Source organism: Actinomadura coerulea (assembly GCF_014208105.1).
In the GTDB taxonomy this organism is placed as follows: Bacteria; Actinomycetota; Actinomycetes; order Streptosporangiales; family Streptosporangiaceae; genus Spirillospora; species Spirillospora coerulea.
This window is the reverse complement of sequence record NZ_JACHMQ010000001.1, coordinates 3218091-3274115: the sequence shown is the minus strand read 5'-3', so window position 1 is coordinate 3274115 and position 56025 is coordinate 3218091. Positions and strand designations below refer to the sequence as shown.

The 56025-nt window shown below is 75.2% G+C and carries 51 protein-coding genes and 1 pseudogene (2 of these 52 running past the window's edge); 20 read left to right on the top strand and 32 right to left on the bottom strand.

The annotated features are described in order from the left end of the window. From BKA00_RS15005 to BKA00_RS14995, 4 genes and pseudogenes are all read right to left on the bottom strand, one after another. Positions 1-163, bottom strand: partial view of a DUF5691 domain-containing protein gene (locus tag BKA00_RS15005; protein WP_185025545.1) — the 5' portion only. 1355 nt of this gene lie to the left of the window's left edge; only the first 163 of its 1518 coding nucleotides appear in the window; it begins with the start codon at positions 161-163; its stop codon lies beyond the left edge, outside the window. Beyond that, positions 160-1149, bottom strand: a complete 990-nt coding sequence (locus tag BKA00_RS15000) for an SWIM zinc finger family protein (RefSeq protein ID WP_420829727.1) — start codon at positions 1147-1149, stop codon at positions 160-162. The genes BKA00_RS15005 and BKA00_RS15000 overlap by 4 nt, the downstream gene beginning before the upstream one ends. Before the next feature lie 267 nt (positions 1150-1416). After that, a pseudogene (locus BKA00_RS40825) lies at positions 1417-1641 on the bottom strand (SWIM zinc finger family protein); the annotation flags it as partial. A gap of 84 nt (positions 1642-1725) precedes the next feature. Beyond that, positions 1726-2487: a M50 family metallopeptidase gene (locus BKA00_RS14995; protein WP_185025541.1), complete on the bottom strand. Its 762-nt coding sequence runs from the start codon at positions 2485-2487 to the stop codon at positions 1726-1728. A gap of 274 nt (positions 2488-2761) precedes the next feature. Between BKA00_RS14995 and BKA00_RS14990 the strand changes: the two genes are divergently transcribed. From BKA00_RS14990 to BKA00_RS14975, 4 genes are read left to right on the top strand one after another with little or no spacing between them, the layout of a single operon-like run. Further along, positions 2762-4912 (top strand): fibronectin type III domain-containing protein, encoded by a 2151-nt coding sequence (locus BKA00_RS14990; protein ID WP_185025539.1) that lies wholly within the window; start codon positions 2762-2764, stop codon positions 4910-4912. Continuing rightward, on the top strand, positions 4912-5907 hold the full coding sequence (locus BKA00_RS14985; protein ID WP_185025537.1) for an AAA family ATPase: 996 nt from the start codon (positions 4912-4914) through the stop codon (positions 5905-5907). Before BKA00_RS14990 ends, BKA00_RS14985 begins: the two co-directional genes overlap by 1 nt. A gap of 1 nt (position 5908) precedes the next feature. Then, the gene (locus BKA00_RS14980; RefSeq protein ID WP_185025536.1) at positions 5909-7039 is read left to right on the top strand and encodes a DUF58 domain-containing protein; all 1131 of its coding nucleotides are present in this window, start codon (positions 5909-5911) and stop codon (positions 7037-7039) included. After that, on the top strand, positions 7012-9216 hold the full coding sequence (locus BKA00_RS14975) for a transglutaminase TgpA family protein (protein WP_185025534.1): 2205 nt from the start codon (positions 7012-7014) through the stop codon (positions 9214-9216). Before BKA00_RS14980 ends, BKA00_RS14975 begins: the two co-directional genes overlap by 28 nt. Here the strand turns inward: BKA00_RS14975 and BKA00_RS14970 are convergent. After that, the gene (locus BKA00_RS14970; RefSeq protein WP_185025532.1) at positions 9197-9835 is read right to left on the bottom strand and encodes a hypothetical protein; all 639 of its coding nucleotides are present in this window, start codon (positions 9833-9835) and stop codon (positions 9197-9199) included. The two genes, BKA00_RS14975 and BKA00_RS14970, sit on opposite strands and share 20 nt — an antisense overlap. An 18-nt stretch (positions 9836-9853) precedes the next feature. Between BKA00_RS14970 and BKA00_RS14965 the strand changes: the two genes are divergently transcribed. The 3 genes from BKA00_RS14965 to BKA00_RS14955 all read left to right on the top strand — a co-directional run bounded on the left by BKA00_RS14965 (position 9854) and on the right by BKA00_RS14955 (position 13157). Then, positions 9854-10051: a hypothetical protein gene (locus BKA00_RS14965; RefSeq protein ID WP_185025530.1), complete on the top strand. Its 198-nt coding sequence runs from the start codon at positions 9854-9856 to the stop codon at positions 10049-10051. After that, entirely contained in the window at positions 10048-10983 is a 936-nt protein-coding gene (locus BKA00_RS14960; RefSeq protein WP_185025528.1) for a threonine ammonia-lyase, read from the top strand. Before BKA00_RS14965 ends, BKA00_RS14960 begins: the two co-directional genes overlap by 4 nt. A gap of 86 nt (positions 10984-11069) precedes the next feature. Beyond that, on the top strand, positions 11070-13157 hold the full coding sequence (locus BKA00_RS14955; RefSeq protein ID WP_185025526.1) for a fibronectin type III domain-containing protein: 2088 nt from the start codon (positions 11070-11072) through the stop codon (positions 13155-13157). Between the two features lie 21 nt (positions 13158-13178). Here BKA00_RS14955 and BKA00_RS14950 read toward each other — a convergent pair whose 3' ends face one another. Beyond that, positions 13179-14924: a serine/threonine-protein kinase gene (locus tag BKA00_RS14950; RefSeq protein WP_185025525.1), complete on the bottom strand. Its 1746-nt coding sequence runs from the start codon at positions 14922-14924 to the stop codon at positions 13179-13181. Between the two features lie 371 nt (positions 14925-15295). On the opposite strand from BKA00_RS14950, the gene BKA00_RS14945 reads away from it, so the two are divergent. Together BKA00_RS14945 and BKA00_RS14940 are read left to right on the top strand one after the other, a co-directional pair. Next, complete coding sequence (locus tag BKA00_RS14945) at positions 15296-16783, top strand: hypothetical protein (protein WP_185025523.1); 1488 nt, start codon at positions 15296-15298, stop codon at positions 16781-16783. Between the two features lie 75 nt (positions 16784-16858). Then, positions 16859-18004 (top strand): CaiB/BaiF CoA transferase family protein, encoded by a 1146-nt coding sequence (locus BKA00_RS14940; RefSeq protein WP_185025522.1) that lies wholly within the window; start codon positions 16859-16861, stop codon positions 18002-18004. Between the two features lie 44 nt (positions 18005-18048). Here the strand turns inward: BKA00_RS14940 and BKA00_RS14935 are convergent, their stop codons facing one another. Together BKA00_RS14935 and BKA00_RS14930 are read right to left on the bottom strand one after the other, a co-directional pair. Further along, positions 18049-18429, bottom strand: coding sequence for a cupin domain-containing protein (locus tag BKA00_RS14935; protein ID WP_185025520.1), 381 nt, complete (start codon positions 18427-18429; stop codon positions 18049-18051). Continuing rightward, the gene (locus BKA00_RS14930) at positions 18426-19829 is read right to left on the bottom strand and encodes an MFS transporter (RefSeq protein ID WP_185025518.1); all 1404 of its coding nucleotides are present in this window, start codon (positions 19827-19829) and stop codon (positions 18426-18428) included. The genes BKA00_RS14935 and BKA00_RS14930 overlap by 4 nt, the downstream gene beginning before the upstream one ends. A gap of 94 nt (positions 19830-19923) precedes the next feature. On the opposite strand from BKA00_RS14930, the gene BKA00_RS14925 reads away from it, so the two are divergent. Next, on the top strand, positions 19924-20622 hold the full coding sequence (locus tag BKA00_RS14925; protein ID WP_185025516.1) for a TetR/AcrR family transcriptional regulator: 699 nt from the start codon (positions 19924-19926) through the stop codon (positions 20620-20622). A gap of 153 nt (positions 20623-20775) precedes the next feature. After that, a complete protein-coding gene (locus tag BKA00_RS14920) occupies positions 20776-21633 on the top strand; it encodes an esterase/lipase family protein (protein WP_185025514.1) in 858 nt (285 codons plus the stop codon). Positions 21634-21688: 55 nt separating this feature from the next. Here BKA00_RS14920 and BKA00_RS14915 read toward each other — a convergent pair whose 3' ends face one another. From BKA00_RS14915 to BKA00_RS14890, 6 genes are all read right to left on the bottom strand, one after another. After that, complete coding sequence (locus BKA00_RS14915; protein ID WP_185025512.1) at positions 21689-22828, bottom strand: acyl-CoA dehydrogenase family protein; 1140 nt, start codon at positions 22826-22828, stop codon at positions 21689-21691. Positions 22829-22961: 133 nt separating this feature from the next. After that, on the bottom strand, positions 22962-24215 hold the full coding sequence (locus BKA00_RS14910; protein WP_185025511.1) for an aspartate aminotransferase family protein: 1254 nt from the start codon (positions 24213-24215) through the stop codon (positions 22962-22964). 93 nt (positions 24216-24308) lie between these two features. Beyond that, the gene (locus tag BKA00_RS14905) at positions 24309-24968 is read right to left on the bottom strand and encodes a GntR family transcriptional regulator (protein ID WP_185025509.1); all 660 of its coding nucleotides are present in this window, start codon (positions 24966-24968) and stop codon (positions 24309-24311) included. Positions 24969-24994: 26 nt separating this feature from the next. Further along, a complete protein-coding gene (locus tag BKA00_RS14900) occupies positions 24995-25768 on the bottom strand; it encodes a maleate cis-trans isomerase family protein (protein WP_185025507.1) in 774 nt (257 codons plus the stop codon). A gap of 35 nt (positions 25769-25803) precedes the next feature. Further along, positions 25804-26565: a maleate cis-trans isomerase family protein gene (locus BKA00_RS14895; protein WP_185034241.1), complete on the bottom strand. Its 762-nt coding sequence runs from the start codon at positions 26563-26565 to the stop codon at positions 25804-25806. Between the two features lie 16 nt (positions 26566-26581). Further along, a complete protein-coding gene (locus BKA00_RS14890; protein ID WP_221493891.1) occupies positions 26582-27064 on the bottom strand; it encodes a DUF3830 family protein in 483 nt (160 codons plus the stop codon). Positions 27065-27372: 308 nt separating this feature from the next. On the opposite strand from BKA00_RS14890, the gene BKA00_RS14885 reads away from it, so the two are divergent. Together BKA00_RS14885 and BKA00_RS14880 are read left to right on the top strand one after the other, a co-directional pair. After that, on the top strand, positions 27373-28386 hold the full coding sequence (locus BKA00_RS14885; protein ID WP_185025503.1) for a D-2-hydroxyacid dehydrogenase: 1014 nt from the start codon (positions 27373-27375) through the stop codon (positions 28384-28386). A 2-nt stretch (positions 28387-28388) separates the two neighbouring features. Then, the gene (locus BKA00_RS14880; RefSeq protein WP_185025501.1) at positions 28389-29786 is read left to right on the top strand and encodes an amidase; all 1398 of its coding nucleotides are present in this window, start codon (positions 28389-28391) and stop codon (positions 29784-29786) included. Here the strand turns inward: BKA00_RS14880 and BKA00_RS14875 are convergent. Next, complete coding sequence (locus tag BKA00_RS14875) at positions 29773-30786, bottom strand: alcohol dehydrogenase catalytic domain-containing protein (protein WP_185025499.1); 1014 nt, start codon at positions 30784-30786, stop codon at positions 29773-29775. The genes BKA00_RS14880 and BKA00_RS14875 overlap by 14 nt on opposite strands. Positions 30787-30910: 124 nt before the next feature. Here BKA00_RS14875 and BKA00_RS14870 point away from each other — a divergent pair, with 124 nt between their 5' ends. After that, a complete protein-coding gene (locus BKA00_RS14870; RefSeq protein WP_185025496.1) occupies positions 30911-31600 on the top strand; it encodes a TetR/AcrR family transcriptional regulator in 690 nt (229 codons plus the stop codon). Here BKA00_RS14870 and BKA00_RS14865 read toward each other — a convergent pair. The 4 genes from BKA00_RS14865 to BKA00_RS14850 all read right to left on the bottom strand — a co-directional run bounded on the left by BKA00_RS14865 (position 31597) and on the right by BKA00_RS14850 (position 36758). Continuing rightward, positions 31597-32226: a DUF1707 SHOCT-like domain-containing protein gene (locus BKA00_RS14865; RefSeq protein WP_230299268.1), complete on the bottom strand. Its 630-nt coding sequence runs from the start codon at positions 32224-32226 to the stop codon at positions 31597-31599. The genes BKA00_RS14870 and BKA00_RS14865 overlap by 4 nt on opposite strands. A gap of 35 nt (positions 32227-32261) precedes the next feature. Next, positions 32262-34544, bottom strand: a complete 2283-nt coding sequence (locus BKA00_RS14860) for an FdhF/YdeP family oxidoreductase (RefSeq protein WP_185025494.1) — start codon at positions 34542-34544, stop codon at positions 32262-32264. A 62-nt stretch (positions 34545-34606) separates the two neighbouring features. Continuing rightward, positions 34607-35692 carry a S1C family serine protease gene (locus BKA00_RS14855; RefSeq protein ID WP_230299267.1) on the bottom strand — a complete coding sequence of 362 codons (1086 nt, stop codon included), beginning with the start codon at positions 35690-35692 and terminating at the stop codon, positions 34607-34609. An 85-nt stretch (positions 35693-35777) separates the two neighbouring features. Beyond that, on the bottom strand, positions 35778-36758 hold the full coding sequence (locus BKA00_RS14850; RefSeq protein ID WP_185025492.1) for a phosphotriesterase family protein: 981 nt from the start codon (positions 36756-36758) through the stop codon (positions 35778-35780). Between the two features lie 131 nt (positions 36759-36889). Between BKA00_RS14850 and BKA00_RS14845 the strand changes: the two genes are divergently transcribed. Next, complete coding sequence (locus BKA00_RS14845; protein ID WP_185025490.1) at positions 36890-37525, top strand: TetR/AcrR family transcriptional regulator; 636 nt, start codon at positions 36890-36892, stop codon at positions 37523-37525. A 23-nt stretch (positions 37526-37548) separates the two neighbouring features. Here BKA00_RS14845 and BKA00_RS39870 read toward each other — a convergent pair whose 3' ends face one another. The 8 genes from BKA00_RS39870 to grpE form a co-directional block, all read right to left on the bottom strand. Then, complete coding sequence (locus BKA00_RS39870) at positions 37549-37677, bottom strand: hypothetical protein (RefSeq protein WP_268248256.1); 129 nt, start codon at positions 37675-37677, stop codon at positions 37549-37551. A gap of 28 nt (positions 37678-37705) precedes the next feature. After that, complete coding sequence (locus BKA00_RS39865) at positions 37706-37837, bottom strand: hypothetical protein (protein WP_268248255.1); 132 nt, start codon at positions 37835-37837, stop codon at positions 37706-37708. A gap of 84 nt (positions 37838-37921) precedes the next feature. After that, positions 37922-39643, bottom strand: a complete 1722-nt coding sequence (locus tag BKA00_RS14840; protein ID WP_185025489.1) for a TRAFAC clade GTPase domain-containing protein — start codon at positions 39641-39643, stop codon at positions 37922-37924. Continuing rightward, the gene (locus tag BKA00_RS39860) at positions 39640-41862 is read right to left on the bottom strand and encodes a GAP1-N2 domain-containing protein (RefSeq protein ID WP_185025487.1); all 2223 of its coding nucleotides are present in this window, start codon (positions 41860-41862) and stop codon (positions 39640-39642) included. The genes BKA00_RS14840 and BKA00_RS39860 overlap by 4 nt, the downstream gene beginning before the upstream one ends. 2 nt (positions 41863-41864) lie before the next feature. Next, complete coding sequence (locus BKA00_RS14830) at positions 41865-43109, bottom strand: TRAFAC clade GTPase domain-containing protein (RefSeq protein WP_185025485.1); 1245 nt, start codon at positions 43107-43109, stop codon at positions 41865-41867. Continuing rightward, positions 43109-45793 carry a SaeA-related protein gene (locus BKA00_RS14825; RefSeq protein WP_185025478.1) on the bottom strand — a complete coding sequence of 895 codons (2685 nt, stop codon included), beginning with the start codon at positions 45791-45793 and terminating at the stop codon, positions 43109-43111. The genes BKA00_RS14830 and BKA00_RS14825 overlap by 1 nt, the downstream gene beginning before the upstream one ends. 28 nt (positions 45794-45821) lie before the next feature. Next, entirely contained in the window at positions 45822-47405 is a 1584-nt protein-coding gene (locus tag BKA00_RS14820; protein ID WP_185025477.1) for an Hsp70 family protein, read from the bottom strand. Between the two features lie 5 nt (positions 47406-47410). Next, entirely contained in the window at positions 47411-48055 is a 645-nt protein-coding gene (grpE, locus tag BKA00_RS40435) for a nucleotide exchange factor GrpE (protein ID WP_230299266.1), read from the bottom strand. A 193-nt stretch (positions 48056-48248) separates the two neighbouring features. On the opposite strand from grpE, the gene BKA00_RS14810 reads away from it, so the two are divergent. Then, positions 48249-48890, top strand: a complete 642-nt coding sequence (locus BKA00_RS14810; RefSeq protein WP_185025470.1) for an ACT domain-containing protein — start codon at positions 48249-48251, stop codon at positions 48888-48890. A 25-nt stretch (positions 48891-48915) separates the two neighbouring features. On the opposite strand, the gene BKA00_RS14805 is transcribed toward BKA00_RS14810, so the two are convergent. Beyond that, positions 48916-49833, bottom strand: a complete 918-nt coding sequence (locus tag BKA00_RS14805) for a carbohydrate kinase family protein (RefSeq protein WP_185025468.1) — start codon at positions 49831-49833, stop codon at positions 48916-48918. Positions 49834-49904: 71 nt separating this feature from the next. Here BKA00_RS14805 and BKA00_RS14800 point away from each other — a divergent pair, with 71 nt between their 5' ends. Further along, complete coding sequence (locus tag BKA00_RS14800) at positions 49905-50549, top strand: class II aldolase/adducin family protein (RefSeq protein ID WP_185025466.1); 645 nt, start codon at positions 49905-49907, stop codon at positions 50547-50549. A gap of 35 nt (positions 50550-50584) precedes the next feature. Then, positions 50585-51388 (top strand): enoyl-CoA hydratase, encoded by an 804-nt coding sequence (locus BKA00_RS14795; RefSeq protein ID WP_185025464.1) that lies wholly within the window; start codon positions 50585-50587, stop codon positions 51386-51388. On the opposite strand, the gene BKA00_RS38275 is transcribed toward BKA00_RS14795, so the two are convergent. After that, positions 51345-52418: a hypothetical protein gene (locus tag BKA00_RS38275; RefSeq protein ID WP_221493160.1), complete on the bottom strand. Its 1074-nt coding sequence runs from the start codon at positions 52416-52418 to the stop codon at positions 51345-51347. The two genes, BKA00_RS14795 and BKA00_RS38275, sit on opposite strands and share 44 nt — an antisense overlap. A 92-nt stretch (positions 52419-52510) precedes the next feature. On the opposite strand from BKA00_RS38275, the gene BKA00_RS14785 reads away from it, so the two are divergent. Then, on the top strand, positions 52511-52930 hold the full coding sequence (locus tag BKA00_RS14785; RefSeq protein ID WP_185025462.1) for a TIGR03668 family PPOX class F420-dependent oxidoreductase: 420 nt from the start codon (positions 52511-52513) through the stop codon (positions 52928-52930). On the opposite strand, the gene BKA00_RS14780 is transcribed toward BKA00_RS14785, so the two are convergent. The 3 genes from BKA00_RS14780 to BKA00_RS14770 form a co-directional block, all read right to left on the bottom strand. Beyond that, entirely contained in the window at positions 52927-53724 is a 798-nt protein-coding gene (locus BKA00_RS14780) for an alpha/beta fold hydrolase (RefSeq protein ID WP_185025460.1), read from the bottom strand. The two genes, BKA00_RS14785 and BKA00_RS14780, sit on opposite strands and share 4 nt — an antisense overlap. Before the next feature lie 86 nt (positions 53725-53810). Next, positions 53811-54809 carry an ADP-ribosylglycohydrolase family protein gene (locus BKA00_RS14775; RefSeq protein ID WP_230299265.1) on the bottom strand — a complete coding sequence of 333 codons (999 nt, stop codon included), beginning with the start codon at positions 54807-54809 and terminating at the stop codon, positions 53811-53813. 15 nt (positions 54810-54824) lie between these two features. Then, positions 54825-55631, bottom strand: a complete 807-nt coding sequence (locus BKA00_RS14770; RefSeq protein WP_230299264.1) for an AraC family ligand binding domain-containing protein — start codon at positions 55629-55631, stop codon at positions 54825-54827. A 63-nt stretch (positions 55632-55694) separates the two neighbouring features. Here BKA00_RS14770 and BKA00_RS14765 point away from each other — a divergent pair, with 63 nt between their 5' ends. Further along, on the top strand, positions 55695-56025 hold the 5' portion of the coding sequence (locus tag BKA00_RS14765) for a DUF2000 domain-containing protein (protein WP_185025458.1). The gene runs 80 nt beyond the window's last position; 331 of the gene's 411 nt are visible here — the first part of the coding sequence; its start codon is at positions 55695-55697; its stop codon lies beyond the right edge, outside the window.

Here is a 56025-nt window from a genome sequence, read left to right as displayed (position 1 = left end):
GCCCGGCCCGCCGCCGGACGGCCAGCAGCGCCGCCTGGTCGAGCAGGCGGCCCGCCCTGTCGCCGTCGCCGTCACGGCCGCCGGGCGCCTCCGCGAGGACGGGCGGGTCGCGGCGCTCGGTGCCCAGCAGCGCGGCGGTGACGTGCTCGTCCCACGCCGTCACATGATCACCGTCCCCTCGTCCTCGTGCCATGCGGCCAGCGGGCGCAGGCCGCGCGGGCGCCACTCCCCGGCCAGGGTGACCGGACCGCCGCCCGACAGGGCGAGCAGCCGCCACGGCTCGCCCATCCGCAGCGGCAGCGCGTCTCCGGCGCCGTCGACGACGTGCAGGCCGCCCTCCTCGGTACGCGCCAGGCGGACGCCTTCCAGCGTCGCGGGCCAGCGGTCCAGCCAAGGGTCGAGCGCGAGGGCGGCCGCGTGCTCGTCGAGGAAGCCCTGGACGGACGTCCCCGCGGGCGTGCCCCGCATGGGCGCCCCGTACCGCTCGGCGACCAGCGCCCGCAGCGGCTGCGCGCCCGGGTAGAAGGCCAGCTCCGCGTCGACCTGCATACCCACGACGAGCGAACCGTCCAGGGACGTGCCCGGCGCGGCGAAGGACAGCACGAGCGCGGGGCGCCCCGTCCGGTTCCCGCGGAGCCACACCCTGCGCGTGGTGAGCAGGTCTTGCGCGGTGTCGCGCGACCCGGTCACCGACCACAGGTCGCGGACGCGCTCCCCGCCGGACAGCACCTCCTCCTGCGGGACGGTGAACCCGACCCGCGAGCGGACCGTCTCGCGCAGCCCCTCGGGCAGCTCGTCCCGCCGCTGGTAGGCCCGGACGAGCAGCCGCAGCAGCGCGTACTCCTCCAGCAGTCGCCCCGGCCAGCCGGGCCGGCGCGGGATCGCGGCCAGGCCCCTGACCGGCCCCGCCAGCGCCCCCGCCTGCGCGTCGACGAGCCGCCGAGCCGCGTCGTCCCACAGCCGGTAGGGGGCCTTCTCCGCCTGCGCGAGGCCGTGCGCGACCTGGTCGCGGAGCCACTGGTCGAGCTCGGCGAGCCCGTCGTCGACCCGCCTGGCCCGCCGCTCCGCCGTCTTCGGGTCGCGCGCCTTGGCCGCCGGGGCGGCCCGCCGCTCGGCCGCCCGGTCGGCCCGCTCCCGGCGGTCCTCCACCCACTCGGCGACCCACGCGGGACGCGACCCACTCTCGACGCCCTCACCCGCGGGGGGACGACCTCCAGCACCCCCCGGAGCGCCTTCGGCTTCTACCCCTGCGGGGGGACGACCCCCCGCACCCCCCGGAGCGCCTTCGGCTTCTACCCCTGCGGGGGGACGACCCCCCGCACCCCCCGGAGCGCCTTCGGCTTCTACCCCTGCGGGGGGACGACCCCCCGCACCCCCCGGAGCGCCTTCGGCTTCTATGAGGCCGTCGGCCCACAGGAACAGCAGCGCCAGGGCGTGCTTGCACGGGAACTTGCGGCTCGGGCACGTGCACCGGAACGCCGGGCCGGTCAGGTCGGCGCACGTCCGGTAGGAGGACTTGCCGCTGCCACGGCACTCGCCCCAGACGGCCTCGTCGTCGCACCCCGTCCCCGCCCACTTGGCGGGCTTGGCGACGCCGCCCGCCGCCCTGGCGGACGACGCGTCGGGCGCGAGCCCGAGCACCTGCTCACGAGACCACCGATCCCTCACACAACCGAAACTATCGGCGCCCTCGGACAATCGGCGGCACCGCGGCCCCGTCCGGCGTCAGCCCACCCCGCCGAAGCCCGGTGGCGTGGGGAGGTCGGGCAGCGAGACGTCCGGGATGAGGAGCGCGCCGCCCGCCAGCAGCGCCAGCAGGGCGGTGACCGCGAACAGGCCCACCCAGGCGAGCCCGGGGACGCCGGTGAGGTGGTGGAGCTGGTCGGCGTCGGAGCTCGGCGCCATGTGCCGGGCCCGCATCCGCTGGAGCTCGATCACCGGGCGGGTGCCCGCCAGCAGCAGGAACCAGGCGGCCAGGTAGGCGAACCCGGCCTGCACCGTGGCGCTGCCCAGCCACGACACCGCGAACACCAGCGCGCCCGTGACGATCACCGACAGCGCGCCGTAGGCGTTGCGGATCATGATGAGCATCGCGGCGAGCAGCGCCAGGGTGAACCACAGCATCAGCGTGATGCGGCCGTCCTCCAGCAGCAGCGCGAACAGCAGCCCGAGCAGCGGCGGCGTGACGTACCCCGCCATCGCCGTGAAGATCATGCCGATGCCGTGCGGCTTGCCGCGCGACACGGTCACGCCCGAGGTGTCGGAGTGCAGCTTGATGCCGTCCAGCTTGCGGCCGAAGATCAGCGCGACCAGCGCGTGCCCTCCCTCGTGCGCGATCGTGACGGTGTTGCGCGCCATCCGCCAGGTCGGGCCGTGCACCACCGAGGCGAGCGCCGCGAGGCCGACAAGGGCCACCAGCCACCACGGCGGATCCGGCTGCGTTCCCGTCACCCGGTGCCACAGGTCGGCGATGCTCACGTTTTCCACGTCCACCTCGGAGTCGTCGTCGCGATGCCCAACATTAGGACGTTCCGGATAACGTTCGCGTTCGGATCTCGAACCGGCGGACGGGGCATGCCGCGTTCCGCCCCCCAAGTGATCGATGTCATGGCGGATCACCCGCAACCCGCAGGACCGGTATCGATCTACCAGGCCGATCTCCGCAAACCCGTTCCGGAGCGCCCCGTATTGCCGTTATGGTGCCTTCGCGCCCCGGGCCAGCGGCTCCCTGCTCCCGGCGCGCCGAGAGGGTGAGCGGGGATTGAACGGGGACCGATCCTCCGCGCGGACCACCGGCCCGCGCGGTCTTTTCCGAATCTTCCGGCGTGACAGGCTGACCGGCCAGATCGCCGCCGGGCTCGTCGGCGTGCTCGCCGTGGGCGCGCTCGTCTACGGCGTGGGCACGGCCAGCGCGCGGTACCGGCTCTCGGACGTGGGGGCCTGGCTGAGCGCGAGCGGCAGGGGCCTGGTCGTGCACGCCAACGGGCTGGCCGGCAAGGTCGACGGCAAGACCGCGGTGGTGCCGCAGATGCGCGGCCACCGCATCAAGGTCGTCCAGGACGGCGCCACGGTGCTGCTGGTCGACGAGGACACCGGCGTCGTGAGCCGGATCGACCCCTCCCAGCTCAAGATCACCAAGAGCCGGCAGGCCGGCGGGCCGGGCATGCAGGTGCTCTCCGGCGCCGGCGCCGCCTACACGGTCGACCTCGTCAAGGGCGCCGTCCAGCAGATCGACCCGGTGACCCTGGCGCCGGTCGGCGGCGCCGCGACCCTCACCGCGCCGCTCGGGCAGGCGGGCATCGACGCCGACGGCGCGCTGTGGGTGCCCGTCCCGCAGACGGGCGGAGTGGTCCCGTTCAGGTCGGGCCGCCGGGGCGAGCCCGTGGCGGCCGGGAAGGCCGGCGACCGCCTCGCGCTGACGATCGCCGCCGGACGGCCCGTGATCATCGACGGCACGTCCGCGACGGCGCTGATCGTCCGCCCCGAGGGCACGCAGCGGGTCAACCTGCCCGCGCCCGTCGCGCGGGCCGCGGACGGCGTCAAGGTCCCGGCGGCCGCCGACGGGCAGACCGTCCCGATCCTCGGCGCGGGCGGCTCCCTCTACCTCCTGGACACCGGCGTCGGACGGGTCGACTCGGTGGCCCTGCGCGTGCCGGACCACGCCTTCGATCCCCCCAACGTCCTCGGGGACCGCGTCTACCTGCCCGACCGGACGTCCGGCCGGCTGCTGGTCTTCAACACCGAGCGCAACGCCTGGGAGCGGCCCGTGGCGGCCGCCCGTCCCGGCGGCACGATCGAGATGCTCGTCCGCGACCACATGCTGTGGGTGAACGACCCCGACGGACCCACCGCCCTCGCCTTCGGCCCGGACGGCGCCGTCAAGCGCATCGAGAAGTACGACGACAAGGTCCCCGGCAGCGCGCGGCGCCCGCTGCCCGTCCAGGCCGATCCGGGCGGCGGGCAGGGCAACCGCAACAGGGGCGGCGGGGGCCCCGGCGGGTCCACGACCGTCACGCCGCCGCCGGCCAGGCCGCCGGTGAAGAAGGACCCCACCGCGCCCGACCCGCCCACGCCCGCCGCGTCCGGCGACAACGGCTCGATCAAGGTGCGGTTCACGGCGGCCGCGCAGCCGCAGGGCGTCTACCCCGTGGCCCGGTTCGTCCTGCTCGGCCAGAACGGCAGGCCGGTCGCGGGCGCGAGGCCGGCGCGGTTCCCCGGGGCCGTGCAAGGCGGGACGTTCACCGTCGGCGGCCTGACCTGCGACACGACCACCCACGTCTACAAGGTGGCCGCCGAGTACAAGGGGAAGGACGGCAAGCCCGCCTACAGCGAGTCCGGCGAGGTGGGCGCCACCGCCTGCACCGCCCCCGGCCCGCCGACCGCACTCGAAGCGACCGCCGTCAACCACGGCGCGGACCTCGCCTGGTCCCCCTCGTCCGGTTTCGACGTCACCTACGACATCACCTGGAACGGCGGATCGGCCTCGACCAGGGCGACCTCGCACCAGGTCAGGAACCTTGCCAACGCGAGGACGTACACGCTGAAGGTGACCGCCCGCAACGGCGCCGGATCGTCCACGGCGGTGAGCGCGTCGGCAGACCTCAACCCGGACGCGCACGCCCAGCCCTACTCCGGCCACAACAACGACAACACCAACACGTACCTGCACACTGGCCCGGGTACCGGCACCCCGCGCGACGGGGAGTTCCCCAAGGGCTTCACAGGCCAGGTGACGGTGTACTGCCAGCAGAGATCCGACACCGTCAAGGACCTGAACAACCCCAGCCTCGTCAGCGACGTCTGGGACAAGATCCAGTACGACGGCCGGACGCGCTGGGTCAGCGACCTCTACGTGAACACCCCCGGCTCGAACTCGGGGACGTTCTCTTCGTCACTGTGGGAGTGCACCTGATGACCGAGAACCCCGGGACGAACGCGGCGGTGGACGCGGACGCGCTGGCCGGGCGGTTCGCGCAGATGTTCGCGGCGCTGGCGGGCAACATCGAGCGGGTCGTGCGCGGCAAGCGGGAGAAGGTCGAACTGGCGCTGACCTGCCTGCTGGCCGAGGGGCACCTGCTGGTCGAGGACGTCCCCGGCGTCGGCAAGACGACGCTGGCGCGGGCGATCTCGGCGTCCGTCGAGGCCAAGTGGGCGCGCATCCAGTTCACGCCCGACCTGCTGCCCAGCGACATCACCGGCGTGTCGATCTTCAACCAGGGGACGGGCGAGTTCGAGTTCCACCCCGGGCCGATCTTCGCGAACCTGGCCGTGGCGGACGAGATCAACCGCGGCTCGCCCAAGACGCAGTCGGCGCTGCTGGAGGTCATGGAGGAGCGCCGCGTCACCGTCGAGGGCGTCCCGCACCCGGTGCCGCGCCCGTTCATGGTGATGGCCACGCAGAACCCCGTCGACATGGACGGCACCTATCCGCTGCCGGAGGCGCAGCTCGACCGGTTCCTGATGCGGATCTCGATGGGCTACCCCGACCACCAGGCCGAGGTGGCGCTGCTCGCCGGGGCGCCGACCGGCGCGGTGCTCGACCAGATGCCGCCGGTGCTGAGCCGCGAGGACCTCGCCCGGATGATCGACTTCGCGCAGCGGCTGCACGTCGCGCCGCCGCTGTACGACTACCTCGTGCGCGTCGTCGCGGTCACCCGCGAGCACCCGGACCTGCGGCTCGGCGCGAGCCCGCGGGCGGGCATCGCGCTGCTGCGCGCCGCGCGGGTGCGGGCGGCGGCGGCCGGCCGCTCCTACATCGTGCCCGAGGACGTCAAGGCGCTCGCGGTCCCCGTCATCGCGCACCGGCTGATCGTCACGCCGGAGGCCGAGCTGCGCGGGCGCTCGGGCGCCGACGTGGTCGCCGAGGCGCTGGGCGACGTGCCGACGCCGCAGGCCGCCGGGGTGTGACGTGCTGACGCCGCTCGGATGGGGGACGGCGGCCGGTTCGGTCCCGCTGTACGCGGCGGGCTGGTGGCTCGGCTATCCCGAACCCGCCGCGCTGGCCGTCGCGGGCCTCGCCGCGGTGGGGGCGGCGGCGCTGTGGACGCTGCCGCGCCCCCGGCTGGAGGTCCGCAGGGAGATCGCGCCGGAGCGGGTGGCGCGCGGCGAGCCCGCCGTCGGGGTCCTGCACGTGACGAACAAGGGGCGCGGCGTGCGCGGGCTCAGCGCCGAGGACGCGGCGGGCTCCGCGCCGGTCGCGGTCGACGTCCCGCGGCTGCGCCCGGGCGGCGGGCGCACCGTGACCTACCGGCTGCCGACGTCCCGGCGCGGTGAGATCCCGGTGGGGCCGCTGCGGCTGGTGCGCGCCGACCCCCTCCGGCTGGCGCGCCGGGTGCGCGAGTACGGGACGCCGCGGGTCCTGCTCGTCCGGCCGAGGACGGTGCGGCTGGGGCTGCTGCCGTCCGGTCGCGCCCACCACCTGGAGGGCCCGACCAGCGACAGGTCCCCGGCGGGGACGGCGACCTTCCACGCGCTGCGCGAGTACGTGATCGGGGACGAGCTGCGCCACGTCCACTGGAAGTCGTCGGCCCGCACCGGGACGCTGATGGTCCGCCAGCTCGTGGACGCCAGCCTGCCGACGACGACGGTCGTGCTGGAGGCGCGCCCCGGCTCGTGGCCGGAGCCGGACGACTTCGAGCTGGCCGTCGACGCCGCGGCGTCGGTCGCGGCCGGGGCGGCGTCGGCGAGCTTCCCCGTCCGGATCCTCACCGGCGACGGCCAGGTCGCCGACACGCGGGGCGGGCCGGACGACGTCGAGGTCCTCCTGGACCGGCTCACCTCCGTCCAGACGCGGGAGGGGCCGCGTTCGGCCGTGGACGCGGTGCGCCGCGTGCGTCCGGGCGGTTCCCTCGTCCTCATCACCCCGGACGCCGCCGAGCTCGGGCGCGTCGCGGCCGTCCGCGGCCGCTTCGACCGGGTCGTCGTGCTGCGGGTCCGCCCGCGGGACCCCGCGGCGGCGCCGCCCGGCGTCCAGCTCGTCGACTTCACCGACCTGGAGGGGCTGGCCGAGGCATGGCACCGGCTGGGGGCCGCCCGGTGACCCGGTACGCGTCGATCGTCGTGACGGCCTGCCTGGCCGCCGTCGCCGGGCTGGCGTTCCAGCGGGTCTTCGGTCTCGGCCCGGTCGTCCCCGTCGCCGCCGTCGCGGCGGCGGTGCCGACGCTGCTGTGCGGGCTGCTGTCGGGGCCGCGCAAGGACAGGGGCCCGTGGCCGCTGTGGATCTCGCTGGTGCTGACCGTCGTCGCCTGGGCGGGAACGGTCTCGGTGACCGTCCTGCGCCCCGCCCTCCGGGACGGGACGCTCCCGCAGACGCTGCGCGAGGGGGTCCTCGGAGCGTGGAAGTCGATCCTGACCACGCTGCTGCCCGCCCCCGCGAAGCCGGAGTACCTCGTCCTGGTGCACGTGGTGGTGTGGCTGGCGGCGTTCGCGGCGGCGGAGCTGGCGCTGCGCACCTCGCCGCGCGCCCTGCCCTGCGTGCCCGTCCTCGGCGTGTGGGCGGTCGCGCTGCTGCTCGGGGTGGACGGTCCCGGCTCCAACCTGCCGCTCGCCGCCGCCACCGTCGTGCTCATCGCCGTGCTGGTCCTCGTCCGCGCGGACGGCCCGGGCGCCGCGTGGCGGCCCCTGCTGGTCGGCGTCCCCGCCGCGGCCGTCCTCGGGGCGCTGGCGTTCGCCGCGGGAACCGTCGTCCCCGTCAGCGCCGACCCCTACGACCCGCGCGAGCAGGTGCAGGCGCCGCCGCCGCAGCAGCGCGACGGCGTCAGCCCCCTGGACCGCGTCGGCGGCTGGCTGCTCAGCCCCGACCAGGTGATGTTCACGGTCCGGTCGAAGCGGAACGAGATCGAGCGGCTCGCCGTCCTGGACCGCTTCGACGGTGTGACGTGGTCGTCCACGGCCCGCTTCGTCCCGACGGGCAGCCGCGTGCCGCAGGGGCCGGACCCGGACCGCGAGCACGAGGTCGCGCAGCACATCACGATCCGCGACCTGCCGGGCGTGTGGGTGCCCGCCGCCGACCGGCCGCGGGAGGTCGCCGGGCTCCCCGTCGTCGTCGATCCCGGCAGCGGCGCGCTGGCCGCCGCGCGGCCGCTGCGCCCCGGCCAGACCTACCGCGTCGACTCCGTCGTCCCCGAATGGACGGCCGACGACCTCGCCGGGGCGGACGTCGCCGCCGACGCCGAGGCCAGGGCGGCGCGGGAGCTGCCGTGGGGACCGGGCGCGAAGGAGCCGCCCGTCCAGATCGCCGAGTTCCGCAGGTTCGCCCAGGCCGCGACGCGGGGCGCCGTGTCGCCCATCCAGAAGGCCGCGATGCTCGCCGAGTACCTCAAGCGGTACGCCCGGTACGACGTGACCGCCCCGCCGGGGCACGGTTACCGGCAGCTCGACTACTTCCTCGGCGAGGGCAGGCGCGGCACGCCGGAGCACTTCGCGACCGCCTACGCGCTGCTCGCCCGGACGATCGGCCTGCCGTCCCGCGTCACCGTGGGCTTCGACGGCGGCGACCGCGCGGGCGACACCGTCCAGGTCCGGTCCGGGGACGTGATGGTGTGGCCGGAGATCAAGTTCGACCGGCTCGGCTGGATCCGGTTCAACCCGCTGCCCGACAGCGCGCGCCGCTCCAAGAAGAACGACTCCGTCGCGGCGGGTGAGACCGAGCAGAAGCTGGAGCAGGCCCAGAAGAACGCGGCCTCCCAGCAGCGCGGACAGGGGCCGGGCGACACGACGCAGAACGACCCGCGGAAGCCGGCCGCCGCGGACGGCGGGCCCACGCCGTGGTGGGTGTTCGCCGCGCTCGCGGCGGGCGCGCTCGCCATCGGCTATCTGGGCGCCGTCCTGCTCGCCCCCGCCCTGCGGAGGCGGCGCCGGAGGGCCGGGACGCCCGCCGCCCGCATCACCGGCGCGTGGCACCAGGCGCTCGACCACCTCGCCGACGTCGGCCTGTCCACGGCCCGGACGCTGACCGCGCACGAGGTCGCCCGCTTCGGCGCGTCCGCCGTCGGCGAGGACGCCCACGGCCATCTCGGGCCGCTCGCCGACCTGGTCAACCGCAGCCGGTTCGCCGCGTCCCACCCGGACCCCGGCGCCGCCGACCAGGCGTGGCGGCACACCGACGAGCTCGGCCGCCTCGTCACCGCCAGGGCCGGGCGGCTGCGCCAGTTCCGGCGCCGCCTGCACCCGCGGTCGCTGCGGGACCGCCGGGCCGTCAGGACGCGGGGACGCTGACCGCGATCTCACCGCCGAGCACCGCGCCCGTCTCCAGCCCCAGGTCGTCCCCGCTCCAGAACCGGCCCGGGTCGAACCAGTTCGGGCGGCGCCCCTTCGGCAGCAGCCCCATCGACTGGTACGTCACCGCGACGATCTCCGCGCAGAACGCCGTCTCCAGGTTCGGGTCCCGCTCGGCCGGCCGCCGGATCGGCACCCGCCCGCGCAGCCACCGCGTCGCCAGCTTCGACGTGGAGGGGAACGGCGTGCCGTCCAGCCGCGCCACCGCGCGCAGCGCCGCGTCCTCCATCGCCGGGGTCGGCGGCGGGTCGAGCTGCCGCAGCCAGGCCCGCTGCCCGTACCGGTTCCCCCAGGCCAGCACCGCGTCCCGCAGGTCGTGCAGCTGCGCGCCGCGGTGGTGCCCGCCGGTCCACATGTCCCGCAGCGAGCGGCCGAGCTCGGCGTGCCACATCAGCGGCGGCAGGTCGTCGATCACCACCGCCATGCCGACGTGGTTGACGGGGCTGTTGGTCGTCATCTGGATGGCGCGGTCGGCGACCGTGCGGCCGCGGAACAGCCACACGTCCCCGGTGCGGGTCAGCTCGACGGCCTGGTCGAGGGAGATGCTCGTGCCCGGCATGGTCGCTACGGTAGCCGTATGCGCACGTTGAGGGGTTCCGGCGTCTGGAAAGCATCGAATCTCTGGAAGGCGCTGGGCGTCGCCGGGTTCCTCGGGGTCGCCGCGACCGGGGCCGTGGTCGTGCGCGCCGAGCGCCGCCGCCGCTCCTACACCCCCGAGGAGATCCGGGAGCGCCTGCACGAGCGGCTGGACGGGTCGCCGGGGGAGCGGGCATGACGGCCCGCGCCGTCCGCCCGCCCGGCCCGGACGACCTGGACCGCGCCTGGCGGGCCGTGTCCGCCGAGCTCGCGCCCACGCCGCTGGTCCCCTCGGGCCTGGCGCCGGGCGCGCTGCTGAAGCTGGAGACGTTCCAGCCGGTCGGCGCGTTCAAGGTGCGGGGCGCGCTCGCTGCCGTCGCCGCGCTCCCGGGCGGGGAGCCGGCCGTCACGGCGAGCGCGGGCAACCACGGCCTCGGCATGGGGTACGCCGCCGCGAGGGCGGGCGCGGACGTCACCGTCGTCGTCTCGACCCGGGCGTCGCAGGTCAAGGTCGACAGGATCCGCGCGTTCCCGGTGCGCCTCGTCCAGCACGGGGAGACCTACGACGAGGCCGAGGCGCACGCGATGACGCTGCCCGGCCACTACGTCTCGCCCTACAACGACCCGGCGGTCATCGCGGGACAGGGCACCATCGGGCGCGAACTCGACCGGCAGGCGGACGGCCCCCTCACGGTCGTCGCGCCGGTCGGCGGCGGCGGGCTCGTCGCCGGCCTGTGCCTGTGGGCGCGCGAGCGCGGCGGCGTGCGGATCGTGGGCGTGGAGTCGGCGGTGTCGCGCGGCGTCTCGGCGTCGGTCGCGGCCGGGCGGGTCACGCGGGTCGAGGTCGGCGACACCTTCGCCGACGGCCTGCCCGGCAACCTCGAACCCGGTTGCGTCACCCCCGGGGTGATCGGGCGCACCGCCGAGCTGACGTCGGTCACCGACGACGAGATCCGGGCGGCGCTGCGGATGCTGTTCCACGAGCACGGTCTCGTCGCCGAGGGCGCGGGCGGCGCGGCGGTCGCCGCCGTCCTGGCCGGGAAGGTCGAGGCCGCCGGGCGCCTGGTGGTGGTCGTGTCCGGGCGCAACATCACCGCCGCGGCGTACTCCGCCGCCGTCGGCGGAACCTGAGAGCGGCCGTTTGGCGGGAACACCGGCGCCGGTGGGACCTGAGCGGCTACGGTGGCCCCTGCGAAATGGGTGGGGGATTTCAGGACATGGCGGGCCTGGGCGTTTTCTTCCGGCGTGATCGGCTGACGGGGCAGGTGGCCGTCGGGCTCACCGGCGTGCTCGTCATCGCCGCCGTCGTCTACGGAGTGGGCGTCGCGAGCGCCAAGTACCGGATCGCCGACGTCGGCGCCTGGCTCACCGCGCGGGACAAGGGCCTCGTCGTACACGTCAACGGGCCCGCGGCCAAGGTGGACGGCAAGACCGGCGTGCCCCCGCAGATGCGCGGCCACGACATCAGGATCGTCCAGGACGGCGCCACCGTCCTGATCGTCGACCAGGACACCGGCGTCGTCAGCCGGCTCGACCCCTCCCAGCTGGACGTCGGCGCGAGCCGCCCGCTCGGCCGCGGCATCCAGGTCCTCGCCGGCGCGGGGAAGGCCTACACGGTCGACTCCGTCAAGGGCGTCCTCCAGCAGATCGACCCGGTCGGCCTGACGCCGGTCGGCGCGCCCGCCGCGCTCCCGCCCGTCCTCGGGCAGGCGGGCATCGACGCGCGCGGCGCCCTGTGGGTGCCGGTGGCGAAGGACGGGCAGGTCACGGCGTTCAAGGACGGCCGCTCGCAGCCGCCGGTCCCCGTCGGCGGGCCGGGGGACGACCTCGCGCTCACCATGGCCGCGGGCGACCCCGTCGTCGTGAACTCCACGAAGGCCACCGCCACCGTCGTCAAGCCGTCCGGGACGCGCCTGACGGTCGGGCTGCCCGCGACCGTCCGGCAGGCGGGCCGCGGCGGCGTGCTCGCCCCACCCGCCACCGAGGGCAAGACCGTCCCGCTGCTGGTGCCCGGCGCCGGGTCGCTGGTGACCGTGGACACCGACACCGGGCGGTACTCCAGCACGCGGCTCGCCATGCCGAAGCACCGGTACCGGCCGCCGCAGATGCTCGGGCCCAAGGTCTACATCCCCGACGAGACGGCCGGGGCCCTGCTCGTGTACGACTCGGCGGGCAACCGGTTCGAGGCGCCGGTCCCCGTCAGCGGGCGGCCCGCCAGGCTGGACGTCTTCGTGCGCGACGGCCTGCTGTGGGCGAACGACCCGTCGGGCCCGCGCGCCGTCGTGATCGACGGGCAGGGCGGCCGCAAGGGCATCGACAAGTACCGGGACAAGGTGCCGGGCGGACCCGCCCGCCGCGCCATCCCGCGGCCCGGCGGCAGCGGCGCTCCCCAGCCGCCGCGGACGACCGCCCCGCAGGACCCGCGCCGGACTCCCGGCCGGCCGCCCGGCGGGCCGCTGAACGTGTCGGTCACGCCCGGGGCGGGCACGATGCGGATCGACTTCCAGCCCTCGGACGGCGAGGGGATCATCGGCTACGCGCTGAAGGACGTCCCGCCCGGCCTCACGGCGAGCCCCGCCGCGATCGCGCCGGGCGCCGGGCCCTTCACGTTCACGGTCACCGGCGGGGACTGCGCCCGCGAGTACCGCTTCCGCGTCGCCGTCCGCTACCGGGACGGACGCGGACGGACCCGGGAGCAGGTGTCGGCGCCGAGCGACCCGGCCCGCCCGTGCGTGACGCCCGGCGCGCCGACGGGCCTCAAGGCGCAGGCGACCTCGTCCGGGGCGAAGGTCTCCTGGACGGCCCCGCCCGGCGCGTCCGCCTACCGGATCGTTTGGGACGGCCCGGTCAAGGGGTCCCGGACGGTGACCGCCGCCACGGGCTCGGCCATGACCGCGACGCTCGGGGAGGTGTGGACCAACGGGCCCTACACCTTCACCGTCGCCGCCGTGAACAGCGCGGGCACGGGTTCCGCCGCGACGCTCGGCGCCAGGCTCAGCGGGCCCGCGGTCAGGTACCCGGTGGAACGCAACGGGAACTCCAACGCCTACATCCGGTCCACCGCCGACGCCAACAGCAACACGACCGTCGCCACCATGAAGGACAACAACGGCGAACTCGTCGTCGTGAACTGCCAGAAGAAGGGCGTCTACTACAGGCACCCCAAAGACGCCAACCTCGCCGGCGACATGTACGCCAACATCACGTGGAGCGGCAAGACCGGCTACGTCATCGGGTACCTGGTCAACACGCCGGGCGACTGGAGGAGCTTCGCGGGGCCCGCGGTCTGGACGTGCGCGCCCTGACCCGCGGCCCCTCCGCGAGCGTCACGGCTTGGTGCGCTTCTTCGCCTTGCCGACGCAGGCGGGCGCCGACCACGCCACGTCCGGAGCCTGGCCCTGGTTGAGGCGCAGCACCGCGCCGACCTTGAAGCAGTGGGCGGTGTTCGGCCGCAGGCCCGGCATGGTCGCCGACTGCGAGCCCGCCTTCACCGACACGATCGGCTGGGTCCCGGCGGGCTGCTGCTGGACGAGCAGCGGCAGCCCCCGCGCGGCGGGCGGCAGCGTCCAGAGCAGCGCCGCCGTGCGGCCGACCTGCCGCGCGACCACCTTGCGGGGCCGGGTCGCCGCGAGTTGCGAGGGCGGGATCGGCTCCGGCGGGGCCTGGGTGGCACGCCCCTGCGGGACGGTTCCCGAGGGCGGTGCCGACGTCGCGGCGGCCCCGTTCCCGCCGTCGCCGCCCCCGGACAGCACGAGCGCCCCGATGCCGAGGGCCAGCCCGCCCGCGAGCACGATCCCGCCCACCACGAGCAGGCCGCGGCGGGGGCCGGTGTGCGGCTGGTCCCAGGTGGTCTGGTGCGGGCCGCCGTGCGGCGAGGTGTGCGGTGAGGTGTGCGGTGACGCAGGCGGCGTCGTGTGCGGCGTCGTGGAGGAGCCGTTCGCGTGCCGGTCGCCCGCCTGAGGTGCCGGGGCCGGAGGCCAGGCGGCCTCCGGGGCGGGTCGTGGGCCCTCCTGGGAGGCCGTCTCACGGGTCTGCGGCGGGAGCGCGTTCGGCGCCCACGGCGACCGCGGGGGCGCCGGCGTCGGCGCGGCGAGGGGCGCCGGCGGTGCGGCGGCGGGCGGGGACGGCGCCTGCGCGCCGGGCGCCCGGGCGGGCGCCGGCGGCGGGGCGGAGGTGTCGGGGAACGAGGGGAGCGGGCCGGCGTCCGACAGCACCAGGGCACCGCGGCCGGCGTGCGCCACGTCCGTCACCGGCAGCCCCAGCTCCGCCTGGACGCGCTGGAGCGCCTGCGCGAACTCCACGGCGCTCGCGAACCGCTCGTCGGGCGTCTTGGCCATCGCGCGCACGATGACGTCGGTGACCTGCCGCGGGACGTCGGGGCGGGGGATCGGCGGCGGGGGGTCGTTCAGGATCCGCAGCATCAGCGGCGCGATGCCCTCGCGGGGCGGCCCCTTGAACGCGGGCCGTCCGGCCAGCAACTGGTAGAGCGTCGAGCCGAGCGAGTAGAGGTCGGACCCGATGCCCGGCGGCCTGCCCTCCAGCACCTCGGGGGCGGCGTGGTGCGGGGTGAACGCCTGCGTGTGGGTGGCGTCGAAGCTGTCGACCAGGCGGGCGATGCCGAAGTCGGCGAGCGCGGGCTCGCCGTACCGCGACAGCAGCACGTTCTGCGGCTTGACGTCGCGGTGCAGCACGTCGGTCTCGTGGGTGGCGGCGAGCGCGCCCGCCATCTTCACCCCGATCCGCAGCACCTCGGCGAACGCCAGGGGCCCCTCCCGGGCGAGCCGGTCGGTGAGCGCGCCGTGCTCGAAGTACTCCATCACGATGTAGGGGCGCCCGGACCGGGTGGTACCGGTGTCCAGCACGGTCACGATGTTCGGGTGCCCGGACAGCCGTCCGGTGATCTTGCACTCGCGCTGGAACCGCCGCATCGCCGCGTCGTCGACCGCGCTGATCGACATGACCTTCAGTGCGACCATCCGGTCCAGGCGCTCCTGGTGGGCGCGGTAGACGACGCTGAAGCCGCCCTCGCCGACCTGCTCAAGCACCCGGTAGCCCGGAACGTCCTCGGTCATGGGTCGGGGGTTCCCTCTCGATCGCTCGTCTCGTCCGGGGCGCGGCGGGGCGCGGTCGTTCGATGCGGTGCGGCCCTGGGCGGTTCCCCCGGGGCAACAGCGTAGTACGGGGAGGAAACGGGCGTGGCTGCTCTCGCGAGGCGGTCCGGTCCGGCCACCCGGCGTCTCGTACGGAAATGGGGGACATTTCCAATCGGCCGGTTAATCGTTGTGCCAATTGCGCTCCAGCGCCGGCTCTCTCCGTCCTAACCTCGGGGTTCGCGACGAAGGAACTGCCCCAGAGGGAGTGGCCCGCCGTGACGGACGAAGTCATGACGAATCCGCACCAGGAAACACCGCCGACCGAATCGGCATATGGCGACCTTGTCCGGATGGCGTATTTCGTTCTACCGGGACGGGGGAAGCGCGTCTACCGGCTGGCGATCGCCCGCCGGATCGTGGACTCCGCCTCGCGCGGCGCCCGCGACCGCTCCGCCGCCGGGCACGCCCGGCGGCGGACCCGCGTGCTGCGGCGGGCGCTGCGGCCGCCCCGCCGCATGCAGATCGGCCTCGGCCCGTGGCTGCGCGCGCTGCCCGCCCGGCTGCCCGACCCGTCCCTGACCGCGGCGCTGTCCAGGCTCGACCCCCACGTCCGCGTCGCCTACGTCCTGCGGAACGTGGAGGGGATGCCCCGCTACGCCGTCCGCGACCAGCTGACCGAGCTGCGGGTGCGCGACCCCTGGCAGGTGATCCGCGCCGCCGAGGCCGTCGAGGTGCCCGTGCCCCGCCGCGCCGACCGGTTCGAGCCGGAGGGGCTGCGCCCCGTCCGCACGCGCTCGGTGGTCCCGTTCGCGGCCGCGGTCTTCCTCACCGCCGCGCTGGTGGGGGCGCTGCTGGTGACCGAGCGGGAGGGCGCGCGCGAGGCGTCGGCGCGCGGCCTCGGCCTGGTCGCGGCGGCGCCGGACGCCTGGACGCGCGGCGCCCGCTCCCTCGACGTCTGGCCCGCCCGCGGCGACCTCGCCGGCGACCGGGCGTTCGGCCGGCGCGCCGCCGCCGCGTGGGCCGCCGCGCCCGAAGGCCGCCGCCCCGACAGCGGCGTCGCGCAGCTCCTGTACGCCGGCCGTGTGGACGGCGCGCCGCTCGCCGTGATGCGCAGCGGCGGACGCCTGGCCCGCTACGCCTCCGGGCGCCTGGACGTCGCCTCGATCGGCGCCGACCCGTCCGCTCCGATCGTCCTCGGCGGCGGTCGCTACCTCCTGTCGCCGTGGGACACCCGGCCGGAGACGTTCGCCGGGGAAAGGCTCGCCACGTCCGGCGGCGTAACGGTGCCGGTCCGCCCCGGTACCGGCTGCGGGCGCGGCCCGCTCTTCCACCTCGGCCCGCGGACGGTCGGCGACCTCGGCGGCCCGCGCGCCGCCGTCCTCGGCTACCGGGCGCCGGACCGGCGGCCGGGCGGCCCCGACCGCCCGGCCGTGCTCGGCCGCGCCGCCCGGTCGTTCTGGAAGAGGCTGGCCTGCGCGGTCCCGGCGTCCTCGCGGCCCGTCTCCGCGGCGACGGCGTTCGACTTCTGGTCGGGGACGCTGCCGCACGGCGGGAAGAGCGCCGACTGGACCTGCACCCGGCTGGCGTACGCCGACGGCGGCGCCGCCGCCTTCGCGACCCTGCTCGGGGCGCAGAACCGGGCCACGGGCGCCTGCGACGTCCGCCGCCCCGTCAGCGGGACCTGGTGGCGCGCGCCGTCGGGCCGCTGGTACTACCTGGCCGCGGCCGCACAAGGTCTGGCCCCGCACGCCGAGGGGGTCCGGAGCCCCTCGACGCGCGACCGCCTCCTCGTCGCCAAGGGCGCCCCCGGCACGCCCGTGACCCTCACCGCCCGGTAGGGCGGGCCGGGTCAGCACCCGCTTACCTGGATCGGGCACACTAAGGGGGACCGAACGAGATTCAGGGAGTCGCAGATGGGCAACGGGCCGCTCTCCGGAGTACGGGTGATCGAGCTGGCCGGGATCGGGCCGGGACCGTTCGCGGCGATGCTGCTGGCCGACCTCGGCGCCGACGTGATCCGCGTCGACCGCGCCTCCGCCGTCCGGGACGGGCAGGCCGCCGGCGGCACCGACTTCACCAACCGCGGCAAGCGGTCGATCGCCATCGACCTCAAGAACGAGCGCGGCAGGGAGGTCGTCCTCCGCCTGGTGGAGAAGTCCGACGTCCTGCTCGAAGGGTTCCGCCCCGGCGTCACCGAGCGGCTCGGCATCGGCCCGGACGACTGCCTGGCCCGCAACCCCCGCCTGGTCTACGGGCGGATGACCGGCTGGGGGCAGGAGGGGCCGCTGGCGCACGCCGCGGGCCACGACGTCGGATACATCGCGATCACCGGCGCCCTGCACGCCATCGGCCGCGCGGGCGGGCCGCCCCAGGTCCCGATGAACCTGCTCGGCGACTTCGCGGGCGGCAGCATGTACCTCGTCACCGGCGTCCTCGCGGCCCTGCTCGAGGCCCGGGCGAGCGGGCGCGGCCAGGTCGTCGACGCCGCCATCGTGGACGGCACCGCCCACCTGTCGACCTTCATCCACGGCTTCCTCGCGGGCGGCATCTGGGAGGACCGCCGCGGCGTCAACATGCTCGACACCGGTGCCCCCTGGTACGACGTCTACGAGACCTCCGACGGCCGCCACATGGCCGTCGGCGCCATCGAGCCGCAGTTCTACGCCGAGTTCCTCCGCCGGCTCGGCCTCGAGGGCGAGGACCTGCCCGCCCAGTACGACCGCGACCGGTGGCCCGCCATGCGCGAGCGCTTCGCCGCCGCCTTCCGCACGAGGACCCGCGACGAGTGGACGGAGGTCTTCGTCCCGAGCGACGCCTGCGTGGCCCCCGTCCTGTCGCTGACCGAGGCCGCCGAGCACCCCTTCAACACCTCCCGCGAGGTCTTCCCCGAGCTCGCCGGCCACCGCCAGCCGGCCCCGGCCCCGCGCTTCTCCCGGACCCCGGCCGAGACCGACGGCGTCCCCGTCCTCCCCGGCGGCCAGACCAGGGCCGTCCTGGACGACCTCGGCTTCGACGACGCCGAGACCCTCCTCAAGGAAGGCGCCGTAGCCCAGGCCTGACCGAACCGGCGGCCGCGCCGTCCGGGCACGGCCGCCGGAGCGCGTCAGACGGTGCGCCTCTCCAGCCGGGAGCCCTGGCGGAGGGTGACGGACATGACGTCGCTCGGGGCGTCCAGTTCCAGGCGGTGCCAGCGGCCGCGGGGGACGACGACGGCCGTGCCGGCGGGCAACCGCACCATTTCCTCCTCGCCGCCGGGCTCCTCGGGACGGAAGCAGATCCGCAGGCCGCCGGACAGGCAGCACACCGCCTCCTCCGCGGCCGGATGCACCTCCCAGTGGTCGGCGTGGACGTCCTCGTCGGTCTCGGCGTGGAAGGCCGCGATCTGCCAGCCGCCGTCGCCGCTCGTCATGCGGCGCTCGGCCGCGCGAACCGCGCCGTCCGGGTGGAGGACGAGGGCGGAGGCGAACATGTCGATCGGATTCATGAGCGTGTTCCTTCCAGTCGGTTTTTCTTGGATGCGGAGGAGTGCGGGGCGGCGGCACCGCGGCGCGGGAGGGTCGCGGCGACCGCGGCCGCGACGAGGAAGAGCGCGGCGGAGACGGCGAGGCTCAGGGCGTAGCCGTCGTTGAGCGCGGGCTCGGTCGTGGCGCCGCCGGTGCGGTGGGCGGCGACGGTCGCCAGTGCCGCCAGGCCGACGCAGCCGCCGAGCTGGCGGGAGCTGTTGAGCAGGCCCGAGGCCATGCCCGCCTCGCGGGGCGCGACCCCGGTGGTGGCGGCGACGGCGACCGGGGCGAGGACGAGGCCGGTGCCGACGCTGCACAGCAGGGAGGGCCCGAGGACGTCGGTGAGGAAGCCGCCGCCGGGGCTGATGAGGGCGAACCAGCCGAGTCCCGCGGCGGCGAGCAGGCCGCCGGGGACCAGCGAGGCGCGCGGCGACCGGGCGGAGGTGATGCGGGTGGCGGCCACGGTCCCGGCCACCAGCCCGGCGGAGAAGGGCAGGAACGCCGCGCCCGTCTCGGCCGCCCCCATGTGCAGGACCTGCTGCATGTAAAGGGACACGAAGTAGAAGGCGGAGAACTGGCCCGCGGCGGCGAAGAACACGATCAGGTTCGCGCCGGCCACCCAGGGGCTTCGCAGCAGACCGAGACGGACGAGCGGTGCCGGGGATCGCGACTCGGCGAACACGAACGCCGCGAGGAGGGCCGCCGACGCGGCCAGGGTGGCGAGGGTCCGCGCGGAGGTCCAGCCGAGGGTGTCGGTGCGGACGACTCCGAACACCAGAAGCCCGATGCCGCCGGTGGCGAGCACCGCGCCGAGCACGTCCGCCCGCTCCCGCGCGGCGGGCCGCGCCGCGGGGACCCCCATCGGGACGAGGACCAGGGCGGCCGCCACGATCGGCAGGTTGACCAGCATCACCCAGCGCCAGCCCGCGTACTCGGTCAGGACGCCGCCCGCGAGGACGCCGAGCGCGCCGCCCGCCGCGTTCACGGCGCTCCACACGCCGAGCGCCCGGACGCGTGCGCGGCCCTCGAACGTGGTCGTCAGCAGCGCGAGGGCGGCCGGGGCTACCGCCGCGGCGCCCAGGCCCTGCCCCGCGCGGGCGGCAACGAGCTGCCAGGGTGCCTGGGCCAGGCCGCCGCCGAGCGAGCTGAGGCCGAACACCGCGAGGCCGAGGACGAACAGCCGGCGCCGCCCGTACAGGTCGCCGGCCCGGCCGCCGAGCAGCAGGAACCCGCCGAAGGCGAGCGCGTAGACGTGCACGACCCAGGCCAGGTCGACCGGGGTGAAGCCGAGGGACGTCCGGATCGCGGGCAGCGCGACGTTCACCACCGCCATGTCGAGGGCGACGACGAACTGGGCGACGGACGCGGCCGCCAGCACCATCCCTGGTCTCGATTTTCTATACATGTATAAAAACGTAGCCGGAGGCGGGCCCGCCTGTCCAGCCCGGGGCGCGCGCATGCGCGATGATGGGGGGATGGCGTCCCCAGAGCGGCGGGGCGGCGGCAGGCCGCCCCGCATCTCCCGCGCGGAGATCATCGAGACCGCCCGCCGGATCGTGGACGAGGAGGGGGCCGGCAGGCTGACGATGCGGCGGCTGGCCAAGGAGGTCGGCAGCACGCCGATGGCGCTCTACCACCATGTGCGGGACAAGGAGGAGCTCCTTCTCCTGCTCCTGGAGGACTACGCCTCCCGGAACCTGCGCAGGCCCGACCTGCCCGGGGACCCCCGCGAGCGCGTCGTCGTGCTGGCCGCGGCCATCCGGGAGACGCTGGCCGGCTGCCCGTGGATCGTGGAGGTGCTCACCGCCGACGACCTGATGGCGGAGGAGGCGCTCTGGTACAACGAGCGGATCGTGGACGCTCTGATGGAGTGCGGTCTCACTATCGAGCGCGCCGTCCACGGGTACCGGGCAGTCTGGTACTACACGGCGGGGGAGATGCTCGTGCGGGCCGCGTCCGCCCGCAGGCGCGCGGCGGACGACCGGCCCACCTACCGCGACCGGGTCTTCGCCGGACTCGACCCGGCGGAGCTGCCGCGTCTGGCGTCCCTGTCGGGTCGCTGGGCGGAGCTGACCGCGCAGGACACCTACCTCGACGGGCTGCGCGCCCTCGTCGACGGCCTCACCCGAGAACCAGGGCCGCAGGCGACGCCGCCCGCGCCGGACCGCTTGTGAACCGGCTGACAATTCGTTTGCGATAACCGGCGGTCATTCCACAAGACTGCGCCGGAACACGGTCGTACCTTGTGGGCACTCCACCCCTCGACACGGCGACCGCGAAGGCCGGACGACGGCCTTTTTCGTCGTGCCCGCATTAGGGAGATGCCCATGCGTTTCACGCGACTCCGCTCGTGGGCGGTCATCGCCGCGGCGGTCCCCGCCGCCCTCGGCCTGGCCGGGACGGCCGCGCCCGCCGCGCACGCCGAGACGAGCCCGCAGGGGGCGAACGACTGGAACTGCAAACCCTCGTTCCCGCACCCCCGCCCCGTGGTGCTCGTGCACGGCACGTTCGAGAACATGGCGTTCAACTGGCAGAAGCTCTCCCCGGCGCTGAAGAAGGCCGGGTACTGCGTCTACGCCCTCAACTACGGCGGCCCGAAGGACGGCCCCGTCCAGGGGATCGGCGACATCCCCACGTCGGCCGGTGAGCTGGCTGCGTTCGTCGACAGGGTCACCGCCTCCACCGGGGCGTCCAAGGTCGACATCGTCGGGCACTCGCAGGGCGGCATGATGCCGCGGTACTACATGAAGTTCCTCGGCGGCGCCGCGAAGGTGAACAAGCTGGTCGGCGTCGTGCCGTCCAACCACGGCACCAACATGTCGGGGCTGGTGGAGCTGGGCGCCCTGCTCGGCATCACGCAGGCGGTCGTGAAGGCGGCGCCGGCCGCGGGCCAGCAGATCGTCGGCTCCGACTTCCTGAAGAAGCTGAACGAGGGCGGCGACACCGTGCCCGGCCCGACCTACATCGTGCTGTCCACGAAGTACGACGAGGTCGTCACGCCCTACACCTCGGAGTTCCTCAACGGCTCCAACGCGCAGAACGTCCTGCTGCAGGACAAGTGCGCGAACGACACCAACGCGCACGTCGGCATCGCCTTCGACCCGGTGATGATCAAGTTCGTGCTGAACTCGCTCGACGTCTGGGGCCCGTACTGGCCCATCGACTGCGCGAACCCCCTCGGCTGACCCCGGGACGGCGGCGCCCGGCGGCCTCCCCTCTCACCGCCGGGCGCCGCCGGTGTCACAGCCCGAGGCGCTTGGCGGCGATCTCGTTCATGATCTCGTTGGTGCCGCCGCCGATGCCGAGGATGCGGGCGTCGCGGTAGTGGCGCTCCACCTCCGACTCGCGCATGTAGCCCGTCCCGCCGTGCAGCTGGACGGCCTCGTGCACCACGTGCTCGCAGGCCAGGACGGCGGTGTTCTTGGCGTAGGCGGTCTCGGTGAGGACGTCCTCCCCGGCGGCGTGCCGTTCGGCGACCGCGCGGGTGTAGGTGCGGGCGACGTCGGTCCGCCGCGCCATCTCGGCGATCTTGTGCCGGACGAGCTGCCGGGAGGCCAGCGGGCGCCCGAACGTCTCCCGGTCCCGGACCCAGGCCAGGGTGAGGTCCAGGCAGCGCTGCGCCGTCGCGTAGGCCTGGACGGCCAGGGAGAGCCGCTCGGTCACGAAGTTCTGGACGATCTGCAGGAACCCGCTGTTCTCCGCGCCGACGAGGTTCTGCGCGGGGACGCGGACGCCGTCGAACGACAGCTCCGCGGTGTCCGAGCAGAGCCAGCCCATCTTGCGCAGCGGCTTCGACACGGTGAACCCGGGGGCGCCCTTCTCCACGACCAGCAGGGAGATGCCGTCGAAGCCGGGCCCGCCCGTCCGCACCGCCGTGGTGACGTAGTCGGCCCGCACGCCCGAGGTGATGAACATCTTGGCGCCGTCGACGACGTAGTGCCCGCCGTCGCGGACGGCGGTGGTGCGGATGCCCGCGACGTCCGACCCGGTGCCGGGCTCGGTGACGCCGAGCGCGCCGATCAGCTCCCCGGCGAGGGTGGGGCGCGCGAACCGCTCGATCAGCCGCCCGTCCCCGGAGGCGATGATGTGGGGGAGCGCGATCCCGTGCGTGAACAGGGAGGCGACCACGCCGCCCGACCCGCCGGACTGGATGATCTCCTCGGCGACGATCAGCGCGTCGAACAGCTCCCCGCCGGACCCGCCCGCCTCCTCCGGGAACCCGGCCCCGAGCAGCCCCGCCTCCGCGGCCCGCGCGTGCAGGGAGCGGGGCAGCTCGCCCGCGTCCTCCCAGCCGGCCAGGAACGGCACGATCTCCCGCGCGGTGAAGTCGCGGACCAGGGAGCGCAGCGCCGCGCGCTCCGGGGTCTGCCAGGGATTCAACGCGCCTCCTCGTGTAGAACGAGGTTCGGAATCTAGCAGGAGGCGCGTCACTCCCCGGCGCGCGGGGCGCCGGTGCGGCGGCCGGGTCGTCCACCACAGGACGGGCCCGAAGGACCCGCCCTGAGGCGCGGCCCTAGCCGAGGGCGTCGGCGACGGCGTCCGCCCACAGGGCGAGCCCGTCGTCGACCTGCTCCCCGGTGACGATCAGCGGCGGGATCATCCGGACGACGTTGCCGTACGCGCCGCAGGTCAGCAGCAGCAGCCCGCGCTCGGCGGCGGCCCCGTGCGCCCGCGCCGCGGCGGCGGCGTCGGGATCGCCGTCCGGCGTGGTGAACTCGCTGGCCTGCATGAGCCCGAGCCCGCGCACGTCGCCGATCGCCGGGTGGTCGGCGGCGATCTTGCGGAGCCCGTCGTTCAGCCGCGCGCCCTGCACGGCGGAGTTGCCGACCAGGTCCTCGTCGGCGATGACCCGCAGCGTCGCGAGCGCGGCGGCGCACGAGACCGCGTTGCCCCCGTACGTGCCGCCCTGCGACCCCGGGCGGGCCTTGGCCATCAGCGCCTCCGGCGCCGCGATCGCCGACAGCGGGAACCCGCTCGCCAGGCCCTTGGCCGTGATCAGGACGTCGGGACGCGCGGCGGAGTGCTCGTGGCCCCAGAACCGGCCGGTCCGCCCGAACCCGGTCTGCACCTCGTCCATGACCAGGAGGATGCCGTGCCGGTCGGCGCGCTCGCGCAGCCCCTCCAGGAAGGCGGGCGGCGCGGGGATGTAGCCGCCCTCGCCGAGGACGGGCTCGACCACGAAGGCGGCCGTGTCGGACGCCGGGCTCGCGGTGGCGAGCAGGTAGTCGAGCTCGCGCAGCGCGAACCGCGTCGCCTCCTCCTCCGGCCACCCGTACCGGTAGGCCTGCGGGAACGGCGCGATCGCCGCGCCCGGCATGAGCGGGCCGATCCCGGCGCGGAACTTCGTGCCCGCCGTGGTGAGCGCGGCGGCGCCCATCGTCCGGCCGTGGAAGGAGCCGTGGAAGACGACGATGTTCTGCCGGCCGGTGGCGTGCCGGGCGAGCCGGATGGCCGCCTCGACCGCCTCGCTGCCGCTGTTGAGGAAGAACAGCGAGTCCAGGCCCTCGGGCAGCACCTCGCCGAGCGCCTCGGTCAGCCGCAGCAGCGGCCGGTGCATGACCGTCGTGTACTGGCCGTGGATGAGCGTGCCGACCTGCTGCTGGGCGGCCTCCACCACGCGCGGGTGGCAGTGCCCGGTGTTGGTGACGCCGATGCCCGCGGTGAAGTCCAGGTGCCGGCGGCCCTCGGCGTCGTAGAGGTAGACGCCCTCGCCGCGCTCGGCGAGGACGGGGGTGGCCTGCTTCAGCAGGGGAGACAGCATCGCCATGGCGTCCCTCCGGTAGATTGTCGACAATCTGCAATCTAGGTGGCCCCGGGTCCGTTGTCCAGGGGACCGCGGCCCGTGTGGCGGGGCCGGAAGTTATGACTCGCGGAGGCGGTGGATGGAGTCGGTCATGTGCTCCTCGATGAGGGTGAGCAGGTGCTCCTCCTCCCCGTCGCCGATCGCGTCGACGAGCCGCCGGTGCTCCTCGACGAGGTCGCCGGGCTCGGGATAGGTGTCCTGCAGCGCGTTCAGGCACATGCGCGTCTCCACCAGCAGCGTGTGCGCCATCCGCTCCAGCCGGGGGCTGCCCGACGAGCTGACCAGCACCTCGTGGAACGCCTGGTCGGCGTCGCTCATCGCGACCCGGTCGCGCTCGCGGGCGGCGGCCACGAGCGCCTCCAGCGCCTCGGTGAGCCGGGCCACGGCCTCGCCCCGGTTGCGCACCATGATCAGCCGGCAGGCCTCGCGCTCGATCGCGAGCCGGGCGAGGTAGACGTCCTCGACGTCCCCCTCGTCCAGCGTGATCACGAACAGCCCGCGGTGCGGCTCGCTGACCAGCAGCCCCTCCTGGACGAGCCGCTGCATGGCCTCGCGCAGCGGTCCGCGGCTGATGCCGAGGCGCGCGGCGAGCTCGGCCTCGCCGAGCTGCGCGCCGGGCTCCAGGGACCCGTACATGATCGCCGAGCGCAGCTCGTCCGAGACGATCTCCACCGTCGACTTTCGGGGAACAGGCTCCAGCTCACCCAGTCGGCCCATGCGCGGTTCCCTTTCGTCTTTTCAGTTCAGATATGCCATGCGTGCCGTCCCCGCAGGGGGACGGCGGCGGGGACGGAGAACAGCCGGCCCAGCCCGGTGCGCGGCGGGAGGCCCTCGGGCCCGGACGCGAGCCGCAGCCCCTCCCACACGCTCACCTGGTTGGCGGTCAGCACCGGCTTGCCGACCCGCGCCTCCAGTTTGTCGAGCCAGGCCACCGTGTGCAGCGCGGTGTCGGGCACCAGCACCGCCTCGGCGTCCGGATGGTCGTTGGCCGCGACGAACTCCAGCACCTCGTCGCGGCCGAGGGTGCCGACCTCGGCGGCGGTGACGATGCCCCGGCAGGACAGCGCCACCACCTCGATGCCGGCGTGGGCGAGGAACGCGACGAACCGCTCGGCGACGTCGGCGGGATAGGTCGCGGCGACCGCGACCCGGGTCACGCCGAGGGCCTGCGCCGCGTGCACGAACGCGAACGACGTGCTGGAGGCGGGCACGCCCGCCGCCTCGCGCACCCCCGCGACCTGCTGCGCGGCGCCGTCCCAGCCGAACACGAAGCTTCCGCTGGTGCACGCCCACACGGCGGCCTTCACGCCGAGGCCGCGCAGCGCGCGGGCGCCGTCGCCGAGCACGTCGGCGCCGCCGATGTCCAGCAGCGCGTCGACGCGGTGGGCGTCCTCGCGCATCAGCGTGTGCACGACCGGGAGGCTGACCTCCCCCAGGGCGCGCTCGATGGCGGGGTAGTCGTCCTCGGCGCTGTAGCCGGGGTAGAGGAACCCCGCGCGCAACCCGTTCTGCCGCATGTTGTCGACAATCCTACCTTTGGGGATCATGGCGGCTAGGCCGCCGTGAAGGGAGCGAGCCCGACCAGGGACTGGCCGGGACCGGACGCCGTACGGCCCATGGCGCGCAGCGCCGAGCACATCGTCACCTGGTTGGCGGTCAGCACCGGCTTGCCGATCATCTGCTCCAGCGGCGCGATGATGTCGTAGGTCGGCACGTTCGTGCAGCTGATGAAGACGGCCTCGGCCTCGGGGCAGTCCACCGCCGACACCGCCGACACGATCTCGCCGTAGCCGACCTTCCAGATGTGGCTGAGCAGCCCCAGCCCGACGGAGGACACCACATCGATGCCGTGCTCGCCGAGGAACGACACGAGCCGCTCGGTGACGGCGTCGATGTAGGGCGTGACCACCGCGATGCGGCGGGCGCCGAGCAGGCCCAGCGACTCCACCAGCGCGCCCGAGGTCGTCGTCGAGACCGGCGCGCCGGCCTGGAGCATCGACTCGTGGAGCTGCAGTTCGCCCGCCCTGCCGCGGATGAAGCTGCCCGACGCGCACGCGTAGGCGACCGTGAGCGGCTCGGGGGCCAGGACGTCGCGGGTCGCCTGCCGGACGATCGACTGGTCCGACAGTGCCGAGGCCATCTCCACCGTGACCGGGACCGGCACGTACGGCAGCCGGGTCATGAACAGCGACACGTCGTCGGGCGTCCAGCGCCACAGCTCCCGGTCGAGGGCGAAGTCGAACGGCGCGACCACCCCGATGCCGTGCTGGGCGAGCAGCTCGGGGCCGACGACCAGCGAGGGGTCGAATGTCATCTGCGCGGCCGCCACTCTAGGACTCTGCGCGCGCGTAGAGGAGGCGCTCGCCGACGCCGCCGGACCGCCACACGTCGTTGCACGCCTCGGCCATCCGGTCCAGGCCGTCGACGATCGTCGCGTAGACGTTGCCGGGGACCCAGCCGACGTCCCCGTTCAGCAGCAGGTTGTTGCGGCCGTAGAAGATCGCGAGGTCGATGACGCCGGGCAGGGCGTGGATGTTCTTCTCCTCCTTGAACTTCCGGTCGAGCATCCCGCCGGGGAAGGAGAAGTAGACGACGTCGCCCGGGATGGGGGTGACGGTGGGGTTCTCCAGGCCGACCTCCTCCTCGGAGAACCGCTCGACCATCGTGTACACCTCGTTGCGGGCGTACTTGGCGTGGTACGCCTCGCCCCCGAGCGGTAGAGCGTTCCAGACGGCCTCGCAGGTGCGCGGCGCGTCCTTCTCGAGAAGCTCGGCGACGCAGGACACGCCGCGGCGCTCCAGAGTGATGGTCATGAGCTTGGGCATGCTGACCTCCCCGTGCACAGGGGTGGGCGAGAGCGTCGCCACCCGAAGGACTCTCCATGTTCGCGGGATGACGACGTCCCCCCGCACCCCCGACGGGGGCTGTTAGAGCGCTCTGGGATCCGTCCTGGCCCTGCTGGGCACGGGTTGCGACGGTCTTGCAGCACATATCCCACTGCGGTGGCCGGGGCCGCGGTCCACCGCGTTGATTGTTGACAATCCTACGAACGGTTCCTAGCGTGTCAATGCCTCCCGCTGTTGCCTTCTCGTAAACTCCGCACACCCCGGAAGTGACGCCGATGGACCCTGCTCAGCACGCATCCGGTGGCCCGCCTGACGTGGTGGTACTGCTGGGCGACGTCGATCCGCGCGGCATGGAGGAGGCGGAGGGCCTCGCGCGGGTCCGTTACGTGCGTGAAACAGAGCTCGCGGACGCCCTTCCCGGCGCCGATGTCCTGTTCATGTGGGACTTCCTGTCCGACGCCGTGGCCGGCGCGTGGCCGGAGTCCGGCGGCCCCGGATGGGTCCACATCGCCAGTGCGGGCGTCGACCGCCTCATGTTCCCCGGGCTCATCGACAGTGACACGGTTGTCACCAACTCCCGCGGCGTCTTCGACGAGCCGATCGCCGAGTACGTCCTCGGGCTCGTGCTCGCCTTCGCCAAGGACCTGCACACCACCTTCCGGCTCCAGGGCGAGCGGCGCTGGCGGCACCGCGAGACCGAGCGGATCACCGGCGCCCGCGCGCTGGTCGTCGGCACCGGTCCGATCGGCCGCGCGATCGGCCGCCGGCTGTCGGCGGCGGGCCTGGCCGTCTCCGGCGCCGGGCGCACCGCCCGCGACGCCGACCCCGACCTCGGTGTCGTCCACCCGGTGGAGCGGCTCGGCGAGGCGCTCGCCGGCGCCGACTACGTCGTGCTCGCCGCGCCCCTCACCCCGCAGACCCGGGGCATGATCGACGCCGCGGCGCTGGAGCGGATGCGCCCGTCCGCGCGGCTGGTCAACGTCGGGCGCGGCGGCCTGGTGGCCGAGGACGACCTCGTCGAGGCGCTGCGCGCGGGCCGGATCGCGGGCGCCGCGCTCGACGTCTTCGAGGACGAGCCGCTGCCGGCGTCCTCGCCGCTGTGGGACATGCCGGGCGTCATCGTCTCCCCGCACATGTCCGGCGACGTCGTCGGCTGGCGGGACGAGCTCGTCCGCCTGTTCGCCGACAACCTCGGCCGCTACGTGTCCGGCCGCCCGCTGCGCAACGTCGTGGACAAGCGCCTCGGCTACGTGGGCTCGGAGCGGGCGGCATCACACCAGAGGGGGTAGCCATGGCCGATGCGGCCGATCTGACCGCGACCGAACTGCTCGCGGAGTACCGGGCCGGGGCGCTGTCCCCGGCCGAGGCCGCCGGGGCCGTGCTCGCCCGGATCGAGCGGGACGACCCGGAGCTCAACGCGTTCTGCCTCCTCGACGAGGAGACCACCCTCGACATGGCGCGCGCCGCGACCGAGCGGTGGCGGCGCGGCGCGACGCTCGGGCCGCTGGACGGCGTGCCGGTCTCCATCAAGGACGTCCTGCTCACCCGGGGCTGGCCGACGCTGCGCGGCTCCAGGACGATCGACCCCGCCGGCCCGTGGGCCGAGGACGCGCCGTCCGTCGCCCGGCTGCGCGAGCAGGGCGCGGTGTTCGTCGGCAAGACGACGACGCCGGAGTTCGCCTGGAAGGGCGTGACCGACAACCCGCTGACCGGCGTCACCCGCAACCCGTGGGACCCCTCCCGCACGCCGGGCGGGTCGAGCGGCGGCGCGGCGGCGGCGGTCGCGGCGGGCATGGCGCCGCTCGCCCTCGGCACCGACGGCGGCGGCTCGGTGCGCATCCCCGCCGCGTTCACCGGCACCTTCACGATCAAGCCGACCTACGGCCGCATCCCGCACTACCCGGCGAGCCCGTTCGGGACGCTCGCGCACACCGGCCCGATGACCAACACCGTCGCGGACGCGGCCCTGCTGCTCGACGCCGTCTGCGGGGCCGACGGCCGCGACTGGTCGTCGCTGCCGCCGCCGGACGTCGTGTTCACCGAGGCCGCCGGGCGGGACGACCTGACCGGCCTGCGCGTCGCGTTCAGCCCCGACCTCGGGTTCGCGGACGTCGACCCGGAGGTCGCGGCGCCGGTCGCGGCCGCCGCCGAGGTCTTCGCCGAACTCGGCGCGAAGGTCGAGCGGGCCGACCCCGGCTTCGGGGACCCGGTCGAGGCGTTCGAGGTCCTGTGGTTCGCGGGCGCGGCCAAGGTCGTCGAGCACCTGTCCCCCGAGGAGCGCGGGCTGCTCGACCCGGGCCTGCGGGAGATCTGCGAGCGGGGCGCGCGGTACTCGGCGCTGGACTACCTGACGGCGACGGCCCGCCGCATGGAGCTCGGCCGGCTGATGGGCCTGTTCCACGAGCGCTACGACCTGCTGCTCACCCCGACGACGCCGATCGCCGCGTTCGAGGCCGGCCTGGAGGTCCCGCCGGGCTCGCCGTCCCCGCGCTGGACGGGCTGGACCCCGTTCACCTACCCGTTCAACATGACCCAGCAGCCCGCGGCCAGCCTGCCGTGCGGCTTCACCTCCCGCGGCCTGCCCGTCGGCCTCCAGGTCGTCGGCGCCCGGCACGCCGACGCCCTGGTGATGGCCGCGTGCGCCGCCTACGAGCGGGCGCGGCCGTGGAGGCGGTTCACGCGAAGGTGATGACCGCGCGGCCCCGGTGGGCGCCCTGGTCCATCGCGGCGAGGACGCCGGGGGCCTCGTCCAGCGTGACGGGGGCGACCTCGGGGACGATCCCGTGCGCCACCGCGAACGCGAGGGTGTCGCGCAGGTCGTGCGGGGAGCCCGAGGGCACGCCCATCACCCGCAGCCGGCCCGCGACCAGGGCCATCGGCGGCACGCTCACGTTCTCGGCGCCCATGCCGAGGTAGAGCAGGGTGCCGTCCGGGCGCAGGCCGCCGAACGCGGCGAGCCCCGTCGCGGTGTCGGGCGCGGTGTTCACCACCAGGTCGGCCCCGCCCCACGCCCGCAGCGCCTCGGCCGGGTCCCGCTCGCCGGTCGCGACGAACAGTTCGGCGCCGAGGCCGAGCGCCTCCTTCTCGGCGCGGCGCGACCGCGACACCACGGCGACGCGGGCGCCCATCGCGGCGGCGAACCGCTGGGCCATGGTCCCGACGCCGCCGGTGCCGAGCACGGCCACCTTCGACCCGGCGACGGCGCCGGCCTGCCGGAGCCCGTTGAACGCGGTGAGGCCGGCGCACATCAGCGGCGCGCCCGCGACCGGGTCCAGGCCGTCCGGCAGCGGGGTGACGAACCCGGCGCGGCCGACGAAGTACTCGGTGTACCCGCCGTCGCGGTTGACGCCGGTGACCTGCTTCGGCGCTCCCGTGCACAGGATCTGGTCGCCGCGGGCGCACTGGTCGCAGTGGCCGCAGGAGCCGTGCAGCCACGCGGCGCCGACCGCGGTGCCGACCTCGGGCCAGGCGACGCCCTCGCCGAGCGCGGCGACGACCCCGCTGATCTCGTGGCCGGGGACGACGGGGAACGTTCCGAACGGGTAGTGGCCCCGCAGGTGGTTGACCTCGGAGAAGCACATCCCGCAGGCGGTGACCCGCACCAGGATCTCGCCGGGGCCGGGCCTGGGCTCCTCACGCTCGACGATCTCCAGCGGCCCGCCCGGGGCGGTGAGCACGGCGCTGCGCATGGCGGCGCCCCCTCTCGTGTCGCGACGGCCGACCGGCCGTCCTTAGCATCGGTATAGCGGTTACTGTACTCACGCTATATGACGTGGCATAGCGCCGCTCGGAAAGTTTTGTAACATCGTTGTTGTGACCGCTCAGAGGGACCCCGACACCCGCGACCGCATCCTGCGCGCGGCCGCGCGCCTGCTCACCGAGTCCGGCGGCGAGCCGGTCTCGACGCGGGCCGTGTGCACCGCCGCGGGGGTCGGGGCGCCGACGCTCTACCACCACTTCGGCGACAAGCGCGGACTGTTCGACGCCGTCGCCGCCCACGGGTTCGAGGAGTACCTGGCCGGCAAGCGGGCACAGGGCAGCACCGGCGACCCGGTCGAGGACCTGCGCCGGGGATGGGACCTGCACATCGAGTACGCCGTCACCCATCCGGCGTTCTACACGCTGATGTACGGGACGCCCCGCACCCCGGCCGCCGCCGGCGAGGCGTACGGCATCCTGCTGGGCCTGGTCGAGGCGGTCGCCGGCGCGGGGCGGCTCCGCGTCCCGGTCGCCACCGCCGCCCGCATGATCCACGCCGCCGGGGTCGGGGCGGCCCTCACCCTGATCGCGAGCCCGTCCGGCGGCGCCGACCGGGACGCCTCGGTCCGCACGCGCGAGGCCGTCCTCGCCGCCGTGACCTCGGAAGGCGACGGCCCGGCCGACACGCCCCTGGCGGCGCGGGCGGTGGCGCTGAAGGCGGCACTGCGGTCCGCCCCGCCGGCCCGGCTGACCGCCGCGGAGACGGCGCTGCTCGGCGAGTGGCTGGACCGCCTCGCCGACTAGTCCCGGGGGGTCCTCTTCCCGGGGCGCTTGCGGCGCTTCACGCCGACGCCGCCCCAGAACGCCAGGCCCTTCACCACGACCGTGGGCGAGCCCGGCGCGCCGGGCCCGCTCGCCCGCTGGTCGAACCCGCCCATGATCCCGAGCCCGTTGACGTGCACGGTGATGTCGTCCGGCACGATGATCTCGAACCCGCCCATGATCGCCAGGGCCCGGATCACCACCTGGCCCTCCTCGAACCGGGCCTCGCGCAGATCGATCTGCCCGCCGCCCCAGAACGCGAACGCCCTGAACAGCGGGGGCACGTTCCACACGCCCGCGCGGCGGAACCCGCTCATGATCGCGATGCCGCCGCGCCAGGACGGCGCGCCCGGCACCGGCCGCCAGTCCGCCCCGGTCGCCGGGGGAGCCGCCCGGCCCGGCGACGGCAGGTCGCGGGTGATCGGCTCGAGCTCCCCGTAGGTCTTGGCCGCGTACACCGCGTCCAGCCGCTCGTCCAACTCGTCCAGCGTCAGCCGTCCGTCGCCGGCCGCGTCCCGCAGCACCTGCGCGACCCGCTCGCGGTCGGCGTCACCGGCCCGCATCTCCGGAGCTCCGGGCGTTCCGGGATGTTCGGGGAGGTTCGTCATGCCCGCAGCCTAGACCGGTACGCCGCGCCGCGGGGTCAGGGCCCGACGGGCTCCAGGCGGACGACGACGGACTTGGACGTGGGGGTGTTGCTGATCTCCGCGGTGCTGTCGAGCGGGACCAGGACGTTCGTCTCCGGGAAGTAGGCCGCCGCGCAGCCCGGCGCGGTCGGGTAGGAGACGGCGCGGAAGGCGGGGGCGCGGCGCTCGGCGCCGTCCGGCCACTCCGAGACGAGGTCGACGGCCGCGCCGTCGGCGATGCCGAGCCGGTCCAGGTCGGCGGGGTTGACGAGCACGACGCGGCGTCCCGCCTTGATGCCCCGGTAGCGGTCGTCGAGCCCGTAGACGGTGGTGTTGTACTGGTCGTGGCTGCGGAGGGTCTGCAGCAGCAGCCGCCCCTCGGGGACCCGCAGGACCTCCAGTTCGTTCACCGTGAGGTTGGCCTTGCCGGTCGCCGTCGGGAACCTGCGCTCGTCGCGGGGAGCGTGGGGGAGGGTGAAGCCGCCGGGCTCGCGGAGGCGGGCGTTGAAGTCCTCGAAGCCCGGGACGACCCGGGAGACGTGGTCGCGGATCACGTCGTAGTCGCGCTCCATCGCCTCCCAGCCGATGTCCGAGCCGGGCAGCGCGGCCCGCGCGAGCCGGCAGACGATCGACACCTCCGACAGCAGGTGCCCCGAGGCCGGCGCGAGGCGGCCGCGGGAGGCGTGCACCATGCCCATGGAGTCCTCGACGGAGACGATCTGCGGTCCCGTCCCGCGCACGTCGCGCTCGGTGCGGCCGAGCGTCGGGAGGATCAGCGCGACCTCGCCGGTCACCGCGTGCGACCGGTTGAGCTTGGTCGACACCTGCGCGGTCAGCCGGCAGCGGCGCAGGGCCGCCTCCGTCACCGCGGAGTCGGGGGTGGCGCGGACGAAGTTGCCGCCCATGCCGAGGAACACCTTCGCCCTGCCGTCGCGCATGGCGCGGATCGCCCCGACGGTGTCCAGGCCGGGCTCGCGGGGCGGCTCGAACCCGAACTCGGCGGCGAGGGCGTCCAGGAAGGCGGGCTTCGGCCGCTCCCAGATGCCCATCGTCCGGTCGCCCTGCACGTTGGAGTGGCCGCGCACCGGGCAGACGCCCGCGCCGGGCCGGCCGATGTTGCCGCGCAGCAGCAGGAAGTTGACGATCTCGCGGATCGTCGGCACGGAGTTGCGGTGCTGGGTGAGGCCCATCGCCCAGCAGACGACGATCCGCTCGGCGGCGAGGACGTCGCCCAGCGTCGCGGCGATCTGCTCGCGGGTGAGGCCGGTCGCCTCCAGGACGTCGTCCCAGTCCAGGCCGAGGGCGTGCTCGCGGAACGCCTCGAAGCCGTGCGCGTGGGCGTCGAGGAACTCCCGGTCGAGGGCTCCGGGCGCGTCCGACTCCAGCAGCATCCGGTTGAGCGCCTGGAACAGCGCGAGATCGCCGTTCAGCCGGATCTGCAGGAACCGGTCGGCCAGCACCGTGCCCCGCCCGGCCATCCCCGAGGCGCGCTGCGGGTTCCTGAACCGCATCAGCCCCGCCTCGGGCAGCGGGTTGACGGCGATGACGCGGGCGCCCTCCTTCTTCGCCCGCTCCAGCGCCGACAGCATCCGCGGGTGGTTCGTCCCCGGGTTCTGGCCGACGACGAAGATCAGGTCGGCCCGGTAGAGGTCCTCCAGGAGCACCGAGCCCTTGCCGATGCCGATCGTCTCGGTCAGCGCGGACCCGGACGACTCGTGGCACATGTTGCTGCAGTCGGGCATGTTGTTCGTGCCGAACGCCCGCGCGAACAGCTGGTAGGCGAAGGCGGCCTCGTTGCTCGTGCGCCCGGAGGTGTAGAAGACGGCCTCGTCCGGCGAGTCCAGGGCGTCGAGCTCGGACGCCAGCAGGCCGAACGCCTCGTCCCACGACACCGGCTCGTAGTGCCCGGACCCGGCGCGCTTCACCATCGGCTCGGTCAGCCGCCCCTGCTGCCCCAGCCAGTGGTCGGACCGCCCGGCCAGCTCCTCGACGCCGTGCTCGGCGAAGAACTCCCGGGTCACGCGGCGCGCCGTGGCCTCCTCCGCGACGGCCTTCGCGCCGTTCTCGCAGAACTCGGCGGCGTGCCGGTGGTCGCCCTCCGGCCAGGCGCACCCCGGGCAGTCGAACCCCTGCTTCTGGTTGACGCGCAGCAGCGTCAGCGCCGTCCGCCGCACGCCCATCTCCGCTCGGGCGTGGCGCAGCGCGGCCGTGACGCCGGGAACGCCCGCCGCCCAGGTCTTCGGCTCCGAGACCTCCAGACCGGCGTCGTCGAAGTCACCGGCGGGCGCCTTGCGCGTCATAGGGCACATCCTCGTGGTCGTCCGACATCCCCACTGTCGCACGCCGGCGCCGGTCCGGCGCGCTACTGGGGCGGGCCTTCCGCCAGGTGGACCGTCCCCGCCATCCGGTCGCCCCGGCTCGTCGTCCACTCGATCCGGACGGCGTCGCCCGGATGGCGGGCCAGCATCAGGTCCGTGAGGGTGGACGGGGCGTCGACCGCCGTGTCGCCGAAGGCGACGATGACGCCCCCGACCGGGACGCCGGCGGCCTCGGCGGGGGAGCCGGGCACGAGCTCGGCGACCAGCGCGCCGGGGGAGCGGCCGTTCGGGCGGACCTTGACTCCGAGCATCGCGGTGCGGCCGATGTGCACGGTCGAGGACGCCTCGCCGCGCTGGATCTGCCGGGCGATCTCCAGCGCCCGGTCGGACGGGATCGCGTATCCCCGGTGGTCCCCGCGCCTCTCGGCGCCCTTCACCGAGAACCCGGTGGACGCCGCGGTGTTGATGCCGATGACCTTGCCGGAGGTGTCCAGCAGAGGCCCGCCGGAGTCGCCCGGACGGATCGGCGCGTTCGTCTCGATCAGGCCGGTGAGCCGCTCGGAGGTGCCGTTGCTGTCGTCGCGCGCGGTGACCGACTGCTCCAGCGCGGTGACCTTGCCGGTGACGACCGTGGGCGTGCCGCCCTTGCCGCCCGCGTTGCCGACGGCGGTGACCGGGTCGCCGACCGCGACGCCGCCCGCGGAGGCGAACGCGGCGGTCCTCAGCCGGGTCGCGCCGGACAGCCGGATCACCGCGATGTCTCCCGTCCGGTCGTAGCCCACGACCTCCGCCCTGTAGCCGCGCCGGTCGTCGACGTCGGTCCCCTTGATCGCGGTGGCGCCCTGGATGACGTGGTTGTTGGTCAGCACGAGGCCGGACGCGGTGAGCACGATGCCCGTCCCGGCGGCGCGGGTGCCGTTCAGCGTCTGCTCGGTCTCGATGTTGACCACGCCCGGCCGCCGCCCGCTGGGCTTGGCGTGCTTGTGGCGGGTCGCCGTGGTCGGCGGCGGCACGTCCTGCGGGCCTTCGCTCTCCACGACCCGGCAGCCGGGGGCGAGGAGGGCCAGGAGCGCCACCAGCAGCAGCAGGACCACGGCGCGGGCGCGGGGGCGCCTGGAGTCCTCGCTCACCTGGATGCCTCCTCCCGCAGGTTCCTCCCATGATTCCCGATTCCGTGGGATTAGACCGAAAGGAGAGGCGGCAATGCGGCGCGGGTCAGCGGGTGAAATAGCGGCGGGGGTTGTCCACCAGCATCTGGTCGAGCTGCGCGTCGGAGACGCCGGCTGCGCGCAGGGCGGGCAGGACGTCCTCGCTGATGTGCCGGTAGTTCCAGTTCGGCTGCATCGCGGGCACCGTCGCCGGGTCGGGGCCGAACCAGTCCATGAAGCAGGACGCGTCGTGGCTGAGGACCATCCGGTCGGCGTACCCCCGCTCGCACAGGGCTGCGACGGTCGCGACCCGCTGCGCGGTCGGGTTGAGGATGTCGAGGCCGAAGCGGTCCATGCCGAGGATCGCGCCGGTGTCGGCCAGCTCCATCAGGTAGTCCAGGTCGTTGCTGTCGCCCGCGTGCCCCACGACGACCTTGGCGAGGTCCACGCCCTCCTCGCCGAGCAGGCCCACGACCGTCCGGCCCGCGTGGATCGAGCTCTCGGTGTGCACCGTGACCGGCGCGCCCGTCTCCCGGTGCGCCGCGGCGACGGCCCGCAGCACTCGCTCGACGCCGGGCGTGAGGCCGGGGGCGTCCACGGCGCACTTGAGGAACGCGGCCTTGACCCCCGTCCCGGCGATGCCCTCGGTCAGGTCGCGGGTGAAGTCGGCGATCATGGGGTCGGGGCCCACGTCCACCATCGTGCCGGGGCCCCGGTGGTGGAACTGGAACGGCACGTCGTTGTAGGTGTAGATGCCCGTCGCCACGATGATGTTGAGCTCCGGCACCTGCTCGTTGATCCGCTGGATCCGCGGGATGTACCGGCCGAGCCCCCACACCGTGGGGTCGGCGATGGTGGTGACGCCGAGACCGGCCAGCTCGCGCAGCTTGCCGACCGCGTCGGCGACCTTCTCCTCCTCGTCCCACCAGTCGCCCGCGCCGTGGTTCTGGACGTACTCGGCGCCGAGCACGAAGACGTGCTCGTGCATCAGCGTGCGCCCGAGGGCGGCGGCGTCGACGGGACCGCGGACGGTCTCAACTGCGGGCATCGGTTCTCCTGCGGTGCGCGGTGAAGCTGGGGGTGCGAAACCGCCCCGGGGGCATACCGACCGGTCGGTTTCTGGCAAGCTAGAGCGCGGGACGCGCCGGAGTCAATGCGGCGCGCGAAGGAGGTGCCCAGGTGGCCCAGTCCGAGCCGGAGCCCGGCCCCGCGCCGGAGTCGGCGGCGCCCGTCCGGCAGAGCGCGGTCGAGCGGCGGATCCTGGACGCGGCGCTGCGGCTGTTCGCCGAGCGCGGCTTCGACGGGACGCCCGTGCAGAGCGTCGTGGAGGCCGCCGAGGTCACCAAGGGCGCTCTGTACCACTACTTCGACTCCAAGGACGACCTGCTCTACGAGATCTACCACTCGCTGATCGCCCGCCAGCTCGCCGACCTCGGCGCGGTGCTGGCGCGGGGGCTGCCGCCGCGCGAGGCCGTCCACGCGGTGCTGACCGGGCTGATCCGCAGCACCGCCGAGCACATCGACGAGGCCAAGGTGTTCGCCCGCGAGATGCACCGGCTGGACCACGCCCGGATGCGCTCGGTCCGCGCCGACCGCCGCCGCTACCACGTGACGTTCCGGGGCCTCATCGAGCAGGGCCAGCGGGACGGAGTGTTCGGCACCGGGACCCCCGCCGAGACGATCACGATCGTCGCGCTCGGCATGGTCAACCAGATGCCGTCCTGGTACCGCGCGGACGGCCCCAAGCCCGCCGCCCGGCTCGCCGACGAGGTCGCCGGGTTCATCCTCGGCGCCCTGGACCGGCCCGCCGACTGAGGGCGCCCGGCGGGGACGCGGTCTCAGCGGGGCGCCGCGGCCTGCGGGGCCTGGCCGCCGGCCGCGGCGGCGGCCGCGGCCAGCACCGGCCTCCGGCCGGCCGGAGGGGGCTTGGACAGCTCGGAGCCGGCGGAGGCGGCCGCCTGGGTCATGGGGGGTCTCCAGCGGGGCGGGGGAGGCTCAGACGGTGGTGATGACCTGGGCGGAGTCGAGGCGCGGGTTGCGGGGGCGGAAGGCGTCCGGGGCGGGCCTTCCGGCGTTGATCACGGCGATGGGGTGGACGTTGCCCTTCGGACGGGTGTCGTTCCGCAAGGGTCAATGCGATGACGGTCCGTTATCTTTCACGTCAGGAAGTGGGGTGGGTCACACCTGGAGGGGCGGCCGCGGGGCGACCGGTCAGAACGGGAGGCGTTCGGCCGCCGCGACGAGCGCGCCCGCGATGGTGGCGGCGGTCAGGACCGACACCCCGGACAGCACGGCCCAGCGCCCCACCTGGTACCCGGCGGGGACGCGGCCGGAGTCGCGGCCGCGCACCGGCCACGGGGCGCGCAGCGGCGCCGTCCCCGGCGGCTCCGGCGGCACGTCGGCGGGCGCGCGGGCGCCGTCCGGGGAGGCCGCGGCGGGCAGCCCGGTCACCCAGCCGAGCAGGTCGGCGACGGCGCCGGGCTCGGTGTCGAGGCCGGAGGCGAAGTACCGCACCTGGGCGGCGACCTGGTCGAGCGCGCGCACGGTGTTGCCCAGGCCGACGCGGTCGAGCCACTCGCGCGGGCCTGCGTCCGGGTCCAGGCCGCGGCCGATCTCCGTGCGCAGCAGGAGGTCGGTCTTGGTGACGACGACGGCGACGCGCTTCTGCCGCCCCTGGTCGGGGCGCGAGCGCAGCTCGTTCAGCACCCGCTGGAGGGTGTCGGCCGGGTCCTCCTCCGACGAGGCGGCGGCCTCGTCGACGAGCTCCCTCTCGTCCCCGGTCAGCGACCGGCGGAGCTGCGGGAGCGCGAACGGGTCCACGACGAACAGCAGCGCCTCGCTGTGGTCCAGGTAGCGCAGCGACTCGACCTCCGTCGCGCCCGTGTAGTGCTCGCCCGCGGGGTCGAACAGGTAGAGGATGCGCCGCGCGCGGCCAGGCAGCTCCACGTCCACCATGGTGGCCAGGGGCAGCTCCGGGCCGGTCTTGGCGAGGCGCCCGCCGCGCTGGAACTCGCGTATCGCGCCCGCGTACGCCTGCGCGTGGCGCTGCTCGACGAACGACAGCCGCCCGTGGACCGCGCGGGCCCGCGCGTGCAGGGCCCGGATGCCGAGGACCATGAACGTGGTCTTGCCGGCGGCCGGCCCGCCCACGAACGGCAGGGGCTCCACGCGGACGCGCCCGATGCGTTCGGGCAGCCGCCCGCCGCAGTGCGGGCAGTACGCGGCCAGGCGGAAGCGCCCGAGGGGGACGGTCGTGGGAAGACGAGCCCCGCACCGGCACACGTGCCGGAACGCGCCGCCCGCCCCCGGCGACAGGCGCCGGTGTCGGGCGCCGCAGCTCGGGCACGCGTACTCCGGCAGCCCGATCCGCTCGTAGCAGAAGGGGTGCGGGCACGTCTGCAGGATGCGGGCGTACCCCATGAAGACGCGCTCGACCGCCGCCAGGACCAGCACGCACGCCAGCCACGACGCCAGCCCGACGGCGGCGACCAGCCCGTACAGGATCGTCAGCGCGAGGACGAACACCGCCGCGGGAACGGCGGCGGCGACGATGCCCGCGCAGAGGGCCAGCCAGACCGGGAAGACGAAGAAGCCCCACGGGCCGCCGAGGAGCGTCCGGGTCAGCCTCAGCACGACGCCCCGGGCCGTCCGGTACACCTGCGGGGCGACCGTGCGGCTGATCGTCCACCAGTCGCGCCACACCTGGCCGAGCAGGTAGTGGCGGTAGGCGACGGCGGGCTCGGCGACCGGCGAGGGCCCCTCCAGCGTGGACGGCGCGAGCGTCCGGCACGCGTGCAGGCAGTAGACGGCGAGCGCGGCGGCCCCGGCGACGACCAGCGTCGCGGCGAACAGCACGGGGAACACGTACATGAACCCGAGCCACATGGCGCCCACCCACACGGCGATCAGCAGCAGCACGATGGCGGGGTTCACGGCGCGCCCTCCGCGAGAAGGGCCCGCAGCTCGGCCCGCAGCTCGGGGCGGCGCGCCAGATGGGAGTCGAGCTGCCTGGCCGCGAGCCACCGCCGGGCCGCCGCCCGCGCCCACGCCTCCAGGGACGGCTCGGCCGCGCCGTGCCCGCGCAGCCGCAGCACCACCTCGACCAGCTCGTTGCGCCGCTCGACCTCGCCGCCGCGCAGCGGCGACCGGCCGGCGCGGACGCGGCCGGGCAGCTCTCCGGTCCACCGCTCGGCGAGCCGCGCCCGCACGGGGGCGGGCGCGGCCGCCAGCAGCTCCGCCCGGAACGCGGGCGGCCGCAGGGACAGCCGCCGCGCCGCGTCGGCGAACGCCTCGCGGGCGAGGCGGCCGGTGGCGGCGTCGTCCTCGGCCAGGCGCTCCAGCGCCCGCGCCGCCCGCGGCGGGCCCGCGGTGATGGCCGTCCCGTACGCCTGGACGAGGGCGGCGTCGCGCCCGGCGCGCCCGTCCGGCATGAGCTCGCGGACCCGCTCGGCGAGCCGCAGCGTCGCCGGGTCCGCGAGCCCGTCGCCGCCGAGGGACACCAGCCGCGCGAAGACCCGGCACGGCAGTTCCGCCAGCGCGGCGGGGGGCGGCGCGGACCCGCAGGCGTCCAGCAGGTCGAGGCACGCGGCGGCGGACGGGGGCGTCGCCCACACCGCCCGGAGCGCGCCGCCGGCGTCCGCGGAGTCGCCGCCGTCCAGGCGCAGCAGTTCGCCCGTCACCGCGATCCGGCGGCCGGGATGCCTCCGCCCGACCGACGCCAGCACCGCGACCGCGACCGCGGGCGCGGCGCGGAGCCGTCCGGCGTGCTCGTAGAGCAGGTCGCAGGTCTCGGGGGTGAGGGCGGCCGCCCGGTCCCCGGATCCGGCGAGCCCGGCGACGATCCCGTCCAGCAGCGCGTCCCGCAGCGCCGCCGGGCAGCCGGCGAGCGCGCCCCGCACATCGTCGAGGCCGCGCCGGACGCAGCGCGCCGCCGACGCCGTCACCTCGCCGGGGTCGGCCGGAACCCCGGCCCGCTCCGCCACGCCGGCCGCCTCCGCGACCTCCGCCAGGCGGGACGCCCTCGCGAGCCTCTTGGAGACCAGCTCGCCGACGCGCAGCGCGCACCGGGGGGCGAGGTCCGCCGCCCCGGCCGCCCGCGCCCGCTCGTGCACGACGAGGGCGAGGTCGAGGCCCATCGACGGGACGCCCGGCGCGAGGTCGCGCCACACCCAGTCGGGGATGGCGGCCCCGCGCCGCGCCAGCAGCTCCGCCGCCGCGTCCTGCTCGTCCGGTGTGACGCCCGCGTCGCCCCGGCACAGTGCCAGCAGCGCGGCGGCGCCCTCCCGCGCGGGGTCGTCCGGCGGCGCCAGCTCGGCGAGGGCGTCCAGGCCGCCGAAGTCGCGGGCCCGCCAGCAGCGGGCGACGGTCCTGGCGAAGCGGCCGGCCCGGCCGTCCGGGACGCCGTCGCGGAGGTCGAACGCGGACACGTGCGAGGCGTGGTTCTGGGCGGTCGCCCAGACGGCGGGCGTCGTGCCGACCAGGCGCTGCGCGGCGCCGTCCGGATCGGCGGTGTAGGTGACGAACGACAGCCGGGCCGCCGCCGGGACCGGCAGCGAGTACGACACGACCGCGATCCAGCGGGCGATCGCCTCCACGTCGTCGGCCACAAGGACGACCCGCCCGTGGCCCTGGGCCAGCACGCCCGCGACGGCGTCCACCAGGCGGGCGAGCAGCGCGTAGGGGTCGCCGGGCCCGGCGGAGGCGAGCCACCCGGCGAGGGCCTCCGGGGCGAGCGCGGAGCCCGGCGTCAGCTCCTCCAGCGGGTCGAGGACGGCCCCGGGCGAGGGCAGCGGGGTCCAGTGCGCGGCCTGCCACAGCTCGGCGGGCCGCAGCCCCTCCAGCTCCTCCGGCTCGGCCACCACCGCGTGCGCGAAGAAGTTGCCGTAGCGGCCCGAGTAGTCGCGGCCGAGGTAGCGGCACCGCAGCAGCAGGGGGCGGCCGTCTATTTCGTCGTACAGCAGCGAGACGGGGAACAGGTCCAGCTCGGCGTCGCCCGGCGACAGCGGGGCGTCCGGCGGCGGGCGGTACGACAGGTACGGCGTGACCGCGGCCCGCGTCCCCTCCGGCAGCCCGGGCGTCTCGGCGACGAACTGGAACCCGGCCCGGCCGGCGGGCCCGCTCCGGGCGGAGGTGTAGTGCAGCTGCCAGGCCACCGCTACGCCCCTCCCGGGCGGACGCCGTCGAGCATCCCGAACCGGTACAGCAGCCACAGCAGCGGATCCTCCGCCCGGTACGGCCGGACGCCGCCCGCGCCGACGCGCCCCTCCTCCGGGACGCCGCCGAGCGCCGACAGGCCGAACAGCGCGTGGTCGGCGTACTGCTGCCCCAGGTAGGTGTCGAGCCGCCCGGCCTGCCAGTCGTGCAGGAGCGCGCGGACCTGCTCGTGCACCGCGTCCCTGTCGTCGAGGTCGAGGACGCCCTGCCCGGACCGCGACCGGTGCAGCGCCGACTGGCGCAGCAGCCCCGGCCGCAGCACGTCGATCTTGGTGAGCGCGACCGCGACCGGTACGGGCAGCGGCTCGCCCGGACGGGTGCCGTGCCGCAGCCGCAGCGCCTCGGTGACGCGCGCGATGACGTCCAGCGGCTCCCCGCCGGGGTCGTCCCCGGCCGCGCGCGGCCCCGGCACCGCGTCCAGCACGCCGGGCCGCGCGCCCGGCAGCTCCAGCGGGTCGACCAGGAAGATGATCGCGTCCGCGGCCTCCAGGTACCGCAGGTGCAGGTCGGTGGCCTCGCGGCTGCGCAGGTCCTCGCCCGCGGTGTCGAACAGCACCAGCGCCAGCGAGTCGTTGCGGGGCCGGGCGAAGCGCCCCTTCCGGGTCCGGGTCCGGGTGAGCAGGTACACCAGCGGCTCGCGGGGGCCGGTCGCGGCGCTCGGCGTCGTCGGCAGCAGCCGCCGCTCCTCCAGCAGCGGACGGGCGAAGTCGCGCTTGTACCGCTCGATCGTCCGGTCGTCGCAGGCGACCAGCGACGCGTCGAGCTCCGTCCCGACCCGGTTCATCAGCTCGTGCAGCAGGACGGCGATGTAGGTGCTCTTCCCGGCGTTCTTCGCCCCGACGAGCGCGACGATCCGGCCGGGGGAGTCGCAGTACGCCGACGGGAGCGGGTTGTGGCACTCGGGGCAGGCGCGGTTCCCGGTCGGCACCCCGCACCCGGGGCAGTCGGCCCGGCCCTTGCGCCCGGGCGCGGCGAACGCCGGCGGCAGCGACGCCCCCGCCGTCGACCCGGTGTACTCGGCCAGCCGCTCGTCCAGGACGGGGACGCAGCCCTGCCGCCGCCCGGACTGCCCCCGGCACCGGAACAGGATCCGCTGCGGCGCCACGGAGGCGAAGCAGTAGGGGCAGGTGATTCCCTGCCGGGACGGCACGCCGGGGATTCCCACCCGGGCCAGGGGTCTCGTCATCAGGGGACCTGGAGTCGGCGGACGGGGGGATCGCTCAGCTCGACGGCGTCGTCGTCGGCGAAGCAGCGCAGCCAGTACGGTCCCGACGCGGACGGCGCGCCGAGCGACAGCTCGCCCGGCACGGGCACCGCGTCCCACGTGCCGAGGGTCTCGCCGTCGGCGGCGCGCTGCGGCATCACCCGCCCGGCGCGCAGCACCAGCGACAGCCGTGCCACCCGCAGCGGGCGGGACGAGTGGAGCCGGACCGTCAGCGTCCGCCGCCACGGCGGGCCCGACCGCAGCACGTCGTAGTGGACGATCGTGCGCGCGGCGACCTCGGCGGTCGCCGGCGGGCCGGTCATCCGCGCTCCGCCCACCGTCCCGGCCGCGGCGACGGACAGCTCGACGGGCGCGTCCTCGGGGACGGGCAGCCGGATCCCGCCCTGGGTGTCGTAGGCGGCCCGGGTGACGCTCTGCGCGGCCCGGACGGGACCGTGCGCGGAGTCGCCGGACCGCGCGGCGTCTCCGGTGTCCCGCCCGATCCGGTAGGCGACGTCGACCTCCGCGACGTCGGGCGGCCAGTCGAACCCCACGTGCACGTAGGCGCCCCGCCGCTCGGCGACCAGCCGGCGCGGCGGCGGCAGGTTCACGTGCCGGTGGTAGGCGCCGATCGCGGCCGTGCCCTCCGCGACCGTCACCGCGAGGAGCCATCCCCCGGAGCCCGGCCGTACCGCGAGCCCGCCCTTCGTCTGCGCGCACGCGAGCCGCCGCGTCTCCCGCCGCACCTCCTCCAGCGGGACGAGCGCGCTGCGCGGCCACGGCGGCGGGCCCGGGCAGAGGACCAGCTCCACCGTCCCGTGCGCGGGCGGCGCGAACCGGGCCCGCACCAGGCCGGGGTCGGACGCGTCGGTCTCGGCGGTCAGCTCGAACACCGGCTCGGGCGGCGCGCTCGGCGTGGCCGACGCCCGCACCCCGTCCGTGACGACCTCGCGCCCGGCCGCGTCGAGGTAGACGGCGGCGATCCGGTAGTGGTGCGTCCGCCCGTTCGGGACGCGCTCGCGGAACCCGTCCCGGCCCGCCGCGACGTCCCGGCCGTCCCGCGCCACGACGACCCGCACCGCCTCCGCCGGGCACCGCCAGCGTCCCGTGACCTGCCCGTCCCCGGCGGTCAGCTCGACCTCCTCGGGTTCGGGCCGCACGACGACCGGCCCGGCCACCGCCGGCGGCGCGGCGGCCTCGCCCCGCACCGCGACCACCCCGTAGTACAGCGGCACGTTGACCGGGGGGCGGGCGTCCAGAGCCCCGCCGACGGCCGTGCCGTCGCGCGCGTCGCGCGGCGCCCTGCCCGCGCGCCGCACCACGTGGTGGACGACCTCGCCCCCGGTGGACGGCGAATCCTCCCAGGACAGCCGCACCGACGCGCCGTCGACGTCGAGGTGCACGGCCGGCACCGGGCGCGGCGGCAGGCGCCGCTGGTGGGCGGCGGCGCCCGGCAGGTCCCGGACGAGGCGCAGCGCGTCGGCGAGCAGGCGGTGGGCGCGGTCCGGGTCGGGCTCGGCGGACGCGGCCTCGCGCAGGCGCAGCGCGGTGCCGAGGCGGTGCCGGGCCTCGGCGGCGAGCACCTCCTCCTCGGGCGGCTCGGCGCCGGGGGAGGGGTGCGGGACCCGCGCGGCGTCGGCCAGCCCGGCCGCCGCGTGCACGTCGCCGGAGTCCAGCAGCGCCCGGAGCCGCCCCGCGAGGCCGCCGCCGCCCCGGTCGGTCTCCCGCACGACGGCGAACACCAGGCGGCGGGCGTCGCCCTGCTCGACGCCCAGCTCCTCGGCGGCGTACCGGAGCAGGGCGCGCTCGGACGCCCGCTCCCGCAGGCGCTCGCGGAGCCGGTCGGCGATGTCGAACAGCAGCAGTGCGGGCAGGTCGGCGCCCGAGCGGAGCGCGGCCAGCACGGTGTCGGCGTGCGTGGTGGTGGTGTCGCGGCTGCGGCGCGCCCACTCGGCTCCCGCCGCCGCGACCGCGTCCCCGTCCGGGCGCGGGCCGCCGCCCGGCGCGGCGAAGCCGTCCAGGACGCGCATCGGGCCGGTGAGGCGGGCGCCGAAGAGGAAGCCGGCGAGGTGGCGCCCGCCGAGGACGTCCAGCGACTCGCGCACCTTCCGGTACGCGGGATAGGGCGCGGCGGACGGCAGCGGGTCGGGCTCGCGGATCTCGACGCCGTCGGCGGCGGCGAGCTCCGCCAGCTCCCCGCCCCGCACCCCGGTGGTGCGGGCGATGGCCTCGACCTCGGCGGGCGTGGCCATCCGCAGCACCCCGGCCGCGTCGGCGAGGCGGGCGCGGGCCTCGCCGAGGCGTCGCTCGGCGCGCTCGCGGCCGCCGCGCAGCCGCGCCTCCAGCGGGCGCGGGTCGCCGCGCTCGGCGGCGGTGAACAGCGGCGCCAGCTCGCGGTGCTCGGCCTCCAGCCGGTCGATGAGCTTGCGGTACTTCAGCTGCCCGCGCGCCCGCCGCCAGCACTGCCGGACCTCCCTGACCCGCGCCGCCACGGCCGCCGCGTCCAGTCCGTCGAGCGGAGCTCGTCCGTTGAACGGCGGTGGGTGGGGGCTGGAGGACGGTCGGTCGTCCAGCGCGTAGCGGACGCGCAGGTCCTCGGGGGGCCGGTCGCCCGCGGCGCGCGCGGGTTCCAGCACCTGCCGCCGGTAGTCCTCGTCGAACGCCACGGGCGCCTCCAGGGGATCCGCGGCCCGCTCAGCTGACCTGGACCCGGGAGAGGGCCTTGCGGGAGCGCTCGACCTCCTCCTCCGACATTCCGCCGACGTCCACCTTCAGCTCCAGCCGCTCCCCGGTCTCCTTCTCCACGGCCGTGACGTTCAGCAGGCCCGAGGAGTCGAGCTCGAACGTCACCCCGATCGGCCAGCCCGACTTCTTGCCCGGCGGGACGCGGATCTCCCCGGTCGCGATCTCGGTGTTGTCGATCAGGTCGGCGGACTCCACCACGCCGGCCTGCTCCATCACCCGGATGTCGGCCGAGGCCTGGTCGTCGTAGACGGTGAAGAAGTCCTCGGTCCTGGCCGCGGGCAGCTCGTCGTTGGCGTGCACGAGGTGCGCGACGCTCTCGGCGCCGGTCTCCCGGTCGACGACCACGATCCCGAACGCGTGCGAGGCGACCGTCCTGATCTTCCGCCCGGCGATCTGCCGCTGCTGCTCGGCCGACAGGCCCGCCCGGTTCGCCATCTCCTCGGCGCGCTCGGCGGCGCCCTCCCGGACGAGCCGCCGGTAGGTCTCCTCGAAGGCGTACAGGGCGGCGCCCTTGGCGACCGCGAGGTCGGGGTCCTGCAGGCGGGGGGCGAGGCCGAGCTCGGTCTGCAGCCGCGCCGCGACGACCGGCATCTTCGTGGAGCCGCCGACGAGGACGAGGTCGTCGTAGTCCTCCACGCCCTTCTCGGCGGCGGTCGCCAGCGTCCGGCCGGTGATCTCCACGGTGCGGTCGAGGAGGTCCTTGGTCAGCTCCTCCAGCTTCTCCCGCGTCACCTCGACCGAGGCGACCCGCCCGCCGTGCATGACCCGGACGGTGTGGGACGTGCGGCTGGTGAGGGCCTTCTTGGCGTCCTCGGCGTCGCGGCGCAGCTGCTGCTCGGTCTGCCGGTCGTCCAGCGGGTCGCCCGCGTCCGGGTGCTCGGCGCGGAACCGCTCGGCCAGGTGCTCCACGAGCCGGGCGTCCCAGTCGGCGCCGCCGAGCTCGTGGTCGCCGTCGGTGCACACCACCTCGATGTGGCCTTCGCGCAGCGCGATGACCGTGGTGTCGAACGTCCCGCCGCCGAGGTCGTACACCAGGATCGTGCGGTCGCTCTCGGGGTTGAGGACGCCGTAGGTGATCGCGGCGGCGATCGGCTCGGACACGATGTCGATGACGTTCAGCCCCGCGATGCGGCCCGCCTTGCGGGTCGCGTCGCGCTCGGCCACGCCGAAGTAGGCCGGGACGGTGATGACCACGTCGCGGGTCTCCTCGCCCGTCGTGGTGCGCGCGTCCGTCGCCAGCTTCAGCAGGATGAACGCCGACACCTCCTCGGGTGTGAAGTCGATCCCGTGGATGGGGCGCGTGACGTCGCGGCCCATGTCGCGCTTGATCAGGCTGACGACGTTGTCGGGCTCCAGGACCGCGGTGTCCTTCGCGGTCTGGCCGACGACGACGTTCTCGCCGCTCTCGAAGAACACGACGGACGGCGTGGTGTCGGTGCCCTCCAGGTTCCGCTGGACCGCGGGCCGGCCCACGTCGTCGATGGAGGCAATGCAGGAGTACGTCGTTCCCAGGTCGATCCCGTAGACGGCCATGTCCCTCACCCGCTGTTCGTCGTCTGTCCGTTGTGCGCCGCCTCGCCGGCGGGCGCCGGCTCGGCGAGCCTGCCGACGCTGACCGCCGCCTTGCGCAGCACCTTCCCGCTCTGCTCGAACCCGTCGGACTGCACGGCCGTGACGGTGCCGTCCGCCACGGGGTCGTCGATGGGCGTGACCGCGACCGGGCGGTGCCGGGACGCGTCGTAGGGGGCGCCCGGCTCGACGGTGAACCGCTCGACGCCGAGCCGCGCGAGCGCGTCGGCGACGTCGTCGGCCATCGCCGCCAGCAGCACCGCCGTCCGCCGGGGGTCGGGCGCCTCGGCGAGATCGGGCGCGCCGAGCCGGTCGGCCTCGCGGCGCGCCTGGTCGTGCAGCCGGTACAGCGCCGCGCGGACGGGCTCCAGCATCGCCTGCAGCTCCCCGCGCCGCAGCCGCTGGTTCTCCTCGTGGAGCCGGTCGATGACGGCCTCGCGGTGCTCCGCGCGCTCGCGCTCGCGGTCGAGGCGGGCGGTGAGCCCGGCGAGGGCGTCCCTCACCTCGGCGTGCAGCACCGCGCTCTCGTCGCCCTCCCCGGCGTCCCCGGCACGCGCCGGTCCAGGCCCGGCACCGGAGGCTTCGCTGACTGGGGTTTCCCCGTCCCTCGACACGTAGAGTCACCTTAATGCTGGACGGCAGGAGACGTCAGGCCAACCGATGACCTCCACCGGACTCTAGTTTGACCCGTGCCCGCCGTTCCAGCACCGACTTCCGTGCCGTTTTCTTGGGACGACACGTCTGGGTAACACGGGGGAAACGGGTCTCGTCGAAGCTGGGGACCTCGCACGGAGACTGGAGGTGGCGATGTTGCTGCGGATAAGGGTGCGGCTTCCGGACCGTCCCGGGTCGCTGGGGCAGGTCGCGCGCACCCTGGGCGCGGCGGGCGCGGACGTCGTCCAGATGACGGTGCTGGAACGCGACAACGGGCGGGCGATGGACGACTTCACCGTCGCGTGGCCCGCGGGGGCCGACTCCGAGCGGCTGGCCGGGGGGCTCGGCTCGGTGCCGGGGGTGGAGGTCGTCGGGATCTGGCCGACCGCCGAGCCGCAGGGCGCCTTCCCCGACGCGGCCGTGATCGGCCAGGTCGCGGCCGTCCCGGAGCGCGGCCTGGAGATCCTCGCCGACGCCGTCCCGGCCGTCCTGAGCGCCGACTGGGCGGGCCTCGCCGAGCTGGAGGGGGAGGACGAGGCGGTCCTCGTGCACGCCAGCGCCGGCGGCGAGCCCGGCGCCGTCCTGCCGGAGCTGCGGCCGCTGCGGCCGCGGGCGTTCACGGCGCCGGACGGCACGCGCTTCGCGGTCTGCCCGCTCGCGGCGGGCGGGCTCGCGCTGGTGGTCGCCCGGACGGGCGCGCCGCCGTTCCACCGGACGGAGGTGTTCCGGCTGGAGCAGCTCGCCGGGGCGGCGAACGCCGTCCTGCACCGGGCCCGGGGCGCGGCCCCGCTCTGAGCGCCCGTGTCGCTCCGTCCTCGTGTCAGTCCAGGAGGGCGAGGACCGCGTCCAGGCCGGTGAGGCCGGCGTCGGAGCCGAGCCCCTGGGCGACGGTGGCCGCCGCGGCGGTGCCCCAGCGCGCGGCCTCCAGCACGTCCCTCCCGCGCGTCAGGCCGGTGATGAACCCGGCGCAGTAGGCGTCGCCGCAGCCGGTCGTGTCGACGACCTCGACGGGCAGCGCCGGCAGCCGGTGCGCGCCCTCGGCGGTGGCGACGAGGCTGCCCTCCCCGCCGAGCGTGACGACGACCGTGCGAGGCCCCCGCGCGAGGAGCGCGGCGGCGGCCTTCTCCGGATCGTCCTCGCCGGTCATGAGGGCGGCCTGCTCCTCGTTCGGCAGGAAGTGGTCGACGTGGGGGAGGAAGGCGGCGGCGCCGTCCAGCAGGTCGGGCATGGTGGACAGCAGGTCCATCGTCACGACGGTGCCGGCCTCGCGGGCGGCGGCGAGCGCGGCGAGGAAGGCCGGGTCGTTGAGGCCGAAGGTGACGTCGGGGCCGCCGAGGTGCACCGTGCCCGCCGCGTCCAGCAGGCCCGGCCCGACGGCGTCCGCGGTGAGGGTCAGGTTCGCGCCGGGGACGTGGAAGCTCGGGCGGCCGCCGTCCGGCCGGATCGGCAGGATCGACGCGCTGGTCTGCTCGGCCGCCCGCCGGACGAGCCCGCGCACGTCCACGCCCTCGCGCGCCATGATCGTGACCAGCAGGTCGCCGAGGTCGTCGTCTCCGATCGCGCCGACCGAGACGACGTCGTTGCCGAGGCGGGCCAGGGCGACGGCGGTCCCGGCGGCGGCGCCCGCCGCGGTCACCCGGATCCGCTCGACGACGACGGTGCCCTGGCCGTCCGGGATGCCCTCCACCGGGCGGGCGAGCACGTCCAGGATGTGCGCGCCGAGAGTGACGACGGTCATGTCCGGCCCCTTAGCGATCGTCAGGGCCGTAGCGTACGCGGTGCAGGCCACGAAATGTGAGAGGTATTCGCATGTTGCTGAGGGACGAGCGGGACGCGTTGTGCGGGATCGGCCGGCGGCTGGCGGAGACCGGGCTGGTGACGGGCGCCTCCGGCAACGTCAGCGTCCGGTCCGGCGACCTGGTCGCGGTCACGCCGGGCGGGATGATGCTCGACCGGATGGAGCCGGCCGACTGCCCGGTCGTGAACCTCGCCGGGCAGTGGGTGGACGGGGACAAGGCGCCGTCGTCCGAGACCCCCATGCACCTCGCCCTCTACGAGGCGACCCCGGCCGCGGCCATCGTGCACACGCACTCCACCTACGGCGCCGTGGTGGCGACGACCATGTCCGAGCTGCCGCCGATCCACTACAACACGCTCCTGCTCGGCGGCGTGGTGAAGGTCGCCGAGTACGCCACCTACGGGACGCCCGAACTCGCCGAGAACGTCCGGACGGCCATGGCGGGCGGCAAGCGGGCCGCGCTGATGGCCAACCACGGGGGCGTCGCGATCGGGCGCGACCTGGAGGAGGCGTACGAGAACGCGCGCCTTCTGGAGTGGCTGTGCGGCGTGTACGTCCGCGCGAAGTCGATCGGGGAGCCGCGGGTCCTGACGGAGGAGGAGCTGGCGAAGGTGGTCGAGCGGGGGCTGGCGCCGCCCGACTTCCCCCGCGTGTAACCTAACGCTTGTTAGGTCACTCTGGGAGGCCCGCCTTGCCCTTCGTCCTGGTCGACAAGCCGCGCCCGAACGTCACCCTGATCACCCTCAACCGGCCCGAGCGCATGAACGCGATGGCGTTCGACGTGATGGTCCCCTTCCGGGAGGCCCTGGAGGAGGTCAGCCGCGACAACGGGACCCGCGTCGTCGTCATCACCGGCGCCGGGCGGGGGTTCTGCTCCGGGGCCGACCTGGAGAACCCGGGGAGCATCCCGGGCATCGACGGGCTGACGCTCCCGACCATCGCGCTGCGCTCGATGGAGCTGCTGGACGACGTGGTGCGGGCGATGCGGCGCGTCCACCAGCCGGTCATCGCGGCGGTCAACGGCCCGGCGATCGGCGGCGGCCTGTGCCTGTCGCTCGCCGCCGACATCAGGCTGGGCGCGGAGACGGCCCTGTTCCGCGCGGCTGGGATCAACAACGGGCTGACCGCGAGCGAGCTCGGCCTCAGCTACCTGCTGCCGCGCGCGATCGGCGCGTCCCGCGCGTTCGAGCTGATGCTGTCCGGGCGCGACGTGGAGGCCGCCGAGGCCGAGCGCATCGGCCTGCTGTCCCGCGTCGTCCCCGGCGACAAGCTCCTGGACGCCTGCTACGAGCTGGCCGAGCGGATCGCCGGGTTCAGCCGCCCCGGCACCGAGCTGACCAAGCGGATGCTGTGGTCGAGCCTGGACGCCGCGAGCCTGGACGCCCACATGGGGCAGGAGGGCCTCGCCCAGCTGTACGTCCGCCTCACCACCCACAACTTCGAAGAAGCGATCAAGGCGCGGAGGGAGCACCGCCCCCCGGACTTCCAGGACTGACGCACAGCGGGCGGGTCCGCCGCTGGTACGACCACGCCGCGGCGCCCAGCGCCACGCCGTAGGCGGCGAACGCGCCGATCCCGCACGCCGCGACCGTCCAGCCGGGCCATCCGCTGAGGAGCCCGTCATGGGGGAGTCCGCCCAGGCCGAGGACGGGCGGCAGCAGGTAGGCGACGGAGCCGACGACACCGTAGGGTCCGAGCGTCAGGGCGCCGAGCCAGGCCGGTGCGAGCGGCAGCCAGCGCGGCACCCTCCGCCCGGCCAGCGGCGGCGCCCACCGCGGGAAGACCTGCCCCCACTCGTGCGTGAGCCCCATCAGCAGGAAGACGCCGGCGAGCGCCGACAGGGTGGTGAAGTCCAGCCCGTACCTCTCCAGCGTGAGGACCAGCCCGGACGCGCCGTTGCGCTCGAACTCGGCGACGACCTGCTCGCCCTCGATCCCCGCGAAGGAGCCCCCGAACGCCCACGTCGTCTTCATGGCGACGTAGGGCGCGAACGCGAGCGCCCCGGCATAGGCGCCCCACCGCACCGCGCGCGGCGCGGCGGAGACGGGCGGCGGGGCCGTGACGGAGCCCGTGCCCGCGTGGAAACGGCCGCACCGCGCGCACCTCCCCGCGGTGCCGCGCTGGTAGGCCAGGGCCGTCCCCGCGAGCAGGGCCGCGCCCACCGCGCACAGGGCCTCGACGCCGAATTCCGGCCAGTCGTCGACCGTCCCGTCGAAGACGAGTTGCAGCGCGTTCATGACGAAGCCGAACGTTCCCGCCCCCGCGAGCACGCACGCCGTCCAGAGCCCGGTGAGCGGCCACCACCGCGGCATCTGCCGTCCGACGCCGCGGACGCTCGACACCGCCATGATCCCGCCGACGCCGAGGAAGGCGGCGACCACCCACGCCGCCGCTCTCGCGTCCGCCAGGGGAGATCCGGTCTCCCCGCCGCCGGCCCAGTACAGGGCCACCCCTACCGCGCCCACCGACCACGCCCCGGCCGCGTACCCCGCCCAGCGCGGCCACAGCCTCCCGACCGACTCCATAGGACGAGCCTCCCGGCGACCCCGGCGCCGCGCCTCCCGCCTGGGAACGAGCGCCCTACCCCGCGTGGGGGAGGGCGTGGCAGGGTGAGGGGGTGCCCAAGCTTGCGCCGGACGAGGCGCGCCGCCTGCTGACCACCGTGCCGGTCGCGCGCCTGGCGACCGTGGGGGAGGACTCCCGGCCGCATCTCGTCCCCGTGACGTTCGCCGTCCACCGGGGCGCCGTCTACATGGCCGTCGACCACAAGCCCAAGAGCACCCGGGAGCTGCGGCGCCTCGCCGACATCCGGGCCAACCCCCGCGTCACGCTCCTGGCCGACCACTACGAGGACGACTGGGACCGCCTCTGGTGGGTCCGCGTGGACGGCCACGCGGCCGTCGTCGACGACCCCGCCCGCATGGCCGGCCCCGTCCGGCTCCTGGCGGACCGCTACCCCCAGTACCGCGACCGTCCGCCGGAGGGCCCGGTCATAGCCGTCACGATCGAGGCCTGGACGGGCTGGTCGGCGTCCTAGAGGGAGAGCTGGAAGGCCGTGACGGCCTCGGCGATCTTCTCGGGGAACTCCACGTGCGGGTGGTGGCCGGCGCCCTCCAGCAGGACGACCTCGCCGTTCAGCCTCCGGCCGACCCACTCGGCCTCGGCGGCCGGGTCGGGCCAGTCGATGTCGCCCGTGCCCATGATGACGAGCGTGGGTGCGTTCACCCGGTCGAGCCGCGCCTCGGCTTCGGCGTGGGACATGCTCAGGTAGTCGGCGATGACACTGCCGCGGCCCGGCTCCTTGAAGTTCGCCTTCAGCTCGGCCTTGTGCTCGGCGAAGTCGGCCGGGGGCTTCGGCTCCCACTTGGGGTAGTAGGACATGTAGAGCGGCAGGGCCAGGCCCGGGACCCGCATGAGGGCGGTGGTCAGCTTCTGCGCGACCCCGGCCTTGCCGTCCCGGACGAACGGCGCCGCAAGGACGAGTCCCTTCACCAGTTCGGGCGCCTCGGCGGCGACCCACACCGCTGCGGCCGCGCCGTTGGAGCATCCGTAGACCAGCGCCGGGCCCGCGTCCAGGTGCTTGAGCAGGGCCAGCAGGTCGTGGGCCAGCGGCGTGCTCCCGTACTCGGGCCACCGCGCGCTGGTCTCGCCCATCCCGCGCTGGTCGACGGTCACGACGCGGTACCCGGCGTCCAGGAGCAGCGGCCGCAGGAACCGGTACTGCGACCGCAGGTCGAGCATCGAGGGCAGGCACACGATGAGCGGGCCGTCGCCGCTGTCGTCGTACGCCAGCCGGCCGTCGGGCAGGTCGAGGAACCGGGTCTCGCTCATCGCGCACTCCTTGAATCTGTGTAGCTCTATAGCTAAGGATATTAGCTTCGGGGTGCGCGGGAGTCAAGAGCGGTGCTCTCGCGGGATCAGTCCCAGGCGTCGCCGAGCCTCGCGAGCTCGTCGGCGTACTCGATGCGGGCGGACCACTCCTCCGGCCAGGCGCCCATGCCGAGGTGCGCGCCCGCGAACGCGCCGGCCAGGCACGCGATCGAGTCGGAGTCGCCCGAGCTGGCCGCGCCGCGCCGGATCGCCCCGACCGGCTCGTCCGGGAACAGCAGGAAGCACAGCAGGCCGGTGGCGAGCGCCTCCTCGGCGACCCAGCCCGCGCCCGTGGCCTCGCAGGGGTCGGACGCCCGGTCCCCGCGCGCGACGGCCTCGTCCAGGCGGTCGAGGACGTCCAGGCACTCGTCCCAGCCCCGGGCGATGAACGCCTCCGGCGTGTCGACGCCGGGCTGCTGCCACAGGGTGCCGAGCCAGCGCTCGTGGTAGACGGCGCGCTGGTCGCGGCAGCGGGCCCGCAGCGCGGCGGGCAGGTCGGACGGGGCCATGCCGTCGGCCAGCCAGCGGACGGCGAACGCCGTCAGCTCGCTCGCCGCGAGCCCGGTCGGATGCCCGTGGGTGAGAGCGGCCTGGAGCTGCGACGCCCCGGCCCGCGTCTCGTCCGACAACCCCGGGGCCAGGCCGACCGGTGCGACGCGCATGTTGGCGCCGCACCCCTTGGACCCCGCCACGGTGGCCTTCACCCAGGGCTTCCCGGCGGCCAGGTTCCGGCACGCGTGCAGGCACGTGTTCCCGGGCGCGCGGTTGTTGTCGGGGCTGTTCAGCCAGTCGACGAAGCGCCGCCGCCACATCGGCGTGATCAGGTCGGGGGTGAACGGGGGGTTCGCCAGGGCGTCCAGCAGCGCGAGCCCGACCGCGATCGCCATCTGGGTGTCGTCGGTGACGAGGGCCGGGTCGCCGTCGAGCCGCGACGGGCCGTGCTCGCCGAACCGCCGGCGGATCTGCTTCATGGTGAGGAACTCGGTGGGCGCGCCCAGCGCGTCCCCGTACGCCAGCCCGAACATCGCCCCGCTCGCCCTTCTCATGGGCGGCATTCTTCCTTAATCCGTACAAGCACCGCGGTAACCGCCGGGGGTCATGCCGTAGCAGCGGACGAACCACCGCGTCAGATGGCTCTGGTCGGCGAAGCCGGTGCGGGCCGCGACGTCCCCGATCGCGTCGCCCCGGGCGAGCAGGCGGCGCGCGGCGCGCAGGCGGAGCTGGCGCTGGTAGTCGCTCGGCGCCATCCCGTACTCCCGCCGGAACCCCCGGTACAGCGCGAACCGGCTGCACCCCGCCGCCTCCGCCAGCGCGTCGGCGCCGATGTCGTCGGCGTAGCACTCCACGAGGCGCCGCCGGGCCCGCTCGACGAGGCCGCCGGCGGGCGCCGCGCGCAGCCGCCGCGTGGCGGCCCGGTCGACCAGCGTCCCGACGGCCGCGGTCAGCAGCTCGTCGCGCCGCAGGGCCGGCGCGCCGCCGAGCAGCGCCGCGTGCAGCCTCCGCAGGGCCCCGGCGAGGGCGGGGTCCGGCACGACGGGCGCGTCGAACAGCGGCAGCCCGGCCGGGCGCGCCGCGATGTCGGCGAGCACGTCGGAGATCAGCCCGGCGCCGATGTGGACGATGCGGTAGGTGAAGCCGAGCTCGTCGGCGGCGTGGCCGTCGTGCGGGTCGTCGGGGTTGAACGCGATGACCATCCCCGCCGCGCTCGTGTGGGCCCCGCCCCGGCACCGGAACGCCTGGTAGCCGTCCTCGGTGACGCCGAACGAGTACGTCTCGTGGCTGTGCCGGTGGTAGGCGTGCCGCTCGAAGTGGGCGTGCATCGCCTCCAGGGGGCGGTCGGGCGACCGCCAGTACCTGCTCCAGTCCACGCGCCCCAGTCTGGCGCACGAGCGTTCAAGACGGCGCGCCCGGTCCGGGGCAGGCTGGACCGCATGCGTTTCGACACCAAGATCGGGATCGTGGTCCGCGGCGACCTGGCCGCCTGGCAGCGCCTCAACGTCACCGCGTTCCTCGCGAGCGCCGTCGCGGGCGGCGCCCCCGGCGTCATCGGAGAGCCGTACGAGGACGCGTCCGGCAACACCTACCTGGCGATGTTCCGCCAGCCCGTCCTGGTCTACGAGGCCGGCGCCGAGGAGATCTCGAAGGCGCACGCCCGCGCGCTCGCCCGCGAGATGGACGTCGCCGTCTACATCGAGGACATGTTCAAGACGGGCCACGACGAGGCGAACCGCGCGACCGTCCGGGCCGTCACCGCCGAGGAGA

Excerpts from the sequence above, each read along its gene's own strand:
- BKA00_RS14875 (WP_185025499.1), bottom strand. The coding sequence starts at position 30,786 with ATGCGCAGCGCCGTGCTCACCGCCCCGGGCGGGCCGCTGGAGATCGTC.
- BKA00_RS14940 (WP_185025522.1), top strand. The coding sequence starts at position 16,859 with ATGGGCAACGGGCCGCTCTCCGGAGTACGGGTGATCGAGCTGGCCGGG.
- BKA00_RS14865 (WP_230299268.1), bottom strand. The coding sequence starts at position 32,226 with ATGACGAACCTCCCCGAACATCCCGGAACGCCCGGAGCTCCGGAGATG.
- BKA00_RS14850 (WP_185025492.1), bottom strand. The coding sequence starts at position 36,758 with ATGCCCGCAGTTGAGACCGTCCGCGGTCCCGTCGACGCCGCCGCCCTC.
- BKA00_RS14895 (WP_185034241.1), bottom strand. The coding sequence starts at position 26,565 with ATGACATTCGACCCCTCGCTGGTCGTCGGCCCCGAGCTGCTCGCCCAG.
- BKA00_RS14810 (WP_185025470.1), top strand. The coding sequence starts at position 48,249 with ATGTTGCTGCGGATAAGGGTGCGGCTTCCGGACCGTCCCGGGTCGCTG.
- BKA00_RS14820 (WP_185025477.1), bottom strand. The coding sequence starts at position 47,405 with ATGGCCGTCTACGGGATCGACCTGGGAACGACGTACTCCTGCATTGCC.
- BKA00_RS14945 (WP_185025523.1), top strand. The coding sequence starts at position 15,296 with ATGGCGTATTTCGTTCTACCGGGACGGGGGAAGCGCGTCTACCGGCTG.
- BKA00_RS14780 (WP_185025460.1), bottom strand. The coding sequence starts at position 53,724 with ATGAGCGAGACCCGGTTCCTCGACCTGCCCGACGGCCGGCTGGCGTAC.
- BKA00_RS14985 (WP_185025537.1), top strand. The coding sequence starts at position 4,912 with ATGACCGAGAACCCCGGGACGAACGCGGCGGTGGACGCGGACGCGCTG.
- BKA00_RS14960 (WP_185025528.1), top strand. The coding sequence starts at position 10,048 with ATGACGGCCCGCGCCGTCCGCCCGCCCGGCCCGGACGACCTGGACCGC.
- BKA00_RS14935 (WP_185025520.1), bottom strand. The coding sequence starts at position 18,429 with ATGAATCCGATCGACATGTTCGCCTCCGCCCTCGTCCTCCACCCGGAC.
- BKA00_RS14890 (WP_221493891.1), bottom strand. The coding sequence starts at position 27,064 with ATGACCATCACTCTGGAGCGCCGCGGCGTGTCCTGCGTCGCCGAGCTT.
- BKA00_RS14905 (WP_185025509.1), bottom strand. The coding sequence starts at position 24,968 with ATGGGCCGACTGGGTGAGCTGGAGCCTGTTCCCCGAAAGTCGACGGTG.
- BKA00_RS14830 (WP_185025485.1), bottom strand. The coding sequence starts at position 43,109 with ATGACGAGACCCCTGGCCCGGGTGGGAATCCCCGGCGTGCCGTCCCGG.
- BKA00_RS14880 (WP_185025501.1), top strand. The coding sequence starts at position 28,389 with ATGGCCGATGCGGCCGATCTGACCGCGACCGAACTGCTCGCGGAGTAC.
- BKA00_RS14860 (WP_185025494.1), bottom strand. The coding sequence starts at position 34,544 with ATGACGCGCAAGGCGCCCGCCGGTGACTTCGACGACGCCGGTCTGGAG.
- BKA00_RS14910 (WP_185025511.1), bottom strand. The coding sequence starts at position 24,215 with ATGGCGATGCTGTCTCCCCTGCTGAAGCAGGCCACCCCCGTCCTCGCC.
- BKA00_RS14800 (WP_185025466.1), top strand. The coding sequence starts at position 49,905 with ATGTTGCTGAGGGACGAGCGGGACGCGTTGTGCGGGATCGGCCGGCGG.
- BKA00_RS14970 (WP_185025532.1), bottom strand. The coding sequence starts at position 9,835 with ATGCCGGGCACGAGCATCTCCCTCGACCAGGCCGTCGAGCTGACCCGC.
- BKA00_RS14920 (WP_185025514.1), top strand. The coding sequence starts at position 20,776 with ATGCGTTTCACGCGACTCCGCTCGTGGGCGGTCATCGCCGCGGCGGTC.
- BKA00_RS14925 (WP_185025516.1), top strand. The coding sequence starts at position 19,924 with ATGGCGTCCCCAGAGCGGCGGGGCGGCGGCAGGCCGCCCCGCATCTCC.
- BKA00_RS14965 (WP_185025530.1), top strand. The coding sequence starts at position 9,854 with ATGCGCACGTTGAGGGGTTCCGGCGTCTGGAAAGCATCGAATCTCTGG.
- BKA00_RS14955 (WP_185025526.1), top strand. The coding sequence starts at position 11,070 with ATGGCGGGCCTGGGCGTTTTCTTCCGGCGTGATCGGCTGACGGGGCAG.
- BKA00_RS14900 (WP_185025507.1), bottom strand. The coding sequence starts at position 25,768 with ATGCGGCAGAACGGGTTGCGCGCGGGGTTCCTCTACCCCGGCTACAGC.
- BKA00_RS14950 (WP_185025525.1), bottom strand. The coding sequence starts at position 14,924 with ATGACCGAGGACGTTCCGGGCTACCGGGTGCTTGAGCAGGTCGGCGAG.
- BKA00_RS14775 (WP_230299265.1), bottom strand. The coding sequence starts at position 54,809 with ATGAGAAGGGCGAGCGGGGCGATGTTCGGGCTGGCGTACGGGGACGCG.
- BKA00_RS14805 (WP_185025468.1), bottom strand. The coding sequence starts at position 49,833 with ATGACCGTCGTCACTCTCGGCGCGCACATCCTGGACGTGCTCGCCCGC.
- BKA00_RS38275 (WP_221493160.1), bottom strand. The coding sequence starts at position 52,418 with ATGGAGTCGGTCGGGAGGCTGTGGCCGCGCTGGGCGGGGTACGCGGCC.
- BKA00_RS14930 (WP_185025518.1), bottom strand. The coding sequence starts at position 19,829 with ATGGTGCTGGCGGCCGCGTCCGTCGCCCAGTTCGTCGTCGCCCTCGAC.
- BKA00_RS39870 (WP_268248256.1), bottom strand. The coding sequence starts at position 37,677 with ATGACCCAGGCGGCCGCCTCCGCCGGCTCCGAGCTGTCCAAGCCCCCT.
- BKA00_RS14975 (WP_185025534.1), top strand. The coding sequence starts at position 7,012 with ATGGCACCGGCTGGGGGCCGCCCGGTGACCCGGTACGCGTCGATCGTC.
- BKA00_RS14885 (WP_185025503.1), top strand. The coding sequence starts at position 27,373 with ATGGACCCTGCTCAGCACGCATCCGGTGGCCCGCCTGACGTGGTGGTA.